Raw genomic sequence first — 45,382 nt, 5'->3', positions numbered from 1 at the left:
TTGTTCGCCAGGTCACCGCCCCGGGCCCCCAGCGGATCAGGATCGACCCGGTCGACAGGAGTACCCTTATCACCGTTTATGATGGGAACACCTACTTCCGTCCAGATGCCGTCAACCCCGAGGACATCCTCTCCGAGCGCCGTATCACCGTCCACCAGTGTGTCCATGCGCACGATGATTTCCGTGTTGGAACCCACATCGCACATATTTGTGGAATCGGCGGGAGTGGGATTCGGCGTGATCCGGGAGTCATAGCTGTACATACCGCTCGATGCCTTGAGATCAACGGTTCCGTCGGCGAAGAAACCGAACTCGAAGACGCTCTTGCGCCGGGTTGCAATATCCACATCGATTGTTCTCGATGCATCAGGATCAGCATGGCCCACGACGCGAAAGCGGAAGCGATTACTTCCCAATGAAGTTAGCACTGCCGGCGGGTCAAAGAAAAAGTGGCCCGGTGTCGTGTAGGATAAAGCGATCTGATCAGCGGTCAGGTCTATATTCCCTGCGTTGAGGTCCTGCTCCAGTTTTTTCCCGATATACTCGACACCGGCCTCTGCATCGTAAAAGGCCTGTTTCTCCGCTTTGTAATTCCGGCTGATCTTTACTTCCGTCGATGCATGGATGTAGGCTGTCGTTCCTATAATGACCAGTGCGGCAAGTATAAGGAGTGCAACGACCAGGACAGCACCCTTCTCGTTTGACAATTTTTTGAAAAAAGATTTTGTCTTCATTGGTTTAATCCCCCATGGCGAGATTCCTGGGAATGACCGTCGCCGACAAAGTGAATCGACGATAATGATCCCCCTGCTGAGGGTTGATGTAATCGGGATCCGGTTCATCCGTCCGGGCCGTCAGGCTGATAACGATCTGGCTGATCTCGTCAAGTGCTGCCGCCGGTGTTCCGTCTTCCGTCAGATAGGTGAAGGTGAGGGATTCAATGTTCTCTGCGACGGCGACTGTTTGAAATCCCGATGCTGACGATACAGAGGTCCGTGAACGTGCCGTTCTTACCAGTTCACTCGTTCCGTCCGCGGCTGTCCGCAGGAAATACGTGACATCCTCATCAGGATCATCAACGTCTTCATCAGGATCATACGGCGGGTTTGTTCTTGTGATATTCTGAGTGAAACGGATCTGGCCGCTTGCGGCCGTTACGATCCGACCGAGGCTCGGCGTGTTGAAAGGATCAAACCCGGCCATTCGCAGTTCGTTCACCATCATGTCCATTGCCGCCCGGGCGTTCTGCTGCATTTCAGCGACCTGCTCCTGCACGTTGTAAGCTTTTTTCTGTGTGAGGAAGAAGGTATAAAGCGTTCCAAGGAGCATAAGCCCTATGGCAAGAGCGACAACAACCTCAAGGAGGGTGAATCCTCTCATGTTTCTGATGGTATGACAGCTCATTTTTTTACTCCCCTCTTATGGTGCGCAGGGTTACGCTTCGCGATGTCCCTCCGCGGGACCACTGGGTTGTCACCGTTATGGTTTTCATATTGTTCTCGGGAGCATTGTCCGTAATTGTAGTCACGGTGGTGTAAATGGAATTGATCGATGTTTCATTTGAGAGATTACCATAATCCTCAATCCGGAGCTGTTCCATCTGCTGCTGAGCAAGACTGGTAGCGAATGTGACGTCCTTGCTGAAGGCGTTTCCGTTGATGACGCTTGATGAAACGGCGATGATTCCCATAAACGCGATCATAACGATGAATACGGTGATGATAACCTCAATCATCGTAAATCCCTGATTGTTGTTTACTACAGTTGATTTCTGCATGACCCTACCCCCTAATTGCACTTAACCCTTCCCGCCGCGGAGACCGTCACGGTTTTTGTTTGTCCGTGATTTGCCAGGTAGAGTGTTACGGTGGTACCAAATGCCGTTCCGCGTGAATAAAATATCGGAGTTGCCGTCGCGGAAAAGGTTACATCCTGATAATCGTTGTGAATGTCTTTGGTGACGACAGGTTCACCGGCATCGATCGCACTGTTGTTGTTTCTGTCGTCATGGATCTGGTAGCGATGAGAATCAACAAAAAGTACCCTGAAACGGTTATTCTGGTTCACCGCACTGGACCGGGCTTCCATGAGATCCGTCATGACCTGTCGTGTCGCACCGTTGAGCCTGTTCTGTGCCATCCACTCAAGGAACCCAGGCATGGCGATCGCAGAGATAATAGCCATCAGAACAACTACCATCAGGAGCTCAATCAGGGTGAACCCGGTTTTTTTCCACTGTGTTTTTTTCATTGTTCTCTCATCCTATTGATACAGTAAATACTGTAAAAAACGGTTTCCCCAGAACAGATAGGAAACAGCTCCGATCGACAGAAATGGACCAAAAGGAATAGCGTATTTCATGTCTCCCTTCTGGGCGATAATGACACCAATTCCCACCACAGCTCCGAGAAGGGAACTGACAAGAATCACAAAGAGCAGGGACTGCCAGCCCAGAAATCCTCCCATCATTGCCAGGAGCTTTATGTCTCCACCTCCCATTCCCTCTGTTTTCTTCAGTATCTGGTATCCCGCAGCGATCAGGTAAAGAATACCACCGCCGACAACGATACCGATCAGTGAGTCCCTCAGCGAGACGTCCATGAAGAGAATGGCGGTAAGCGAGAAAAGGGGGATGCCCGGTAACGATATGATATCGGGTATGATCTGGTGTTCCAGGTCGATAAAGGTGATGACAATCAATGAACAGGTAAAGACAAAGGCGAAGAGATATTTAAATGAAAGGCCGAACCGGAGAAAAAGGAAAAGCGACAAAAGGGCTGTAAGCAGTTCAACGAGGGGATATACGAGCGATATCAGTGTCTTACAGTGCCGGCACCGCCCTCGCAGGACGAGGTAGCTGAATATCGGAATGTTGTCGTAAAAGGCTATCGGATGAGAGCAATGCGGACAGTGAGAGGCGGGCAGAACAATAGAACGCTCCGATGGTATCCGGTATATGCAGACATTCAGGAAACTTCCCACAACAGCTCCGAACACCAGAAAAAGAATTTCAAGCATATGCGTCAACATGAACGGCACAACATTTTCCCCCCAACATACCCGCCGGATGCTATTCTTGCCGTACCGGGCGGAATTTACGTGTATACTTTATACTAAAATACGTTAATGACGGCAATGGGTTGTTTCATAGCTTTCCTGTGAAATATTTCACAGGTGTTCACAGGCGGGCGCGGCGTCTCAGCCTTTCCATATCGACTATTTTTATGAGATTTTCTTCCATTTCAACGGCCCCTCGTTCCCGGAGGATCCGCAGTTCCTTGTTAACGCTCTCCCGTGTGGCACCCACCATGCTTGCCAGGTCTCTCTGGGTGAGACGCAGGTCGATAATGACAGCATTGCCTGTCTCGTCGGTGCGGCCGTGATTTTCGGCGAGTTCCAGAAGGCGCCGGGCCAGGCGGGTGGAGATCGTCAGAAAACTGGCATCTTCGAGAAGGTCGTCGGTTCTGCGCAGCCGCATGGATATCGATGAAAATACCGCCTGAATGGCCTGTTCGTTGTTTTTCAGAAAATCAAGGAAGTCGCTTCTGCTCAGCGCCATAAGTTCCGTCTGTTCCAGCGCAACCGCGTCAGCGGAACGCGGCAGTCCATCAAGAAGGGCCATTTCACCGAAAACGTCCCCTTCAGTCAGGATGGCCGGCGCTATTTCGTCTCCTGTTTCAGAGGTAAGGACGATCTTGACGAGTCCTTCCTGAATGATGTAGAGCGTGCTTCCTTCATCACCCTTCCGAAAGAGGACCTCTCCCTTCTTGAGGGAGCGCCGCCTGAACGAGGCGGCGAGCCGGGTACAATCCTCCGGGTCCAGGGACTGAAACAAAAGGACCTTCCGCAGGAATTCCTGAGGTTTTGTGTTCATCTTTTCCCGTACCACATTTCCCGTACCCCATGTTGCGACGGCAATCACCTCCGCGCTTTTAAGACCGTTCTTTACCGTCATTCTTCGCATTATGATGTCCGGCATTGAAAATTACCGGTCAATGCATTATAGTGCGGAAAATATCATAGTCGGAGATACAAGAGAAGATAAAAAAAAAGGCGGGATATCCGATATGTACCCCTTCACCGTCGCAACCCGTTCTCAAACGGAGATGATCGATATTACGGGACAGGTGCGGGCCGTGGTCCGCGAGGCGGGAATGGTGAACGGTCTGTGCTGTGTTTTTGTTCCTCATACGACAGCAGCGGTGACGATCAATGAGAATGCCGATCCTGATGTCCCCCGTGACATACTCATGGAACTCAACAAGGTCATTCCCTTTGATGACCATTACCGCCACGGTGAGGGTAACTCGGCGGCTCACATCAAGGCTTCCCTCATCGGTTCATCTGAAACGGTGATAGTGGAAAGGGGCGAACTGGTCCTCGGCACCTGGCAGTCGCTCTTTTTCTGCGAGTTCGACGGGCCGAGAACACGGCGCGTGCTGGTCAAACTTATTTCCGGGAACCCGTAACTGATGGTGACAGGAACGATCCTTTCTCCGATCCAGCGGAATGAATGCATATTCCCGTGAAATGAAAGGCGTGGAAAGAACAGATCAAAAAGGAAAGGAGTATTCCCCATGATTATCGACACCCATTCTCAGTTGTTCACCAAAGAGGCGATCGAAAGCCTTCCCGAGGAAATGGCGCGAAGCTATCAGCTCATGTTCAAGGACCTCAAGTTCCCTGAAATCGAAGACACCCTGAAGGATATGGATGAAGCCGGTGTCGACCTGGCGGTCATCGTTGCCATTGACGCTGAAACCACCTTCAGATACCGGGTACCGAACGACCTTGTGGCCCGGACGGTCGAGAAATATCCGGACCGGTTCATCGGGTTCGCCAGCGTTGATCCCCATAAGGGCCTGCCGGCCCTGGACGAGCTTGAGCGCGCCGTGAAAGAACTCGGATTGAAGGGATTGAAACTTCTCCCCCATCTGTTGAAATGCGCGCCGAACGACCCGATCATGTATCCCGTCTATGAAGTCGCCCAGGACCTGCAAATTCCCGTCCTCTTCCACACTGGTACGCAATTCCACGCCGGTACGAAAATATCGTACTGCATGCCTGTCTACCTTGACGATGTTGCCGTTGATTTTCCACGCATGAAAATAATCATGGCCCATTTCGGGTATCCTTGGTTCTACGAGGGCATGTCGGTCGTCCTGCGGAATCCGAATGTCTATTTCAACATTGCGGGATGGGCGCCCCGGCGCATACCTGAAGAGGTGATCCGCCAGATCAACGGACCCCTTGCCGGCAAGGCGCTTTTTGGAAGTGACTATCCGCTCATTACACGGGTGCGGATCATGAAAGAGTTGGATCAGCTTCCCCTGAAAGACGGGATCAAACAGTTGCTGGTGTCGGAGAACCCGAAACGCCTGCTGGGGCTGAGTTGAGAACCGACGAGTGATAAGGGTGCCGTATATCCTCGGTGACCGGGGAAAAAGAAGAACCATATTATGGAACTGTCCTTCGTGCTTGCCTCGAAATCACCCCGCCGCCGCGTCCTTCTGACGGAGGCGGGGTTCAATTTTTCAGTCGTGCCGCCGAGTATCGACGAATCATTCCGTCCCGGCGAAATTCCCCGGGACCATGTTCTGCGCCTCTCAAGGGAAAAAGCCCGGGCGGTCGCGGTTTCATATCCCGACAACTGGGTGCTGGGCGCCGACACTATCGTCATGATAGATGGAGAGGTGCTGGGAAAGCCGAAATCCCCCCAGGATGCACGGGACATGCTGTGGAAATTGAGCGGCAGGGAGCACCGGGTGTTGACCGGCTTTACCCTTGTCAAAGAGTGCATAAATGTAGTAATGAGTGAGGCCGTAGAGTCACGGGTTTTGTTTAAAACGATACCCGACGACGAGATTGAATGGTATATACAGACCTCCGAACCCTATGACAAGGCAGGAGGATACGCCGTTCAGGGGATGGCGGCGTTTTTTATTCGGGAGATACACGGGTCCTATACCAACGTCGTCGGCCTCCCCCTCTCGGAAGTGGTGGAGTCGCTCAAACGGGTGGGAGCCGTCAATTTTCATAAACGCGATCAGTGAAATTCGTAGAAGAGAACATACAACTGGTACGGGAGAAAATAACCGAAGCCGCGCTCAGGTCGGGCCGCGACCCCTCGGAGGTGCGGCTTATGGCAGTCACGAAGACCGTCGACGACGAGCGGATACAGAAGGCGATCACCTGCGGTATAGACATCATAGGTGAGAACTATGTCCAGGAGGCACGCCGGAAGATAGAAAAAACGGGGCATTCCGTTGAATGGCATATGATCGGTCACCTGCAGTCGAACAAGGCCAAATATGCCGTCAAGCTTTTTGACATGATACATTCCGTCGACCGGCTCAGCCTGGCCCGTGAACTGGACAGGCGTTCCGGTGCGGCGGGGGTCGTGACCAGGATCCTCATTGAAGTGAATACCAGCGGCGAGGAAACGAAAAGCGGGGCGGTCCCGGCAGGGGTTATTCCCCTGATCGGGGAGATCTCAACCATGGAGCACCTCTCCATCCGGGGCCTCATGACCATGCCCGCCTGGTACGATGACCCTGAGAAAGCGAGGCCTTCATTCATCGTCCTGCGGGAATTGAGGGACCGGATCGCGGAATGTGACATGCCCAACGTGAGAATGGATGAACTCTCCATGGGAATGACCGATGACTTTCCTGTCGCGGTCGAAGAAGGGGCGACCATCGTTCGGATAGGCCGGGCTATTTTCGGCGAGCGGACGTAAATAAAGAAATAAAAAAGAAGGGGGAATCAATGTCTGAAAAGTTATCCTACGCTGAATTTTTTACACAATCGATCAATGAACCGGATACATTCTGGGCTGAAGCGGCCGGGGACATCAGGTGGGTCAGGAAATGGGACAAAGTTCTCGACGACAGCAAAAAGCCTTTTTACCGCTGGTTTCAGGGTGGTGAGCTGAACACCTGCTACAATGCGGTGGATATGCAGGTGGAGCAGGGAAGGGGAGACCAGACAGCCATCATTTATGACAGTCCCGTAACAAACACGATTCGAAAGATCACGTATCGCGAATTTCTTGAACAGGTATCAAATTTTGCCGGTGTCCTGAAAAGTTTCGGTGTGGAGAAGGGCGATACGGTCATTATTTACATGCCCATGATACCGGAATCGCTTGTCGCCATGCTCGCCTGTGCCCGGATCGGTGCCGTTCATTCAGTGGTTTTCGGGGGATTTGCCCCGAACGAGCTGGCGATCCGCATCGACGACGCGAAACCGAAGCTCATCGTATCGGCGTCCTGCGGGATAGAGGCGAAAAAGGTAATTCCCTATAAACCGCTGCTCGATAATGCCATAGAAATAGCGCAGCACAAACCGGAGAAATGCATTATCTTCCAGCGACCCCAGGTGGAAGCATCGTTAAAGCCCGGAAGGGATTTCAACTGGGCGGAGGTCATGGAAAAGGCGCAGCCGACAGGCTGTGTGACCGTTAAAGCCACCGACCCTCTCTACATTCTGTATACGTCGGGAACAACGGGAAAGCCGAAGGGCGTCATGCGGGACAATGGCGGTCATGCGGTCGCCCTGAAGTGGTCGATGAAATATCTCTATGGGGTCAAACCCGGCGAGGTATACTGGGCGGCATCGGACGTCGGCTGGGTCGTCGGTCATTCATACATTGTCTATGCTCCCCTCCTGATGGGGTGCACCACCATCGTCTATGAGGGGAAACCGGTCGGCACGCCCGATCCAGGTGCCTTCTGGCGGGTCATCTCCCAGCACGGCGTATCGGTGCTCTTTACGGCTCCGACGGCATTCCGGGCCATCAAGAAGGAAGACCCCCGCGGCGAATATTTGAAAAAATACGACCTCAGCGCTTTCAGGTATCTCTTTCTCGCAGGCGAGCGGCTGGACCCCGATACCTACCACTGGGCGTCGGATATGCTGAAAATTCCCGTCATCGATCACTGGTGGCAGACCGAAACAGGATGGCCGATCGCGGCCAACTGCATGGGCATAGAGCCTTTTCCCATAAAGGCCGGGTCTCCCACAAAAGCCGTTCCAGGGTATGACGTCAGGATCGTCGATCATGAAGGAAATGAAATGCCCCAGGGTGCCGACGGATACGTGGTGGTGAAACTTCCCCTGCCGCCCGGGTGCCTCCCGACGCTCTGGAACGATGATAAGCGGTACCTTGAGTACGTGACGGAGATCGAAGATTGTTATGTCACGGGTGACGGCGGATACGTTGACGAGGACGGATATCTCTTCATCATGGGGCGTGTCGATGACGTGATCAATGTCGCCGGTCACCGCCTGTCGACAGGGGCAATGGAAGAGATCGTGTCAAAACACAAGGACGTGGCGGAATGCGCCGTTCTCGGCGCCCAGGACCAGCTCAAAGGCGAGGTGCCGATCGGGTTCGTCGTTCTCAAGGCCGGTGTTGAACGGGATCACGAAGATATTACCAAGGAGTTGGTCCAGATGGTGCGCTCGGAGATCGGTGCCGTTGCCTGCTTCAAGGAGTGTGCCGTGGTCAGGGCGTTGCCGAAGACACGGTCGGGCAAGATACTCCGGTCGACCATGAGAAAGATCGCGAACGGCGAAGAGTATCCCGTGCCTTCGACCATTGAAGATGTTTCGGTCCTTGACGTCATCGAAGATGCCGCCCGGGGAATCGGATACGGAAAGAAATAGGGGGTTCGCCCACGAAGAAAGTGAGCGCGACCGGCATTCCCGGTCCTGATGCAAAAGGGGGTGCGTTTTACCGGTCACTCTGGTATAATCGTGTCGCTCGTACCGCCGTGGCGGAATGAAACGTGAAGAATATCAAAGGGGAAGTAAAATGTCCCGGTTTACGCTTGCGGGCCTGATCCTGTGGGTCGGGAGCTTTGCTTTTTACGGGTATCAATCCATAACGTCCCTTATTGCACGGAGCAGATATACCGGGTATCGCCCCGGACCGGACGTTGTAGAAGGTAAACTGAACCTTGAAACTATTTTCGGGGCGGAGCATTTCGGCTGGGTGAACGATATCTCATGGACTTATGTTGAAAAAGCCGTGGAGTATGTCGTCCAGGCACCTCTTTATGTTCTCATCTTTGCTCTCGGTTGTATCTGCCTGCTGATCGGAATAGTTTGCTCCGACTGACCCCGATTGGACGGGAATGTCCGGTTACGAAGGATGACATAACGCGACCACAACGCACGAACAAAGGGGGCCGTGAAGTAATGTTCACGGCCTTCCTTTATAGATGAACCGTTCAAGCAGTCGGTGATACCGCGTCCAGTTCGATTCCTCGTTCGCGTCGTCGATCGACTCACGGAAGGCGTTGACCTTGGCATCGAGGTCGTCGATGTGATTGACGATGAGCGCTTCGACGGTCTTCGGTCGTTTTGGAGAACCGTAGGCGAGATCACCGTGGTGGCTGAGCATGATGTGCCGCAGTTGCAGGGCCAGCTCTTCAGGAAAATCCGGCAGCCCCGCCATTTTTTCGTTTACCAGTTCAAATCCGAGGATTATGTGGCCGATAAGGCGTCCTTCGTCGGTGTAATCGATCACCCTGGCATAGGAAATTTCCTTGATCTTTCCAATGTCGTGCAGCATGCCCCCGGCGAGGATCAGGTCCCGGTCCGTTCCCGGGTAGTGATCGGCGAAGGTTTCGAGGAGTTGTGTCACGGAGAGGGTGTGTTCCAGCAGACCGCCGATGTATGAGTGGTGAAAACCTTTTGCAGCCGGAACGTTCATGAAGGCCCGGACCGTTTCCGGATCTTTGAAGATACGCTCGAGAAGGGCCTTCAGGTGGGGATTCGACATCCGATCGATATAGGTCAAGAGCATTTCAAACATTTCCCGGCGGTCTGACCTGGTGGTGGGAAAGTAGTCGGCGGGTTCGATCGCCGTGCTCTCGGGGACGGAAAGGTCCGTTATGGAAAGCTGGGTCATGTTCTTGTAGCTGACGGCCCGTGACCTGATGAGAATGATATCACCCCTGTCGAATGTTTTGCTCAATGCCTCGGCATTCTCCCATACCCGGCCTTCCATCTCGCCCGATGAATCTCTGAGCCGCAGGCTCAGGTACGGATTGCCTTTCTGAGAGACGGCCATGTTCTTTTCCATGACCAGAAAAAGGTCGTTCACGGCCTGTCCCGGACGAATATCTTTCACGAATATTCTTTTCTCTAGTTCCATGTAAGCCTTTCTTCGTGGGTGTAAATTTTCATCGTTCCCTTCCTGACGTATCCGATGAGCGTAATGCCCGCCCTCATCGCCAGTTTGATCGCCCGTGAGGTAGGGACGGCGTGGGACACGATGACCGGTATGCCCATCCCGTAGACCTTAAACAGGATTTCCGTGGAAACCCGTCCCGTGGTGGCAATGAGCATGCCGCTGCGGTCCCCGCCCGTCCTGAGAAGATACCCGTTCAGCATATCATAGGTGTTGTGCCTTCCGATATCGTCCCGGTACAGGATGATGCCGTTCATGTCGGCAATGGCAGAGCAATGGGCACCATGGGTTCGTGCATGAAGTTCGGAAGCACCGAGCAACTGCTCCATGATCAGGAATACCTGTTCCGCCGGCAGGGTCAGGGAAGATTCAAGCGGCTTTCCGATCAGGTCCGCTTTTCTTTTCCGTGCACCGCTCGACAGGATCGTTTCAACCTGCGGTCCCGTCCCGATCCTTTCTCCGGTTGCTTTCCCGGTGTCCACATGCACCGAAGGGCCTTCTTCGGAAACGGTGATATCCCGCACGTCCTTGAGCGATCCGATCATCCCCTCGGATTTGAGATATCCCAGGGCAAGATCCTCCAGGTATATGCCTGCGCAGGCGATGGTGACCACGTGCCGTCCGTCGAGATACACCGCGAGGGGTACCTCCTCTATGACGGCATCTGTTACTCTGAGAGGCCGGTGCCCGTCATAGATCGTGACGGGGAACTCTTTGACGGCGGAGATCACTGTCTTCGATCCTCCCGGAGCACCCGGTGGTCGCCCACACGGATGGTAAGTTTTATTTTATCGAAGTATTCCATCAGCGGAATGGTGAATTTGCGGGAAAGACCCGTCAACTCGCGAAATGCCGCCGGTGAGGCCTGCCCTGCCTCGAGAAGATACCGGCGATACCGTTCCCTCAGGGTTTCCAGTTCACCCCGGTCAAAGTACAGGTCTTCCGTAACGGTTATCAGCGAGCCTTCGGTGATGAGCAGCGTCAGAACCTTTTTTACGTCACCGCGCTTGTCGGGAAACAGCTCGAACACATCCTTTGTCAGGGGAGGGGTACACCCGGCATCCCGGTATACGGCCGATATCCGTTCCTTCAGTTCTTCCAGTTCCCCCTGCAGGTTGACCCGATGCCCGGCGGAGCGGAGATTTTCCTTTTCCGTCGCGAGGGCGCCCGCCCTTTCCAGGTCCTTGAGCGCCATGATGAACAGTTTCGGTGATACGAACGTTCCCAGGGAGATCCGCAGTTCATCCCGGTGGATCCATTCCCTGAGCGGAAATTTCTTGTGGAACGCTTTGGTTTCCTCCAGGATCCCCCCCTGGATCTGTTCGTAGAGCGGGTAGGAAAGCATTGTCCGTTCCTCCCGGTCGATGATCAGTGCTTCGCGATTCGAGAGCATGCGGTCAAGCAGCGTGTCCAGTTCCCGTTCCGGTATGCCCGTCCGTATTGAAAGGGTTGTCGGTGATATTCCGGTCGTATCCGCACGCCTGAGAATGATACGCGCCCGTTCCGCTCCCTCTCCGCCGTCTAGGATGTTCATCTCTTCGAGGATGTTCTGCGCCTGCCGGCGGTGCTTCCGCGGCAAGGGGTCCAGTATGCCCCCCCCTCCGATGGTGGTGATCGGAGAGTAGCTTCTCAGGACGAATCGATCGCCCGCAGCCGCAATGACCGGGGATTCGAGAACGAGCTGCGCGACCCCCCGCGTTCCCGGTTCCATCTCGTCCCTGCCGAGCAGGATGATACGGGACAATACTTCCGCCGTTCCCAGGTGAAATCTGACGATCGCCCGGTTCTTGAGGTTCTTCCGGCAGTGAGGAAGATGACTCAGGGAAATGTCGATCCGCCGTGTGGGTTCGAAGATTCCCGCGTGGGTCAGGACATCTCCCCGCTTCACGGCCGATCTGCTCACTCCCTGAAGATTGATGGCGGTTCGGGTGCCCGCCGACGCTTCACGCACCGGTTCGTTGTGGACCTGGATCCCCCTGATCTTCGCCGTTGCCCCGCCGGGCATGATCTGCACCGTATCGCCGCTCTTTACGTTTCCCGATTGAAGTGACCCCGTGATAACCGTTCCAAAGCCCTTCATGGTGAAGACACGATCGACGGGGATCCTGAAGAAGCCGAGACCGGTCCGGCCTTCAACGCTGCCGGCAACGGCGTCCAGCGCGGTGCGCAGGTCCTCCATACCCTCGCCGGTGACGGAGGAAACGGGGATGATCGGTGAATGTTCGAGAAATGATCCCGCGAGGAATGAGTGGATCTCGTCGGTAACCAGGTCAAGCCATTCACCGTCGACTAGATCGATCTTCGTGAGGGCCACAAGGCCGTGACGAATGCCGAGCAATGTGCAGATGTCAAGGTGCTCGCGGGTCTGGGGCATGATCCCTTCGTCGGCGGCGATGACCATGACCACCAGGTCGATACCGCCCGCGCCGGCCACCATGTTTTTTACGAACCGCTCGTGTCCCGGCACGTCGACGACGCCCATTCTTCGGCCGCTGTCAAGGATCAGGGGAGCGAATCCGAGCTCTATGGTGATGCCCCGTTCCTTCTCCTCTTTCAACCGGTCCGTGTCGACCTGGGTCAGGGCCTTGATGAGCGCTGTTTTTCCATGATCAACATGGCCGGCCGTTCCCAGAATGAGATGTGTCGAGTCCTTCATGCCCCTGTCCCTGAGGGTGTTCCTGTTCGGTGAAGCTACCAGAATTGCCGGCTTCACACAACCTGAAAAACCCCGGGCGGCGACCGCGTGCGCCCTGTTCATAATTTGTTTGCCCGCACCGTTCCCCTTGTGATAGGTCATGAAGGCCATGAAGATACTTGGCCTTGACTATGGAACGAAGAGGATCGGTGTCGCCGTCAGCGACGATCTCGGCATCACGGCACGAGGGTTGAGCACCATCGAGCGCAAGGGGCTCGAAGGGGACATCCTCGTGATCGTCAATCTGGTGAGGGAACTGGGTGCCGGGAAAATTATCCTGGGATACCCCATCACACTTTCCGGCGAAGAGGGGGTCGCCTGTGAGCGTGTCAGAAAATTCGCCGGGGTCCTGGAGTCGAAGCTAGACATTCCCGTCATCCTCTGGGATGAAACGCTGTCGACGGTGGAGGCCGAATCGATCCTGAGAGAATCTGCGGTGAAATGGAAAAAACGGAAAAAGGTCATCGACAGCCTGGCGGCGGCGATCATTCTTCAGGGGTACCTTGACCATGTTGCAAACGGGGCGTCATCATGAGGGTGCGTGCCTGGCTCGGCGTCGTTTTTCTGATATTCCTCACGGCCGTTCTTGCCTTCATGGCCGCTACGGCCTTCCTTCGCTATGCGGAGTCCCCCGTTGACCCCGCCGTGGGCCGGCAGGTCGTCGAGGTCCCTCAGGGGGCGTCCTTTGAAAGGATCACGTCCATTCTCGAGGACGCGGGTCTGGTGAAGGACAGAAGGGCATTTTATGTGCTGGCCCTTATTGAAGATGTGCAGAAGCGGGTCAAGGCGGGAGAATATGAACTGTACGGGACCCAATCTCCTCGGGATATTCTGGAAAGCCTTGTCGAGGGACGGGTCAGGAAATATCACGTAACCGTTCCGGAGGGGTTCACGCTTCGCGGTATTGCCGGGCGACTGGCCGCCGCGGGGGTGGTCGACGAGAGGCGTTTCCGTGCCCTTGCCGCGGACAAGGATCTCCTCTCGTCACTGGATATTGACAATGATACGGCGGAGGGCTTTCTGTTTCCCACCACCTATACGTTTACGAAGTCCATGAACGAAGAGGATATCATCCGGCACATGGCCGGTGAGCTTTTGAGGAGAATTACGCCGGACATGCGTGCAGCGGCCAGCGACAGAGGATTGACCCTGAAGGAGATCGTGACCCTGGCCTCGATCATCGAAAAGGAAGGCGGGGTAAAGGAGGAAAAACCGCTCATATCGGCGGTCTTTCACAATCGGCTGAAGAAGGGCATGAAGCTGCAGAGCGATCCCACCGTCATTTACGGAATTGAGGATTTTGACGGAAATCTGCAGCGCCGGCATCTGAAAATGGAGTCACCCTATAACACATACCTCATCAGCGGTTTGCCTCCGGGACCCATCTGCAGTCCCGGTCTTGATTCGATTCAGGCGGCGCTCAATCCATCGACGGAACCATATCTCTATTTTGTCTCAAAGGGCGATGGGACCCACCATTTCTCGTCGAGCCTCACGGAACACAGCAAAGCGGTCCAGCAGTACCAGTTAAGGAAGAAAAAATAAAAGGTTGTGGCCCAGGAAAAGGGCAAATTTTCCTTGACAAACCCTTTTCATCTCTTTATATTTCGAAAAAAAGTGGTAAATAGTGGAATATTGTGGGGGATCGTGACGCCTACTGTCTTCAGAGGGAGATTTAACCATACGATCGACGAGAAGGGGAGGATTATCGTTCCTCCCCGGTTCTGTCAGATTTTCGCGGAGAAGTATGACAACCGCATGGTCATCACCGGATGGGGTGGGCACCTCCTGGTCTTTCCCTACCAGGAGTGGATACTCCTGGAGGAGAAGGTTTCCCGCCAGTCGATCATCCGAAAGGAAGTGCGGGCCTTTCAGCGACTCTTCATGTCTGGTGCCGTTGACTGTACGCTGAACGCCCAGCGGCGGATCCTGATCCCTCCTTCACTGAGAGAATACGCGAAGCTTGAAAAGGATATCGTCATCGCCGGAATGGTGAGGACCATAGAGATATGGAACAGGGAGCTCTTTGAGACGGAAATCAGCCGCATAGACGAAAATCCCGAGGCCTTCAGCGATTACGTGGCCGATCTTGGTATATGAATGGACCTTCCATTTCACATACCCGTTATGGTTCAGGAAGTAATGGAGTGTCTCGACTGCAGGAGCAACGGTGTCTATGTGGATGGAACGGTGGGTGGCGGCGGGCATGCGGCCGATATACTGGAACGGACCGGCCCCGGCGGTCTGCTGGTGGGCATTGATCGTGACGAGGCGGCCCTGAGGGAGTCGCGGGAGCGCCTGAGGCCCTTCGGAGATCGTGTGGTGCTGGTCAGGGGGAATTTTTCCGATATCGGCGGGATCCTGGCCGGCCTGAAGATCGCCCGCATTAATGGGTTATTACTTGATCTGGGGGTGTCGTCCCATCAGCTCGACCGGCCGGAACGGGGATTCAGTTTTTCCCGCGAGGCCCCGCTCGATATGAGGATGGATGAGGACAGCAGGCTTACGGCAGCCGATATCGTGAACGGGGCGTCACAGGGAGAACTCGAAAAAATGCTCCGGGAATATGGGGAAGAACACCAGGCGGCGAAGATAGCCAGGGCGATCCTTCGCCGCCGCGGCCGGGAGCAGATAAGGACGACCACGGAACTGGCCGCGCTGGTAGCGGGTGTTCTCTCAAGAACGGGTAGACCGGCGAAGATCCATCCGGCGACGAGGACCTTTCAGGCCCTCAGGATCGCCGTGAATGCAGAGCTTACAAGCCTTCACCGGGGACTCTCGGACGGGATCGAGATGCTGGCGAAGGGCGGCCGGGTGGTCGTGATATCCTTCCATTCCCTGGAGGACCGGATCGTGAAGAATATCTTCAGGACAGGGGAAAAAGGCTGTATCTGCCCACCGGGGCTTCCCGTCTGTACCTGCGGGCGGGAAAAAAGCCTGAAGATCGTGACGCGGAAGCCGGTCGAACCGGGGGAAATGGAACTGCGGTTGAACCCCCGGGCCCGCAGCGCGCGGCTGAGAGCGGCAGAACGGATCTGAAGCATGGCGAAACAGGACAAGACATTTATCGGTCTCCAATCGTCGCACCTCATCGTTTTCGCGATGATATCCATGCTGACCGTGCTCGTTTACGTGTGGTTCCATCTCGATATCACCAGGCTCAATTACCGGATCGCCGGGGAGATGGACCGGCAGAACAGGCTTCTCGAAGAAACGCGCCGCCTGAAGATCGAGATAGCGACGCTGAAGTCACCGCATCGCATAGAAGCGACGGCGCGGGAAAAACTGGGAATGGAATATCCCGGGAAAGAGCAGGTACGTTTCATCAAATGACCGGCAAGGACAGAAAATGGTTTCGCTTCAGGATAGCCACCGTGCTGGTCTTCTTTGTCGTGCTCTGTGTTGCCCTTGTTTCCCGTGCCTTCCAGCTCCAGGTGCTCCAGGGGGATTTTCTCAAGACGCGGGCAGACCGGCAGCAGAGCATGTCCATCACCCTGCCGCCGGAGCGGGGGCTGATCCTGGATCAGAATGGTGAAAAGCTGGCCGCGACGGTCCTCGCCGACTCCGTGTATGCCGATCCCCTGCACGTTGCCGATGCCTCGAGAACGGCCGAATCGCTGTCATCGTTCCTCAACCTGGAGAAAGAAGAAATCGCGGCGAAACTTTCCGGTTCAGGGAGGTTCTGCTGGATAAAAAGAAAAGTGACGCCCGCCGAGGCCGAGGGAATACGCTCCCTGAAGCTCGAAGGTGTGCACCTTCTTCAGGAACCCGACCGGTACTACCCGCAGAAGGACCTTGCCTGTCATCTCATCGGCTTTGTCGATATCGATTCGGAGGGACGGGAAGGCATTGAACTGAAGTACAACGACAAACTGCTCGGAACACCCAGGAAGGCGTCATGGCTGCGGGATGCCCGGGGCGCACGGATGTACCTGAATGAAGAATCCGTTGCCGATACGGAAAACGGGAACTGTAACCTGATCCTTACCATAGACGGGCAGATCCAGTACATAGCCGAGCTTCAACTGCAACAGGCCGTCGAGAAGAACGAAGCGCGCGCCGGCTGTGCCATTGTGATGGATCCCCGGACCGGAGAGATCCTGGCCATGGCCAACTATCCCCATTTCAATCCGAACGCGGTGTCGCGATGCGGCCCCGATGCCCGCAGAAACCGCGCCGTGACGGATTGTTTCGACCCGGGGTCTGTTTTCAAGCCTTTCGTGGTGGCCGCCGCGATCGAAGAAGGGGTTGCCGGGGAAACGGATGTGTTTGACTGCGAGAACGGTGCCTACTATGTGGGTGGAAGAACCATTCACGAAGCTCAGATGAAAAAGCACGATAAATTGACCCTTGGTGAAGTGCTCAAATACTCGAGCAACATCGGCATAGCGAAAGTGTCGGAACGGCTGGGAAAGGAAAAGTTCTACGAATACATCACCCGTTTCGGCTTCGGCTCCCGGACCGGCATAGACGTACCCGGAGAGGTGTCCGGTATCCTTCGCAGGCCCGAACGATGGCGTGACATCGATTTTGCGACCATGTCCTTCGGACAGGGAATATCCGTGACGGCCATCCAGCTGGTGACGGCATACGCAGCGATCGCCAATCATGGCGTTCTTATGAAACCGCACGTTGTACGGGGCATTGTCGATTCGCAGGGCCGCGTGATAGAGGAATATGCGCCCGAAATGGTCAGGCGCGTCATCTCACCGGTAACGGCCGAGCGGGTCACGACACTCCTGACAAATGTCGTTGAAGAAGAAGACGGTACGGGAGCACGGGCCCGTGTTTCGGGTGTGTCCGTTGCCGGAAAGACCGGAACGTCGCAGAAATTCGACCGGGAGACGGGGCAGTATTCGCGACGCAAGGTGATGACATCCTTCATGGGATTTTTCCCCGCCGAGGCCCCGCGCATGGTGATATGCGTCGTTCTCGACGAACCACGGCATAATCGCTGGGGCGGGGTAGCGGCGGCCCCGGTGTTCAGGAACATATCGGAACAGATACTGCGCTGCATCGACCGTGATATTGAAATACGAAAAGTTGAAGCGGCTGCGGAGAACGAAGAATTCAATATCCTCAACGCCGCCGCCGTTCCTGCCGTTCCCGCCGTCTCCACCCTCGTAGAGGTGAACGGGTCGGTAATACCCGACTTCAGGGGCATGTCGATGCGGGAAGTGGTGAGATTGACCCGCCGTTTGGGAATCGAATTGAAAATTTCCGGGAGTGGATGGGCCGTTGCGCAGAAACCGGAGCCGGGAACGGCAATTGAACCGGCAACCTCCTGCCTGGTGGCGTTTGATGATGGTTTTTGAGGATCATGACAGTGAAATTGAGTCGATTGCTGGAGAACATCGACGTTATTCGCTTGACCGGTCCCGCCGACGGCGGGGTGTCCGGATTGGCCTATGATTCCAGGGAATGCCGTGAAAATTTCCTGTTCATTGCCCTGCCGGGATTCCGTCAGGACGGCCATGATTTCATACCGGACGCGGTGGCACGGGGTGCGCGCTACATCGTCTGCGAGAAGAAGCCGGCGGTTCCGCCGGGTGTGACGACCATCCTGGTCGAAGACGTCCGGCATGTCCCTGGAATACTCGGAAAGGTTTTTTACGGGGATCCAACTTCAGCGCTGACACTGATCGGGATCACCGGTACGAACGGGAAAACCACCGTTACCTATCTGCTTGAGTCTATTCTGCGGGAAGCCGGTCATTCCGTGGGGGTTATCGGGACCGTCAATTATCGGTATGGAACGACCCTTTTGCCGGCACCGTACACGACGCCCCAATCGATAGACCTTCAGAAGATACTGCGTGAAATGGCCGACGCGGGCGTTACCCATGTGGTCATGGAAGTTTCTTCACATGCCATCGACCTCGGGAGGATCGACGATTGCGTGTTTGACGCGGGGTTGTTCACGAACCTCTCCCAGGATCATCTCGACTACCATCATGATATGGAATCCTATTACGAGGCGAAAAAACGGTTTTTCACCGAGATCCTCGGTGCGGGAAAGATGATCGTCAACGCGGACGACCCCTGGGGAAAACGGCTTATCGCCGATACGGGGAAAAAGGTCTTTACTTACGGCTTTGCGGGTGACGCCGATGCCGCCGTTCTGCGGTTTCGTCTTTCCATCGACGGGACCGAAGCGGACATGAGTGCCGGAAAAGAGCTATGGCGGGTCCGCTCGCCGTTAATCGGAGCGTTCAATCTTTACAATATGATAGCTTCCGCGGCCGCGGCCGCGGTTCTCGATATCCCGGGGGAGTCCATCCGACGGGGCATCGAGGCGGTGCGGACCATACCCGGACGCATCGAACGGGTCAGCGGCCCGGACGACCCCGTCGTTCTCGTTGATTATGCCCACACTGAGGATGCGCTGCGCAAGGTGCTTGAAACTCTTCGGGAATTCAGGCTCCGCCGGATCATCACCGTCTTCGGCTGTGGGGGGGACCGCGACAGATCGAAACGGCCCCTCATGGGAAGGGCGGCTGTGGAGCTGAGCGATATTTCCATTGTTACCTCCGATAATCCGCGCCGGGAGGACCCGCTGGTCATCATTGAAGATATCGAGCGGGGGATCATGGAGGATCGGCAGGTGCGCCGCTGCGATCCGGGCATGCTCGGCGACGTTTCCGGGGGACGGGCATACACGGTCATCCCTGACCGGAAGACCGCCATCGCAACGGCCGTCATGCTTGCCGGTCCCGAAGACATCGTGCTCATCGCCGGCAAGGGTCATGAGGATTATCAGATAATAGGGGAACGGAAAACCTTCTTCGATGACCGGATCATCGCCCGGGAGTATCTCGCTGAACGCCCCCGGAAAGGGGGCTGACGATGGCCGGAAGGCGCGGATTCCTTACAACGGCGGAAATTGTGGAGATCACCGGCGGCTCCCTTCTGCGCGGGCGTTCGGGAGACGAGTTTACGGGGGTTTGCACCGATTCCCGGAACATCCTGCCCGGGTGCCTGTTCATTCCGCTTTCCGGGGACCGGTATGACGGCCATGATTTTGTCGATGAGGCGCTCCGAAAGGGTGCGGCGGGATCTCTTATCGGAACGGGCCGGAGACCACCTGACGATGGAGACGCGGATGCCGTCATGATATCGGTCCCCGATACCTTGAACGCCCTGGGTGACATCGCACATTTCTGGAGGAAGCGGTTCACCGTTCCCGTCATAGCCATAACGGGCAGCTCTGGAAAGACATCGACGAAGGAAATGGCGGCCGCCGTCGCATCTTCGGCATTTCATGTCCATAAAACGCCCGGAAACTATAATAATCTTATCGGTGTACCCCTTACCCTTCTCCAGATGAATGAACAACAGGAACTGGTCATTCTGGAAATGGGGACCAACAGAAGGGGGGAGATCGCCCGGCTGACGGACATCGCCGAGCCCGATATCGGCGTCATTACCAATATCGGTCCCGCGCATCTTGAGGGCCTGGGAACCATCGACGTCGTCAGGGATGAAAAGGCGGACCTCTTTCTCCACATGCGTGGACGGGGACGGGCGGTTCTCAACGCCGATGATCCCGCGACGCCGCTTATCGCAGAGATACTTGACATCCCTCAGGTAACGTTCGGAGTCGGACACGAGGCATTCCTGCGGGCAGTCGACATTAAAGCGGTTGCGGTCGATTCGATGCGGTTCACGATTCGTATGGGAAAGGCTGAACGTAACGTCACCATGAACGCCCTCGGGGTCCATCAGGTCTCCAACGCGCTCGCCGCCGCAGCGGCGGCATGGTGCGCCGGACTACCCCTCGACGATATCTGTGAGGGACTTGCCCGGTACCGCCCGGTTCAGGGCCGCATGACGGTCCGAAGCCTGAAAAACGGCGCTTTTCTGATAGATGACTCATATAACGCCAATCCCGCGTCGGTGCGGGAAGCGCTTCGCGCGCTCAGGGAAAGAAAAGGGGCCGGAAGGCTGGTCGTCATCCTGGGTGATATGCTCGAACTCGGTGACAGAGCGCCCGAGATGCATGAAGAGATCGGCAGATATCTGGCATCGACCGGCGTTGACCGGGTGTATCTGCGTGGTGATTTCACCGGTTCCGTTACGGCCGGAGCCCTTCGCGGCGGTATGAAGCAGGAAGGGATATCACCGGCCGGGGACCCGGCAGTTGTTGCACGTGATCTCGCCCGGTATGTAACGGCAGGGGACTGGATCCTCATAAAGGGCTCGCGGATGCTGAGAATGGAAGAATTCGTCGATGCCCTGCTGAAAACGATCGGACCTGCCGAGCTCAACCGATGAAACAAATCGTCCGGGCAGGTGGGAGAAGGAACAAAAAGGGGATAAATTCCCTGAAAAACACCATATATAGTGTATTAACCTATTGCAATACACTATATAATGTGCTATCAATTCAAAAATTTATAGTGTCATGTCCATGCATGGAAAAAGGGGAAGGAACGAGCGGTGATCTACCACCTCCTGTATCCGTTCAGCGATACGATCTCATACTTCAATGTATTTCGCTATATTACGTTCAGGACCATCTACGCCGTCATAACGGCGCTGGTGCTCAGTTTCATCCTCGGACCATTCATGATAGAATGGCTCCGTTCACTCCGCGTTGGTCAGCCGATCCGCGAGGATGGTCCGAACTCCCACTACGAAAAAAAGGGGACCCCGACCATGGGGGGAATCCTGATCATTTTCGCCGTTTCCGTCTCGACACTGCTGTGGGCGCGGCTTGACGTGGAGTATGTGTGGATCATCCTCGCCGTCTGCATCGGGTTCGGGCTCATCGGCTTCGTCGATGATATCAGAAAACTGCAGAACCACAGCAGCAGAGGGGTTCCGGGAATTCTGAAGCTGCTGGCGGAAACGGTCATAGCCCTGACGGTAAGCGTCGTGCTCTACCTGAAACCGGGGTTCAGTTCCAACCTGACGATCCCCTTCTTCAAGATGATCCTGCCCGATCTGGGCTGGGGGTATATCATCTTCTCGACCTTTGTCATCGTCGGCGCCGCGAACGCGGTGAACCTCACCGACGGGCTTGACGGACTTGCCATCGGGCCCGCCACCATCTGTTTCGCCACCTATCTTCTTTTCGCCTATCTCGTGGGAAATATAAAAACGGCCTCCTATCTGCAGATACCGTACATCGTGGGGACGGGGGAGCTTGCCGTTTTCTGCGGTGCCATGGTGGGGGCAGGGTTCGGGTTTCTCTGGTACAACGCCTATCCGGCACAGATATTCATGGGTGATGTGGGGTCGCTGTCCCTTGGCGGGACCCTGGGTACCATGGCGATCCTGACGAAACAGGAGATACTGCTTGCCATTGTGGGAGGTATATTCGTCATAGAGACGGTCTCCGTCATCTTCCAGGTCGGCTGGTTCAAGGTGTCGAACGGAAGACGGGTTTTCAGGATGGCCCCGATCCACCATCATTTTGAACTTAAGGGGTGGCCGGAACCGAAAGTTATCGTCAGGTTCTGGATTATTTCCATTATCCTTGCCCTCGTTGCCATCAGCACGCTGAAACTCAGATAAGGGGCGGGCTATGGAACTGAACGGCCGAAGAGTACTGGTGATAGGACTCGGGAAAACGGGTGTCGCGGTGACACGGTTCCTCGCGGGTCGGGGTGCCCGTGTCGTCGTCACCGATCAGAAACCGGCCGTGGAACTGCAGGAAGCCTTCGCCCGGATAGGTGAGTATGGGATAACCGTCGAAACGGCCTACTATGATGATACCCGCTGCCTTTCCGGGATCGATTGCGTGGTTCCATCGCCCGGTATTCTTCCTGCAAACGCATTGCTTGTGGAATCCCTGAAAAGAGAGATCCCCGTCATAAGTGAGATCGAACTTTCGGGCAGGTTCATACGAAGGCCGATCATTGCCATTACCGGGACGAACGGAAAAACGACCACGACACGGCTGGCCGGCGCCATGCTCGGCGAGTGGGGGAAACGGGTGTTCGTGGGCGGCAATATCGGGAACCCCTTGATCGAGTGTGTCGAGAACCAGGATGACTATGACTTCCTGGTGGCGGAGATCAGCAGTTTTCAGCTTCAATGGGCCCGCTCCTTTCACCCCCACGTTGCGGTCCTGCTCAACGTGACACCCGACCATATGGACTACCATGAATCATTGAACGAGTATCGCTCGATAAAAGAGCGTATCTTTCAGAACCAGGATGCATCCGATGCGGCGGTCCTGAACGCCGATGAAGCCCTTTCGGAGGCCCTTTCCAAACGGCTGCGGTCCACGGTCGTCTTCTTCAGCTCGTCGGCACGATTGAACAGGGGAGCCTCTCTCGCGGAAGGAACCATCCTTTATACCGGGCCCGATGGAGCGGAGGAAAAATACCCTCTAAACGAGTTTATCCTTCCGGGACGGCACAATCTGGAAAATGTCATGGCCGCCCTCGCGGCGGTGCGCTGGTGCGGTTGCCCGCCTCAGGCGGTTTTCGCGGGGATGGGAAAATTCAGAGGTCTGCCCCACCGGCTGGAATTCGCCGGGGCGGTCGACGGCGTTCGATATTACAATGATTCGAAGGGGACGAACATCGATGCCGTGGTGCGGGCCCTGGAAAGCTTCTCCGGGCCGGTCGTCCTGCTCATGGGGGGGCGGTTCAAGGGGGGTGACGGGACGGTCCTGGGCCGCCTGATCAGTGAAAAAGTGAAGAAACTCGTTCTTTTTGGTGAAGCACGGCATGCGCTTCAGGGGCTTTTCGGGGATGATACGGCCGCGCACATGTGCGAGCGGTTCGATGATGCCGTGAAGGCCGCCTTCAACGCTGCCGCTCCGGGAGAAGTGGTGCTGCTCTCCCCGGGATGCTCGAGTTTCGATGAGTTCAGAAATTACGAGGAGCGGGGAGACCGTTTCAAGGTGCTTCTCGCACGGTTGTTGGAACAGGAAAGCAGGTGCCGAGATGAATCCCGTCGCTGATATCAAAAATAATGATCAGAACGGGAGCGATCCCATCCTGCTCATGGCAGTGCTGTTGCTGCTCATCGTCGGTACGGTCATGATCTTCAGCTCCAGTTCCATAGTCGCCCAGGAGAAATTCGGCGATGGCTATTATTTTCTGAAGAAACAGCTGAGCTTTCTCCTCTTCGGGTTTGTCGTGATGATCTTCCTGTCGAAGATGTCGTACCGCTACCTGAGATATGTGGCGTACGGCGGCATAATTCTTTCCGTCGTTCTGCTTGTGTTGCTCATGGTTCCCGGACTCGGCATCACCGTGAAGGGGGCGACGAGGTGGCTGCGGGTCTGTGGATTTTCCTTCCAGGTCTCCGAGGTGGTAAAGATCACTCTTGTCATTTTCATGGCCCATTACCTCGATAAAAAAAGGGAACACCGGAAGGAATTCACCCGTTTCTTTCCCGTGCCCCTCATCGTGACGGGCATCATCCTCATACTCGTGCTGCGGCAGCCCGATTTCGGAACCGCCGTCATCATGGCGGCCGCCGTGGTCACCATGTTCTACCTGGCGGGAAGCAGGATCATATATCTCGCCGGATTCTTCGCGGCGCTGATCCCCATCGGTGTGATCCTGGTGCTCCATGAAAGCTACCGGCTCAAGCGGGTAATGACCTTCCTCAATCCCTGGGACGATCCCCAGGGGGCCGGGTTTCACATCATTCAGTCCTTCATATCCTTTGGATCCGGCGGTATCTTCGGTGTCGGGCTGGGGAACAGTATGCAGAAACTTTTTTATCTTCCCGAGCCGCATACGGACTTCATCCTCTCGGTCATCGGCGAGGAGGCGGGCTTCCTCGGAGTCTTCGCCGTGGTTCTGCTCTTTACCGTTTTTATCATACGGGGATTCATGATCTCCTTTCATTGCCGGGACCTTTTCGGGAGTCTCCTGGCGGCGGGTCTTACCACCATCGTCGCCCTGGAGGCGTTCATCAATATGGCCGGTGTCATGGGGTTGATACCGACGAAGGGGCTGGTACTCCCCTTTTTGAGCTACGGCGGGACCTCTCTCATCATTTCAATGGCCCTCGTCGGGATACTGCTGAATATTTCTTCACAGGGAGGAGAAGAAAAACCGAAGGTAACGGTACAGGTGCTGACATGAAGGGGAATGCCCGTGTCGTGGGCGTCGTGATCGCCGGTGGAGGGACCGGCGGGCACGTGTTCCCGGGGCTGGCGATCGCCGAGGAATTCAGGAGAAGGAACGAGAACAACCGGATACTCTTTGTGGGAACACGCAGGGGATTTGAAAGAACGGCCGTCCCCGATGCGGGGTTCGGCATCGCATATATCGACGTAGAGGCGATAAAGGGGAAAGGGATCATGCGGGCCCTCAGCAGTGCAGCAAAGATTCCAAGAAGCATGGTGCAGTCACGGGCGATCCTCGGCTCGTTCCGGCCTGATATGGTCATTGGTGTCGGCGGTTACGCGTCCGGGCCGGCGGTACTGACGGCCCTTCTCATGGGTATGAGGACGGCAATAGCCGAACAGAACGCTCAGCCGGGGCTCACCAACAAAATACTGGGAAAGATGACCGATCTGCGGTTCCTCTCGTTTTCAGAAACGAAGCGATTCTTTCCCGGGAAAGAATCGCTTGTTACGGGAAACCCCGTCCGGTCGGGATTTCTCTCTTTGACAGGCGGAAAACGCGGGGAGCGGCGCCCCTTCAATCTTCTCATTTTCGGCGGCAGTCAGGGTGCGTCGAGCATAAACCGCGCGGTCACGGAGTTTCTTGAGCAGGCAGGCCCGCTGCTTGATGAACTGCATATCGTTCATCAAACGGGGAAAGCGGATTTCGAAGGACTTCAGGAGGTCTATCGCGAACGCTCAATCAATGCCGAAGTGCTGCCCTTTATCACCGATATGGCCGGTGCCTATCAACGGGCGGACCTCCTCATCTGCCGCGCGGGCGCGACCTCTCTGGCGGAAATAACGGCGAGCGGAAAGGCGGCGATCCTCGTCCCTTATCCCTTCGCGGCGGGGGACCACCAGACCCGGAACGCCGAGATACTCGCGGCGGCGGGGGCCGCCCGCATGGTCACGGAAAGAGAATTGAGCGGCAGTCGGCTCATGAGAGAAGTGGAAACGCTTATGCGCAACAGCAAAGAACTTGAAACGATGGAAGAACAAGCGGCATCGCTGGGAAACCGCAATGCCGCCGTCGATATCGTCGATGCGTCGATGACGCTGATGGGTCAGGGAAGGGTATGAACACGACCAGTAACGAACGTGATTTTATGAGGAGGAAGGTCCGAAACATCTTTTTCGTCGGCGTCGGCGGGATCGGCATGAGCGGTATCGCGGAGGTCCTTTTGAATCTCGGCTATCACATCAGCGGTTCCGACATCGCCCGGTCGGATACGACCGAGCGGCTGGAAGCACTTGGTGTTCGTGTGTTCTACGGGCACAGCGCGGAAAACCTGGAAGCGGCCGATGTGGTGGTCGTGTCCTCCGCCATAGACGGCGGAAACCCGGAAGTGGTCGAAGCCGGGAAAAGGAGCATTCCCGTTATTCCCCGGGCCGAAATGCTCTCGGAGCTTCTGAAGATGAAATTTTCAATCGCCGTTTCAGGATGCCACGGGAAAACCACCACCACATCGATGATCGCCACCATACTCGCATCAGGGGGGCTGGACCCGACGATGGTCATCGGAGGTAAACTGGCAAGTATCGGCGGAAACGCCCGGCTCGGTGACGGTGACATCATTGTCGCGGAAGCCGATGAAAGCGACGGTTCCTTTCTGAAATTATCCCCCTCCGTGGCGGTCATCACCAATATCGACAGGGAACACGTCGATCACTATCCAACGATGGGCGACATCAAGACGGCTTTCGCCGCCTTTGCCAATACTGTTCCTTTTTACGGTTCAACGATCCTCTGCGCCGATGATCCCAATGTCACGGATATCCTTCACCAGATCAAACGAAGAATCATTTCATACGGCTGTTCCGATGCATGCGATTTTCAGGCGACCGACATCAGCTTCGACGGGTTTGCCTCTTCCTATACCCTGTATTGCAGGGGGGAACGGGCTGGCGACATGGCGTTGCGGGTTCCTGGAATGTTCAATGTTTACAATTCACTGGCTGCGATCGCCGTGGCACGGGAACTCGATATGGATTATCGTGCCATCGAGAAAGGCCTGGCGGCGTTCAGCGGTGTTCAACGTCGCCTCGAAGTGCGGGGGAAAAAAGAGGGCGTCATGGTGGTCGACGATTACGGGCATCACCCCACGGAGATCAGGGCGACCCTCGCCGCGGCCCGCGAAGCATGGCGAAGCCGTATTATCGTCGTTTTTCAGCCGCACCGCTATACAAGGACCCAGGCCCTGTTCGATGACTTCGCCGGTGCTTTTTCAGATGCCGATATGGTGGTCCTGACGGACATCTACGCTGCCAGTGAGAAAGCGATCGAGGGGGTCAATTCCCGGAACCTCAGTGACCGGATGAGGGAGGCCGGGATGACCGACGTAAGATATATTTCCGACTTTGATGACATCGTTGCCTATCTGCGGACCGTGGCACAAAGCGGTGACGTCATCATGACCCTCGGTGCGGGAAATATCTGGGCCGTGGGCAAGAAGTTTCTTGAGCCAGGAGAAATGTCGTGATCGAAGCTTCGGTAAAACAGACGATCGAAGAGATCCTTCCCGGCCGGGTGCTGTTCAATGAGCCCATGGAGCGTCACACGTCCATGGGGGTGGGGGGAAAAACCGATGCCCTCGCCTTTCCCGCTGACAGGGAGGAGTTGGGAAAAATGCTCCGGTTCCTTGGATCGCGGGGGGTTTCTTTTCTGCCCGTGGGCAATTGCACGAATCTCATCGTCCGCGAGGGGGGGTACCAGGGTGTCCTGATATCGCTGCGGAAATTCGACGGTCTTCGCCTGCAGGGTGCCGGAAACGACCACCAGTACCTCCATGCAGAGTCGGGAGTTCCCCTTTTGCGGCTTGTTTCGTTCTGCCTGGATCATTCCCTTGAGGGAATGGAGTTCTGCGCCGGCATACCGGGCAGCGCGGGAGGGGCCGTCAGAATGAACGCCGGGGCCTGGGGAACGGAAATGAAAGACGTCGTTCATTCCGTGTTCCTTCTTGACGGTGACGGTACGGAACACGAAGTGGCCCGCCGGGACCTGGACTTTCAGTACCGGAACCTCGATATCCCGGACGGTATGATCGTGACGGCAGCGGTATTTATTCTGCGGCGGGGACGGAGAGACGAGATCGCCTCCAGGATCTCGGAAATCCTCATGCAGCGAAAATCGAAACACCCGGTCCAGTATGAAAGCGCGGGATCGATATTCAAGAATCAGGCGGGAAGGCCCGCCGGCAAACTGATTGAGGAAGCGGGATTGAAAGGACGGCGTGTGGGAAACGCCATGGTATCGGAAAAGCACGCGAACTTCATCGTGAACATCGGTGGGGCGAGAGCAAAGGATGTAACATCCCTCATCGAACTGGTGCGTGACGAGGTCTTTCGGAAAACACAGGTGTTGCTTGAACCGGAAGTCAGGGTGGTGGGTGATGAAGGTTGAGCGGTCGCTGAGAGCATCGGTGAAGACGAAAAAATACCGGGTGCAACGGCAGAAGGAGAAGATCACCGGGGAAGTGATGAAGACGGTGACCCTCATCGGCATTTCCGCCGTCATCGCGCTCCTCCTGGTATATTTCTATAATTTCGCCATGTGCGCCACGCTGTTCCGTCTGCATGACGCCGAAGTAAGGGGCTGCCGTCACGTCAGTGAGCAGGAAGTTATCGAACGGGCAGGCATCGTTCCTTCCATGAATATACTGCGGATCAATCCTTCAAAGATGGAGCGGCAGGTAAAGGCGAACCCCTGGGTGAAGGACGTGTCGGTGGGGAGAGAATTTCCCGACAGGCTGATCATTGAGATCGTCGAGCGGGAACCGGCGGCTCTGATCCGCAAAGAAGGGAGCCTCTTTATCCTGGACCGGGAGGGCGAAGTGTTCAAGGGACTGAAAAGCGATGACTCTGTTAATCTGCCGGTGCTTACCGGTATTCTTGAAAGGGGAGTGGCCGACAAGGCCCTGGTTCGGAAATGTTACAGCCTGATGCGGTGTCTCAGCGCCCGCGAGTCGTTTCCACAGATCGAGCATGTATCTGAAATTCAGGTGGATGAGCGGTTCGGTTTTACCCTGTACACAGACAACGGGTTGGTCCTCCAGCTCGGATTTGATGGATATGAAGATACGTTCTTCCGGCTCAGGAAAGTGCTTGCCGATCTTGCCGTCCGGGGTGACTCGGGGTCATCATACGCACGGATCGACCTGACGAATCCTGCACGGGTTACCGTTGCTCAGGGGCACGCACGGGTTCATCCGGATCCCAAGGGGGTACGGGAGAGGGATATTTAGGGAAGGTTTCACCGGGAATGGCACGAAGGGAAAACATAGTCGTCGGCCTGGACATGGGAACGACGAAGACCTGTGCGATCGTGGGAGAGATCACCGATTCGGGTATCGATATCGTGGGAATCGGGACCCATCCTTCCAAGGGTTTGCGCAAGGGGGTCGTGGTCAATATCGACAGTACCGTGGATTCGATCAAGCGTGCCGTGGAAGAAGCAGAACTCATGTCGGGCTATGAAATAAAATCGGTCTATACCGGTATAGCCGGCGGCCATATTCGCGGGCTGAACAGCCTCGGTATCGTTGCGGTCAAGGGAGGAGAGGTGGAGCCGGCCGACGTGAGGAGGGCCACCGACGCGGCGACGGCGATCGCGATACCCCAGGATAAACAGATCATTCACGTCCTTCCGCAGTACTACATTGTCGATGATCAGGACGGGATCAGGGAACCGATCGGCATGTCGGGAGTGCGCCTGGAGGCGAAGGTTCATGTGGTGATCGCCTCTATTACCTCTCTCCAGAACATCATCAAGTCAGTCAACCGCGTCGGCATTGATGTGAATGACATCATTCTGGAACCCATCGCCTCGGCCAGGGCGGTTTTGAGCCAGGACGAGATGGAGCTGGGGGTGGCGTTGATCGATATCGGCGGCGGAACGACGGATATCGCCGTCTACGCCGAAGGAAGCATCCAGCACACGGCGGTTCTTTCCCTGGGCGGAAACTATATCACGAACGACATTGCCGTGGGACTCAGGACACCCGCCGTCGAAGCGGAAAAGATAAAGATACAGTACGGATGTGCCTTCATACCGATGATTCCACAGGAAGAGATGATCGAAGTGCCCAGTGTCGGGGGCAGGGGACCGCGAAGAGTATCGCGACAGGTGCTCGGCGAGATCATAGAGCCGCGCCTGGAAGAAATCCTTGGACTGGCGCAGCGGGAGATCGTCAAATCGGGATATGACGATCTTCTCGGTGCCGGTGTGGTAATGACCGGAGGAACAGCAAACCTGCAGGGAGCCACCGAACTGGCGGAACAGATATTCAACACCCCGGTCCGCAAGGGGTGTCCCACCGGTGTGGGAGGAATAACAGATATTGTCGAAAATCCGCTCTATGCGACGGCTGTCGGCCTGGTCATCCACGGTACTGAAAGCCGGCACGGGGCGGCGGTCATCACCAGCGGCAGGAAAAAGGTGTTCAACAATGTCATGCAAAGGGCAAAAAGGTGGTTTGACGACTTTTTTTAGAGGGAGGGTTGCTCATGTTTGAATTAGTGGAAGGCGGCAGGGAGAACAACGCCAAGATCAAGGTTCTCGGTATCGGGGGAGGCGGCGGCAATGCCGTCAACATGATGATCTCCTATAGCCTTGCCGGTGTCGATTTCATTGCTGCCAATACAGACGCACAGTCACTGCAGGTGTCCAAGGCGCCGATCAAGGTCCAGCTCGGCGCTGAGGTCACCAAGGGACTGGGGGCCGGGTCGGATCCCGTCATTGGACGGGAAGCGGCGGTGGAATCGACGGAAGAGATCAGAAGGGTCCTCAACGGGGCCGACATGGTCTTTATCACCGCCGGCCTTGGAGGAGGAACGGGAACGGGCGGCGCGCCGGTTGTCGCGGAGATAGCGCGGGAACTGGGTGCGCTCACCGTCGCCGTGGTGACAAAACCTTTTCAATTTGAGGGAAAGCGCAGGGAACAGCAGGCGGAAGAAGGACTTCTTGTCCTGAAACAGGTGGTCGATACGCTCATCGTCATTCCCAATCAGCGCCTTCTCAGCGTCAGCGGACGAGAGATGTCACTTCTCGATGCCTTCAAAAAGGCTGACGACATCCTCTATCACGGAGTACAGGGGATCTCCGATCTCATTATGGTCCCGGGGCTCATAAATCTCGATTTCGCCGACGTGAAGAACATCATGTCCGGTATGGGGCTCGCCCTCATGGGAACGGGTATCGCCAGCGGCGAAAACCGGGCGGTGGAAGCGGCCCAGATGGCCATATCATCTCCGCTGCTCGAGGATAATTCCATTCAGGGCGCGCGGGGCGTTCTTCTCAGCGTGACCGGAGGTCCCGGCATGACCCTTTACGAGGTGAACGAAGCATCATCGCTGGTCCAGTCGGAAGCGCATGAGGACGCCAACATCATTTTCGGGACCGTTATCGATGAATCGATGGGGGATTCACTGCGCATCACCGTGATCGCAACCGGTTTCGGCATGCACGAACAGAAGCGGAAGGAAGATATCCCCATCGCGTCACCCGCCGGTATGACGAGGAGGGAAGACCTGTCGACACCCACCTTCATCCGGAACAGGAAGGACCGGGGCAGCGATAAGCAGGTCGTCGTGAAAATGGGAATGATCAACGATGACGAAATGTCGGATTATGAAACACCGGCCTTTCTGAGAAAACAGGCCGACTGAACCTGCAGGCATCCGGGTGGAACAGCAGCGTGCCGTCATCCGCCCGAAACGATGACCCTCCCTCCCCGGTCTGCCCTGCAGAGAAGATGAAGCCGTGATACCTATGGAACCGACGCCGTCTATGGCCCTATGACCCGGCGGCGGTGCCCGTTTTACCGTGACGTTCACAATAACAGCCCTTATAATATCCTGCTATATATCGGTCATCGCATCATCAGCAGTTGACAGAGAAAGCATTCTACGTTAGATTCCACAATGTAATGAAATCTCATTACTCTGGATTGCGCGGGGGAGATGGGTCATGACAAAGAGCGCTGAGGAAAAAAGACAGGAGACAAGAGAAAAGATCGTCGGTGCGGCCTGCGAGCTGTTCAGCCAGCACGGATATCACGACACCCAGGTCATGGACATTGTGAGGGCCGTCGGCATGTCGGCGGGGACGTTCTATAACTACTTCGTGGACAAGCGAGACCTCTTTGAGCAGATAACCATCGAAGGATTGAAGAACCTCAGGATCCACATCAAGATGCTGAGAAAACCCGTTGATATATGGGACAGGGAGGAGCGGATCACCATCATCAGGGAAACGCTGACGGCGATCTTCGATTACGTGGACGCCAACCCCCAGCAGCTCCTGATGCTTCTCCGGGGAAGCTTCGGTGTCGACAAGGAATTGAACATCAATGTATGGAATTACTTTTCCGGGTTTGCGGAGGATGTGGCCGAAGATATTCAGGACTGGATCAATGAGGGGGTCATTGAGGGCATCAGCCCGATCCTGTTCGGTCATGCCGCTCTCGGGATGTGCCTCCAACTCATTCACGGCTACCTGGTGGAAAACCGCATGGAGCGGGATGAGATCATCGAAAACCTGATACGGCTGATCCTCGCCATGTTCGAGACCTACCTCACGGAAAAGGGACGGGCGTTTACGGAATAAGCCGGAAACGGTGAAGATGGGCTTCGCGGCGAAACAACCGATGCCGGAAGGGGGAGTTCAGCGGAAAACAGGGAGGGAGCATGGGGACGGACCTTGACAGGCTTTTTTTTCGAGAGGATGCCGCCGATGATGCCGCGAAAGGCGTCCTGAACGTGGTGCGGCAGTGGGCCGAGAGGGAGGTCATATCCCGCCGGCAGGAATACCGGGAGCATTACGAAACACTGTTCCGGGAGAAACGAAAGAATCTCGAGCTTGACATCGGCCTCCAGCGGCTGACGCTTCCCGAGAACCGTGGTGGGTTCGGCTGGGACGGTACCACGGACTGTCCCCGAGTGACATCGGTCCTGCTCGAGACGGGGAAGGCCGATGCTGCAGAGGGATTCATGCTGGCCGTGACCTATGTGTTCCTTGCACTTCTGACCCGTGTGCCTGCTCAGAGCGAGAGGGCGCTCTCCTCTTTTGCCCCCCGTTACGGTGGGGAGGGCCTTCAAACCACGGCCCTGGTGCTTCCGGCAGCCGGCTTCTCCGACGTGGAAACGCCGCTGTTCGGCGGCCGGGCCATGACCGCAGTTCTTGAAACTGCCGGGAATGCGACCTCTCTTACCGGGCGGAACCTGAGACCCTGTGCCTGCGGTGCGATAGCGGATTCCTTCGGTATCGCGGCCGCCGATAAAGAGGGACGGGCGGTCTGGGCGGTCATCATCGATGGTGAGGGGGTCCAACGGGGACCGGAGGTGAGGACTACCGGCCTGAGCGCCTGCCGGAACGCCGAGATAACTCTGGAACGAATATCGGTACCTGAGGGATTCATCCTGGATCGGGAAGGAATACTTGAGGAAACGTACACGTTTCTGAATGCGTACCTTGGAGCGGTCAGCCTGGGCGCTGCCATGGATTTTTTTGAGATCCTGAACGACTGGTCAGAAAACAGGGTCATCAAAGGGGGGACCCCCATGAAGAATGATCAGCTCTGCGCCTCTGTTCTTGCCGATGTGGCGATGGAGATACTCCTTGGCCGGATACTCCTCTCGGAGCTGACGGGCATCATGGCTGCGCCGGAGCAGTGGGAGGGGGACCGTCTCGAAAAATTGTTCACCTATGGTCAGATAATCGGATCCCGGGTACAGTCAGCCGCCCTGAGGGCGATGAACCGCGGCATGGAACTCATGGGGTCGGCGGGGTACGCGAGGGAATGGCACGCGGAAAAACACTGGCGCGATATCAAGACCATACAGTCGATCGTTGCCGGCGTCGGCGCAGACGTTCCCGTAAAGATGCAGGCGGCCAGGTTCTTTTACGGAAGCCGGGGGGTGTGACCATGAAGCACTTCGAAGAGTTTTCAAAACCGGAAGAGTACATATCGCCCATGGACCGGCACCTCAGACGGGTGCTGAGGAACTGGGTTGAAAAGGAGGTAATGCCCCACCGGCGCGAGTATGATGAAGACTGGAAAGAGCATGCGCTGATCGAGCCGGTCTTTGATTCGCTCATGGGAAGGCTTGGCTTTCAAAAGGCCATGTTTCCTCCGGAATTCGGCGGCTGGGGACTGGGAAGGTCGGATTATCTCTTCAGGGCCGCCTACGCCATCAGTGAGGAGATCGGACGTGCCGACACGGGAATAGCTGTGGCCTTCGGCGTCACCTTCTGGCCTTTCTTTACGATCCTGATTGATCCTTATGAGAACAGCCGTCTTGCCGCAGAGTTCGCTCCACTGTTCTGCAATACGGATAAGGCCGTTTTCGCGGCCAATGCGATGACCGAACCCCAGGGTGGGGCTGACATAGAGAACCTGGGGCTGATACGGGGAAAAACCATCAGGACAACGGCACGACGTGACGGAGATGAATGGGTCATCAACGGCCATAAGCTGTGGCCTACCAATACGGGAGGTGTCTCGATTCTTTTCGGCGTTCCCTGTACCACCCGGCCCGGTTCCGATGATCCACGGGATTTTGCCTTCATTTTCGTTCCCGCCGACACCCCGGGGGTCACCCAGGGGGGGCCTTATGAAAAGGCGGGCATGGCGGCGGACAAGAACGGCGATATCTGGTTTGAAGATGTGAGGGTCCCTGCCTGGTACCGGGCGCACGGGCCGGGAACGGACGCCGAGGCGTTTTATCAGCTTATCTCCCTGGGACAGGTCGCGAGTGTCGCCTTTCTGACGGGTGCCATGATGAACCTCTATGAACGTCTCTCCGGGTTCGTTTCGGAGCGTACCTATAACAATCAACCCCTGAAGGAGCATGAAGCCGTGGCCGCCGTCATCGGTCGCATTGCCGGCGATATCGATATCTGCCGGATCCTGGGATATGAGGCAGCCATGATGGGAGACAGGCGGAACAAGCCGTACGGTGATCCCATCATATCGGAGCGGACCGTCGGTCGGATCAGGAACATCAAGGATTTCGTTTCCGACAGGGCGGTCGAGAATTTCGGTATTGCCATGGACGTCCTCGGTGCGTACGGTCCCGACAGGGACTGGGACATAGAAAAGCACTGGCGGGACATCAAGATCATACAACTCTGGATGGGCGGGAAACAGCTCTGCCAGATGGAAGCGGCGCGGTACTTCTTCAACTGTGCCACCCTGTAAGGAGAATTGTCATGACGGAAAGCGGGAACAGAGGGGTTATAGATGCCATGGACCGGGTTATCGGCCGGTTGCTCGAAAAACCGAACGTCAAGGAGAACCTCAGGATACTGCTCGCAAACATCGATCCGGAATCGGCACGCGGCCTGGTGCGGACAATGCTCTGGCGGGACGCCGAGGTGTTTCTCGGGGTGCTCGGAGCGTTGCCGTCCATCCTGAACGCTTTTATCAAGGGATATGATGAGATGCTCATACAGGTTCGGGAAAAGTTTCCGCCGGAACTGCTGCGGAGTTTCATGAGATCACTGGCGGAGGACATCGACCGGGAATCACTGTCGCGGGCCGAGGGCAACACGCGGGTCCTCATCGAAGAGTTGCTGCCCGTCGTCATGGAAGTGCTCCGGGAACAGGGTTCCGGCAGCGCATCGGGAGAGGAGGAACGACAGTCATGAACACCACCGTGGAGGAGAGGAAAAGCGGCGGCGTCCTGCAGGAACTGATCGACACTCCCTTCCTGAAGGATATCGTCAGGAATCAACTGAACACCATGAACTCCGAGGGGGGACGGGAGATAGTACGAACCTTTCTGTGGCAGGACACCGAAGTGATGCTCAACGTGCTCGCGGCGCTGCCGAAACTCGTCAATTGCGGCGCCGGCGCGGCGGCGGAACTGGGAAAACAGATACACGAGAAATTTCCTCCCGCGCTGTTGAAAGAGTTTCTCCGGAGCATCGGTGAGGAGATCGATACTGATGTGCTTCGGGAATGCGTCTCCACCTACGGGGCGATACTGCGGGACCTCTGGGAGGCTTCACCGGAGATACGCGGGGCCCTGGCAGAGCATTATGCTGTATTTCTGAAGGCCCTGCCGGAACTGAAAAAAATAGGGGGTGACGTTGCCGTGGATATGGGACCCCGGCTGATCGGCGGGGGCATCACCGTCGCGGCACGCTACATTAATGCCCTGCACGAGAGGGACCCCGGGCTGGTTGGAAAATGTGTCGCAGGCGTATTCGAAAGTATCGATCAAGAGGAAATGCGTTCGGCCCTGCAGGTACTGGTGAATGCCTTTCTTGATCAAAAGCCGGCCGTTCTGTCCATGGTCTTTGGTATCATCCGGGGACGGATCATGACCCGTTTCCGAAGGCGTTCATAGTCGCGGTTCCACCGTGGCATCCGGAATTCCCGCACATGGCGAAGCAGGAGAGGTGCATGGAAAGGGAAGAGAAGCACGAAGATCTGCACGACGAGGCGGCCCGGGTCATCCTGGGTGTTCTGAACACATCGGGGTTCAGGATGACGGTTGTGTCCGTCGTCAGGGGTTTCATCGGACAGTGGTCGAGGAAGGGCGGCCGGTCGGGACGCGCCCTCGCTTCTTTTGTCGACCGCCGCCTGGAACGGTATCAGCGGAAAAAACGTTCATCACCGACAGGAGGGGAAACCCTTCCTGCCGAAGTAGGTGCGTTCCTTTCCACCTGCGCCGGCCGCTACAACACTGAAACGGATGAAGAACGAACGGAACGGGTGAGGGTACGGCGGGAATGCATACGAGAGCTCATAGAACATGCCGACTTCGGTGAGATCCGCGAGGCCGTGGAACGGTCCCGCAGTGAGGCGACCGAGACCGTCGCCGCCCTCAACGACGTCCTCTGGAAGTATCCGGCAAAGGTGGCAAGCATTCTTTCCCTTTTTCCCGAAACGGCGAACATTTCCATGCAGGCAGGTCGCGAACTGCTCAGGCCCGTTGAGAACAAGGTGGGTCCGGACCTTCTGGCCGATCTGGGTCTTTCCCTGCTCAGGAAAGTTGACGGGCGGCAGGCGGCTGAATGCCTGAACGCCGTGTGTGAGCTCATCAGGCGCTTTCACACGGGAAGCCTCCTTCTGGGAAAGGGGGGAAGACCGCTCCTTGAATTATACTGCACGGATATCCTGAAAGATGCCGTGGAAGATATCGATACGGAATTATACTGCAAGGCGCGGGCGGCCATCGCTCAGGAAAGGGCTTCCCTCATCAGGGCCCGTTGTGAGGCCTTGCTGTCAAAGCCTGAACTGGTAACCGCTCTCATCGCGAACCTGCCGTCGGAGGTCAATCCGGCCTTACAGGGCATGACACAACGGGTCGGCATGCTCGAAGAGTTCGAGGATGAAGAACTGGCGGAAGCACTGACTCGGGTCGTTTCGGATATTGACACGGGCGAGATCGCCGAATACCTGAACACCTGGATCCGGCTTATCAACCGGGTTCATGATGTCTGTCCCGACCTTCCGCGGTCATTCGCCGACGGACTTGTCGCTTCCCTCGACCACGAGGATGCGGGAAAGGCATTGGGGTGGATCTTTCGTGAACTGCTGGAGCCCCTGGCGGCACCGCTGGCCCCCCCACTGCTCCACCTGCTCTGTGACATACTGGAAAAGGCCGGCGGACACGAAAACCGAGAGTATCATGAGGCTTTTGACCGGCTGGCGCGGCTGATGGCGGAAAGGGGAATGCCTCATGATTGATACTTTCAGGACCATGGCCCGGACCCTCAACAATCCCTTTGTCGAGAAATGGAAGGGATCGGGTGGAAAGGTGATCGGCTTTCCCTGTACCTACCTTCCGGAAGAGATCATTCACGCGGCGGGCATGCTGCCCTTCCGGTTCCGTGGTGTCGGCACAACGTCCCTTTCCGTGGGCGACACGTACTTCGGTCCCGTGATATGCAGTTTTCCGAAATGTATACTGCAACTGGCGGGAGAGGGGCGGTATGAATTCCTGGACGGCGCCGTTATTGTCCCGGGATGTGATTCGATGAGGAGGCTTGATGAATGCTGGAGAAAGGCGGGTGAAGATTATCAGGGAAGTCTGCCGGGCTATTTTCATTACTTCGGCGTGCCGCACAAGGTGACCGATTACAGCATCTCCTGGTTTGAAGAGGAAACGGTGATCTTCAAGGAGAGCCTCGAACAATATTTTGATCTGACGATCACCGATGACGCCGTTGCCGAAGCGATAGGGCTTTATAACGGAATTCGCCGTCTGCTCTGCAGGATGGACCGGCTGAGAACGGGCGATACAGTCCTTCTCTCGGGAAGCGATGCACTGGCTGTGCTGGTGGCGGGTTCCGCCATGCCCCGGGGTTCATACCGCGAGCTGCTTGAAGGAACTCTGGACTCCCTGGAAAGAGAAGCTCGGGATATTTCGGAGGGGAGGAAGCGGCTCATGCTGGTTGGGAGTGTCAACGATGATGTCGGTTTCATGGATGTCATCGAAGATTCGGGAGGTCTCATCGTTGCGGATACGCTCTGTTTCGGTTTCCGGTCCTACGCCGACCTGGTGGATGAGAGTGATGAACCGCTGAAAGCGCTGACCCGTCGCTACCTGCAGCATTCCTATTGCCCCCGCATGTTCGGCTATTATAAGGACAGATTGCAGGTTTTGCGAAGGCGGATTCGCGAGGCCCGGGTCGACGGGGTCATCCTTCAGAATATCCGGTTCTGCGACCTTCACGGTTCTGAGAACGGGATATTCGAGCGTGACCTCGAGGCGGAGGGGGTTCCCTGCATGAGGATAGAACGTGAGTACGGCCCTCTTGTCGAAACGGGCCGGCTCAAGATGCGGATCGATGCTTTCATGGAGCGGCTGGGTTAGCGTCCGTCATTGTAGAAAACGGGTGTCGTACAGCAGTCGTGGATCTCGACGGGATGTACTGACACCGGGAAGGATCGATGAAACAGGAAACAAAGGAATATCAGTACGACTGGATATTATGGACTATCATCGAGAATGCGTCGGTGACCCACGACGGCAGCGTGAAGGAATATGAATCGCTGCTCACCCTGATCCCCCACTTCAGGGAGGCCCTCGATGAGATAATACGCCAGGGTGAGGCGGGTATCTGTCTGATGAAACTGATGGCCCGTTACCTGAAGCGGTGCCTGACGGCTCATGATGAAGGCAGAAAGGTCGCCTTCACCACCTTCTGTTTCTCCACCCCGGTTCTGTATGCCTTTGACGTGGTTCCCATCGTCGTGGAGGCGATGACCGTCCTGGGGACGTTCATCTTCAAGCGGGGAACCGGTGAATTCCTCGATTATTGCTCCGAGGTGGGTTTTACGGAGACATCGTGCTCCTCCCAGCGCGGGGCGCTGGGTGCGTATCTGGCGGGACTGGGGGTCCGGCCTGATTTCATCGTCTGCGATTCTCCCGGCATTTGCGATACCAATGCGAATTCCTATGCCTTCGCGTCGGCCTATCTCGACATCCCTTTCTTCCAGTTGAATCACCCGCCGACATTGGCCGATGAGCGTGCGCGACGCTACCATCAGGCCGATTTCAGGTGCCTTGTCTCGTTCCTCGAGGAACAGACGAAAAAGACGCTCGATATCGACCGGCTTCGTGAGGTTCTTGAGGAAGTTCGGAAACAGGACGAGCTCATCTGTGAACTGACGGAATTTCAGCGGCTCACGCCGAGCCCCGTTCCCAACATATTTAATCTCTTTCTGTATTCGGGGACCTTTCTGATGAGCGGCACCAGTGATTTCACCGAGCTTCTGGAACTGATGCTCGAACGGGTGCGGGAGAACGCTGCCCGTGGCGTTGCGGGTTCACGGTCCGGCGGGGAGCGGGTACGGGGATTTTTCTCATACATAGACCACTACACGACGGACCTGCGCTTCTGGCGCTGGCTGGAATCGCGTGAAATAGCCCACCTGGGATGTATTCTCAGTTCCTTCTGGCAGGAGGATGCCATCTATGCCGCTGGACGGACCGAGGCCGCCTACGCCGTCCGCACCGATTCGGTCGATGCCATGATCGATTCCCTGGCGGCCCAGATGTCGCGGATGCCCATGGTCAAATCCATACGCGGACCGTACGATGCGCCGCACATGTGGCTGGATGACACGATGCTGTTCACCCGCCTTCTGAAGGCCGATTTCGTTGCCTACATCGGGACCATGGGATGCAGGAATACCTGGGGGATGGTGAAGCTCCTGGCCCGTGATCTGGAGCGCCGTGGAATACCGACCCTCATCCTCTATGCCGATGCCTTCGACGACCGGATCCAGTCATGGGAAGCGGTGACGGATCGGATCGGTGAGTTTCTCCATCTCCGCGGCTTGACGTCCGGTGAACCCGGTCTGGTAAGCAGCGGATAACATGCGGTTGAAGGGAAAGAACGGTATGGAAAAGGAAACTATAGCGTTGGAAGTCCTGACGGGGATGGCACTGGACGCCTCCCGCGTTCTCGTGGAACGGCAGCGGGCCATTGATGCGTTGACCCTGTTCCACGAACAGGCCCTCGGTTCCCTGAAAAAAATCGAACGAACAACGGACCTGCAGATTCTGAAGGAACGATGCCGGCTCTACGTGCGGAGGATCACGGACGGCGCAGCGATCAGCATGACCCTGTAGGGAGAAGCGTGAAACAGGAAACGACGGAATACAATTATGACTGGATGCTCTGGAGCATCCTTGAGAACGCTGCCGGAAGCGATGATGGAACCGCAAAGGAATACAGAGCTCTTATTTCCCTGGTCCCCCATTTCAGAGAGGTTCTCGATGCGCTGGTGCGGTGCGGGCGGGAGGGCGTTCTTCTCCTGAAACTTCTTGCCCGGTACCTGCGGCAGTGTATCGAAGCGAAAGAACGGGGAAAAAGAATAGCCCTCACATCTTTCTGCGTCGCCACACCGATCCTCTATGCCTTTGACGTGGTCCCGATGTGCCTGGAAGCGCTCACCGTTCTGGGAACGTTCGTCCTCAGGCGGGGAACGGCCGAGTACCTTGATTACTGCTGCGAGGTCGGATTTACGGAAACATCCTGTTCCGCTCAGAGGGGGGCCCTGGGGGCCGTCCTTGCCGGCCTTGCCGTGCGGCCCGATTTCATTGTCTGCGATTCACCGGGTATCTGTGACACCAATGCCAATTCCTTCGCCTTTGCCGGGGCGTACCTTGATGTACCGTTCTTTCAGTTGAACTATCCGCCGACACTTGCTGATGAGCGGGCGAACGCATATCACCACCGCGATTTCCGGCATCTCATATCCTTTCTCGAAGAACAGACGGGCCGGACGCTTCAGGAAACAGTCCTGTCCGATATCCTGCAGGAGACCCGTATACAGGATGAGATCTCCTGCGAGCTCATGGAACTCCAGAGACTTGTTCCCGCCCCCGCCCCCGGCATCTATGATCTGATGCTCTACGGGGGAAAATTCATGATGGGAGGAACCCCTGAGTACACCGAACTCCTGCGGTCCATGGTGAAAAGGGCACGTGAGAACGCGAAACGGGGGATCGCGGGCACCACCACGGGAAGAGAACGGGCACGGGGGCTCTTCTGTTATATCGATCATTACACGACGGACATGCGCTTCTGGAGCTGGCTGAATGACCACGACATAACCCATCTCGGGTCCATGCTCTTTACCTTTTGGCAGGAGGATGCCTGCTACGCCCGCGGCCGCGAGGAAGAGGGATACCGGATCGAAACAGGGACACTTGATGACATGATAGGTTCCCTGGCCGGCCAGATGTCGCGGATGCCCATGGTGAAACAGATCAGGGGGCCCTACGATGCCCCTCACATGTGGCTTGATGATACCATTTGTGCAGCGCGCCTTTTCAAAGCCGACTTCGTGGCCTATATCGGTACCATGGGGTGCAGGAACACCTGGGGGATGGTGAAGCTGCTGGCCCGCGATCTTGAGCGCCTGGGTATTCCCGCGCTCGTTCTGTACGCGGATGCCTTTGACGACCGGATACAGTCCTGGGAGGCCATAACGGACAGGATCGAAGAATTCATTCACCTGCGGAGGATCGGCGTATGATCGTGGCGGGATGTGACGTGGGGTCACTCACGGCAAAGGCGGTTATTCTGAATGAGCGAAAAATACTCGGGGCGGCGATGATCAGATCACGGGCGCGACCTGAGGACTCGGCACTGGCCGTCATGGAAGAGGCGCTCGGCACTGCCGGTCTGTCGAAGGATTCCATCAGTTACTGTGTGGGTACGGGGTACGGAAGGGACCGAATACCTTTCGTACAGAGGGCCGTTTCGGAAATAAGCTGCCATGGAACGGGGGCGCGCTGGGTGCTCCCGTCGGTGAGAACGGTGATCGATATCGGCGGCCAGGACTGCAAGGCAATGAAAATGGACAGTGACGGCAGGATCGTCAAGTTCATCACGAACGACAAGTGTGCCGCGGGAACGGGAAGGTTCCTGGAAGTGATGGCCGATGTCCTGGGACTGCCGATCGATCAGTTGGGACCGCTGTCGGCGCGGTCACGGCGGCCGCTGTCGCTGGCATCAACCTGTACGGTGTGGGCACAGGCGGAGGTCATTCATCACCTGAATGCCGGGGCATCGATCGAGGATGTCGCCGCCGCCGTGAACCAGGCAATGGCGAACCGGGTGGCCATACTTGCCAATAGTGTCGGTGTCGAGCGGGAGGTATGCATGTCGGGCGGCGTGGCGAAAAATACCGCTGTTGTGGCCGCCCTTGAGGGACTGCTTGGAATACGAATGAAGCGTCACCGGATCGATCCCCAGCTCATCGGTGCCCTGGGAGCCGCCGTTGAGGCACAGAAAAGCGCAAGGAGTGCACAATGATCACCGCGGGATGTGATATCGGTTCTCTCACCGCCAAGGCCGTCATACTTGACTCCGATACCATCGCCGCGTCAGCGGTGATACGCTCGAAACCGCAACCGGAGGATTCGGCCGTCGACGTCATGAGGAAGGTCCTTGAAAAAGCGGGTTTGGAGCGACATCGGGTGGAACGCTGCTTCGGCACGGGATACGGCAGGAACAGGATCCCCTTTGCCGATGACGTGGAGTCGGAAATCCTCTGCCACGGGACGGGTGCCATATGGCTGCTTCCTTCGGTGCGCATGGTTATCGACGTGGGAGGTCAGGACGCCAAGGCCATGCGTATGGATGACAAGGGGAACATCCTGCGCTATGTCTATAACGATAAATGCGCCTCCGGAACGGGACGGTTCCTTGAGATCATGGCGAACGCACTCGACATCGACTTTGAAGAGATGGGCACACCGGCGTATCGATCGTCGAACCCCGTTGGTATCTCAAATCAATGCGTCGTATTCGCTGAGACAGAGATCATCTCACTGGTCAACGCGGGGCGCGACATCCCCGATATCGTCAGCGGTCTTCACCGTGCCATGGCGCATCGCATTGCATCCCTCGCACGGGGGATCGATCCGGAGGAAGACATCACGATGACCGGCGGTGTGGCGAAGAATGAGGGTATGTTCTCCGCCCTTCAGGAGGCGATCGGATTGCAGGTGCAACGGGTGCCCTGCGATCCTCAGATCGTGGGGGCCCTGGGCGCGGCCGTCCTGGCCGCCCGGACCGGATAGTGCGACCGCTCCGGGCGAGGAAATGTGCCATGAACGAGATCAAGACAATAGCGGTTTGCGGCAAGGGCGGTGTCGGGAAGACGTCGCTGGCGGCGCTGCTGGTGGCCGAAATGTCGCGGGAATTGCGGAAAAGGATCCTTGCCATCGACGCCGACCCTGCATCGGGACTGGCCCTGTCTCTCGGGGTGACCGTGCTGAAAACCATTGATGATATACGCCGGGAAATTGTCGGCAGGCTCCGCGAAAGGGCCGGCGACGACAGGTCGGTCGTCTCGGAATTACTTGATTATGAGGTATTTCACGCATTGGCGGAAGGAAGCAATACGGCGCTTCTCGCGATCGGGAGACCGGAGGATGCCGGGTGCTACTGCAGAGTGAACGCGTTGCTCAGGGATATCATCGCCGACCTGGCGGAGAACTTCGATATCGTCGTCATAGATGGAGAAGCAGGGGTGGAGCAGATAAACAGGAGAGTGATGGAACGGGTCGACTATCTCCTGATCGTTTCGGACCTTTCGGCGAAGGGCATCGCCGTTTCCAGGACCATATGGCACCTCATTCATGATAACCGTGCCCTGAGTCCCCGGGGAGTCGGTCTGGTTCTGAACAGGGGACGCAGCGACAGGGAAGTGTCCGAAGTCTTGCGCGACAGCCCCGTCGAGTTGCTTGGATGGATTCCCGAGGACGAGCATATCAGGAATCTGGACATATCGGGAACACCCCTTACAGAAATCCCCCGCACGGCCCCCTCCATGACGGTCGTCAGGAACATCCTGCACAGACTGTCAATCGGTTACTGAAACGTTCACATCCGCCATTGATAAAAAAAGTGGTTCTTCTCCCATTTCGGTGCAGAAAAGTGGTTAAGGTGTTAAGGGTTCGAGGGGTCAAGGGTTCACGGCAACTTTTTCGGAGGTAAGCCTAAAAATCAAACATAATGATTCATAATAGCGGCATCATCCGGTATAAACAAGGGACCGGGAGGATCATCGCGTGTCGAAAGAACACGTGATTTAGCAACTTCAGGAACAAGGAGAGCGGAGATGAAACGTTCGGTACGGAACGGCAGAAAAGGCGGGAACGAATTGGACGGCCGGATCAGGGAAAGCGTCCTTGCCTCGTCGATCAACGGATTGGCGATCGGGACGCTTGAAGGTACCGTTACATACGTGAACGAGGCGGCCCTCAGCCTGTTTGGTTATGAAGAAGAAGAGATAATCGGCCGGTCGGCGTTCATTTTCGCGGAATCACAGGAAGAAGCGGCCCGTGCCTTCAACACGCTTCATAACGAGGGGCAGTGGATGGGGGAGATTGCCGGGAGAAGGAAAGACGGGTCGATCATCAATGTTCACCTTTCGGCGAACCTCGTGACCGATGAAGAGGGCCGGCCGCTGTGCATGATGTGCTCCTTCATTGATATAACCGAGCGGAAAATGATGGAAGAAGAGCTTCGCATCAAGGATAACGCCATCGCTTCCTCGATCAACGGTATCGCCATCGGCGGCCTGGACGGGACGATCACTTCCGTTAATGAAGCGGCGGTGAGATTGTGGGGTGGCGACGATCCGGCCGAGCTGATCGGTCAGTCCGCCGTGAAATTCGCCCAGTCGGAAGATGAAGCGCTTGAGATCATTCAAACCGTTCTTAATGAAGGGGGCTGGGAAGGCGAGGTTTCCGGTATAAAAAAACAGGGAGAAGCATTCGTGGCCTATCTGTCGGCGAGCCTGGTGAGGAACGAGAGGGGCGAGCCGGTCTGCATGATGTGTTCCTTTGTGGACATTACGGAGCGCAAGCGGATGGAGGAGGAGCTCCGGATCAGGAACGACGCCATCGCGTCCTCCCTGAACGGTAT

46 protein-coding genes are annotated in these 45,382 nt (G+C 56.3%); 37 read left to right on the top strand and 9 right to left on the bottom strand.

Annotation, left to right across the window (positions count from 1 at the left end):
• The 6 genes from JXO48_04205 to JXO48_04180 form a co-directional block, all read right to left on the bottom strand.
• On the bottom strand, window positions 1-734 hold a 734-nt coding region (locus tag JXO48_04205; protein ID MBN2283074.1), incomplete at its 3' end, for a hypothetical protein.
• A gap of 4 nt (window positions 735-738) precedes the next feature.
• Window positions 739-1,404, bottom strand: coding sequence for a prepilin-type N-terminal cleavage/methylation domain-containing protein (locus JXO48_04200; protein ID MBN2283073.1), 666 nt, complete (start codon window positions 1,402-1,404; stop codon window positions 739-741).
• A gap of 4 nt (window positions 1,405-1,408) precedes the next feature.
• Complete coding sequence (locus JXO48_04195) at window positions 1,409-1,777, bottom strand: prepilin-type N-terminal cleavage/methylation domain-containing protein (GenBank protein MBN2283072.1); 369 nt, start codon at window positions 1,775-1,777, stop codon at window positions 1,409-1,411.
• An 11-nt stretch (window positions 1,778-1,788) separates the two neighbouring features.
• A complete protein-coding gene (locus JXO48_04190) occupies window positions 1,789-2,250 on the bottom strand; it encodes a GspH/FimT family pseudopilin (protein ID MBN2283071.1) in 462 nt (153 codons plus the stop codon).
• 12 nt (window positions 2,251-2,262) lie between these two features.
• Window positions 2,263-3,030 (bottom strand): prepilin peptidase, encoded by a 768-nt coding sequence (locus JXO48_04185; GenBank protein MBN2283070.1) that lies wholly within the window; start codon window positions 3,028-3,030, stop codon window positions 2,263-2,265.
• 148 nt (window positions 3,031-3,178) lie between these two features.
• Window positions 3,179-3,874 carry a Crp/Fnr family transcriptional regulator gene (locus tag JXO48_04180; GenBank protein MBN2283069.1) on the bottom strand — a complete coding sequence of 232 codons (696 nt, stop codon included), beginning with the start codon at window positions 3,872-3,874 and terminating at the stop codon, window positions 3,179-3,181.
• 193 nt (window positions 3,875-4,067) lie between these two features.
• Here JXO48_04180 and JXO48_04175 point away from each other — a divergent pair, with 193 nt between their 5' ends.
• From JXO48_04175 to JXO48_04150, 6 genes are all read left to right on the top strand, one after another.
• Window positions 4,068-4,469 (top strand): YjbQ family protein, encoded by a 402-nt coding sequence (locus JXO48_04175; GenBank protein MBN2283068.1) that lies wholly within the window; start codon window positions 4,068-4,070, stop codon window positions 4,467-4,469.
• Between the two features lie 108 nt (window positions 4,470-4,577).
• Window positions 4,578-5,396, top strand: coding sequence for an amidohydrolase (locus tag JXO48_04170; GenBank protein ID MBN2283067.1), 819 nt, complete (start codon window positions 4,578-4,580; stop codon window positions 5,394-5,396).
• Between the two features lie 63 nt (window positions 5,397-5,459).
• Window positions 5,460-6,053 carry a septum formation inhibitor Maf gene (gene maf / locus JXO48_04165; protein ID MBN2283066.1) on the top strand — a complete coding sequence of 198 codons (594 nt, stop codon included), beginning with the start codon at window positions 5,460-5,462 and terminating at the stop codon, window positions 6,051-6,053.
• The gene (locus JXO48_04160) at window positions 6,050-6,739 is read left to right on the top strand and encodes a YggS family pyridoxal phosphate-dependent enzyme (GenBank protein ID MBN2283065.1); all 690 of its coding nucleotides are present in this window, start codon (window positions 6,050-6,052) and stop codon (window positions 6,737-6,739) included. Before maf ends, JXO48_04160 begins: the two co-directional genes overlap by 4 nt.
• Window positions 6,740-6,768: 29 nt before the next feature.
• On the top strand, window positions 6,769-8,670 hold the full coding sequence (locus tag JXO48_04155) for a propionyl-CoA synthetase (protein ID MBN2283064.1): 1,902 nt from the start codon (window positions 6,769-6,771) through the stop codon (window positions 8,668-8,670).
• Window positions 8,671-8,818: 148 nt separating this feature from the next.
• Window positions 8,819-9,124, top strand: a complete 306-nt coding sequence (locus tag JXO48_04150) for a hypothetical protein (protein ID MBN2283063.1) — start codon at window positions 8,819-8,821, stop codon at window positions 9,122-9,124.
• An 84-nt stretch (window positions 9,125-9,208) separates the two neighbouring features.
• On the opposite strand, the gene JXO48_04145 is transcribed toward JXO48_04150, so the two are convergent.
• The 3 genes from JXO48_04145 to selB are packed head-to-tail and all read right to left on the bottom strand — an operon-like array spanning window position 9,209 to window position 12,959.
• Window positions 9,209-10,165: an HD domain-containing protein gene (locus JXO48_04145; GenBank protein ID MBN2283062.1), complete on the bottom strand. Its 957-nt coding sequence runs from the start codon at window positions 10,163-10,165 to the stop codon at window positions 9,209-9,211.
• The gene (gene fdhD / locus JXO48_04140; protein MBN2283061.1) at window positions 10,156-10,932 is read right to left on the bottom strand and encodes a formate dehydrogenase accessory sulfurtransferase FdhD; all 777 of its coding nucleotides are present in this window, start codon (window positions 10,930-10,932) and stop codon (window positions 10,156-10,158) included. The genes JXO48_04145 and fdhD overlap by 10 nt, the downstream gene beginning before the upstream one ends.
• The gene (selB, locus tag JXO48_04135) at window positions 10,929-12,959 is read right to left on the bottom strand and encodes a selenocysteine-specific translation elongation factor (GenBank protein MBN2283060.1); all 2,031 of its coding nucleotides are present in this window, start codon (window positions 12,957-12,959) and stop codon (window positions 10,929-10,931) included. The genes fdhD and selB overlap by 4 nt, the downstream gene beginning before the upstream one ends.
• Before the next feature lie 46 nt (window positions 12,960-13,005).
• Between selB and ruvX the strand changes: the two genes are divergently transcribed.
• The 31 genes from ruvX to JXO48_03980 all read left to right on the top strand — a co-directional run.
• Window positions 13,006-13,431: a Holliday junction resolvase RuvX gene (ruvX, locus tag JXO48_04130; protein MBN2283059.1), complete on the top strand. Its 426-nt coding sequence runs from the start codon at window positions 13,006-13,008 to the stop codon at window positions 13,429-13,431.
• The gene (gene mltG / locus JXO48_04125) at window positions 13,428-14,441 is read left to right on the top strand and encodes an endolytic transglycosylase MltG (protein MBN2283058.1); all 1,014 of its coding nucleotides are present in this window, start codon (window positions 13,428-13,430) and stop codon (window positions 14,439-14,441) included. Before ruvX ends, mltG begins: the two co-directional genes overlap by 4 nt.
• Window positions 14,442-14,543: 102 nt before the next feature.
• On the top strand, window positions 14,544-14,996 hold the full coding sequence (gene mraZ, locus JXO48_04120; protein MBN2283057.1) for a division/cell wall cluster transcriptional repressor MraZ: 453 nt from the start codon (window positions 14,544-14,546) through the stop codon (window positions 14,994-14,996).
• Window positions 14,997-15,935: a 16S rRNA (cytosine(1402)-N(4))-methyltransferase RsmH gene (gene rsmH, locus JXO48_04115; protein ID MBN2283056.1), complete on the top strand. Its 939-nt coding sequence runs from the start codon at window positions 14,997-14,999 to the stop codon at window positions 15,933-15,935.
• Between the two features lie 3 nt (window positions 15,936-15,938).
• Complete coding sequence (gene ftsL / locus JXO48_04110; GenBank protein MBN2283055.1) at window positions 15,939-16,229, top strand: cell division protein FtsL; 291 nt, start codon at window positions 15,939-15,941, stop codon at window positions 16,227-16,229.
• Window positions 16,226-18,211, top strand: coding sequence for a transpeptidase family protein (locus JXO48_04105; protein MBN2283054.1), 1,986 nt, complete (start codon window positions 16,226-16,228; stop codon window positions 18,209-18,211). The genes ftsL and JXO48_04105 overlap by 4 nt, the downstream gene beginning before the upstream one ends.
• 5 nt (window positions 18,212-18,216) lie before the next feature.
• Window positions 18,217-19,740, top strand: coding sequence for a UDP-N-acetylmuramoyl-L-alanyl-D-glutamate--2,6-diaminopimelate ligase (locus JXO48_04100; GenBank protein MBN2283053.1), 1,524 nt, complete (start codon window positions 18,217-18,219; stop codon window positions 19,738-19,740).
• Window positions 19,741-19,742: 2 nt separating this feature from the next.
• Window positions 19,743-21,170, top strand: a complete 1,428-nt coding sequence (locus tag JXO48_04095; protein ID MBN2283052.1) for a UDP-N-acetylmuramoyl-tripeptide--D-alanyl-D-alanine ligase — start codon at window positions 19,743-19,745, stop codon at window positions 21,168-21,170.
• A gap of 165 nt (window positions 21,171-21,335) precedes the next feature.
• Window positions 21,336-22,415, top strand: coding sequence for a phospho-N-acetylmuramoyl-pentapeptide-transferase (locus JXO48_04090; GenBank protein ID MBN2283051.1), 1,080 nt, complete (start codon window positions 21,336-21,338; stop codon window positions 22,413-22,415).
• 10 nt (window positions 22,416-22,425) lie between these two features.
• Window positions 22,426-23,814 carry a UDP-N-acetylmuramoyl-L-alanine--D-glutamate ligase gene (murD, locus tag JXO48_04085; protein ID MBN2283050.1) on the top strand — a complete coding sequence of 463 codons (1,389 nt, stop codon included), beginning with the start codon at window positions 22,426-22,428 and terminating at the stop codon, window positions 23,812-23,814.
• On the top strand, window positions 23,798-24,952 hold the full coding sequence (gene ftsW / locus JXO48_04080) for a putative lipid II flippase FtsW (protein MBN2283049.1): 1,155 nt from the start codon (window positions 23,798-23,800) through the stop codon (window positions 24,950-24,952). The genes murD and ftsW overlap by 17 nt, the downstream gene beginning before the upstream one ends.
• Window positions 24,949-26,058, top strand: a complete 1,110-nt coding sequence (gene murG, locus JXO48_04075; protein ID MBN2283048.1) for an undecaprenyldiphospho-muramoylpentapeptide beta-N-acetylglucosaminyltransferase — start codon at window positions 24,949-24,951, stop codon at window positions 26,056-26,058. Before ftsW ends, murG begins: the two co-directional genes overlap by 4 nt.
• Window positions 26,059-26,084: 26 nt before the next feature.
• Entirely contained in the window at window positions 26,085-27,458 is a 1,374-nt protein-coding gene (locus JXO48_04070; GenBank protein MBN2283047.1) for a UDP-N-acetylmuramate--L-alanine ligase, read from the top strand.
• The gene (murB, locus tag JXO48_04065) at window positions 27,455-28,378 is read left to right on the top strand and encodes a UDP-N-acetylmuramate dehydrogenase (GenBank protein ID MBN2283046.1); all 924 of its coding nucleotides are present in this window, start codon (window positions 27,455-27,457) and stop codon (window positions 28,376-28,378) included. Before JXO48_04070 ends, murB begins: the two co-directional genes overlap by 4 nt.
• Entirely contained in the window at window positions 28,368-29,219 is an 852-nt protein-coding gene (locus JXO48_04060) for an FtsQ-type POTRA domain-containing protein (GenBank protein MBN2283045.1), read from the top strand. The genes murB and JXO48_04060 overlap by 11 nt, the downstream gene beginning before the upstream one ends.
• A 17-nt stretch (window positions 29,220-29,236) precedes the next feature.
• The gene (ftsA, locus tag JXO48_04055) at window positions 29,237-30,466 is read left to right on the top strand and encodes a cell division protein FtsA (GenBank protein MBN2283044.1); all 1,230 of its coding nucleotides are present in this window, start codon (window positions 29,237-29,239) and stop codon (window positions 30,464-30,466) included.
• A 14-nt stretch (window positions 30,467-30,480) separates the two neighbouring features.
• Window positions 30,481-31,641, top strand: a complete 1,161-nt coding sequence (gene ftsZ, locus JXO48_04050) for a cell division protein FtsZ (protein ID MBN2283043.1) — start codon at window positions 30,481-30,483, stop codon at window positions 31,639-31,641.
• Window positions 31,642-31,942: 301 nt separating this feature from the next.
• Window positions 31,943-32,581 carry a TetR/AcrR family transcriptional regulator gene (locus tag JXO48_04045; protein ID MBN2283042.1) on the top strand — a complete coding sequence of 213 codons (639 nt, stop codon included), beginning with the start codon at window positions 31,943-31,945 and terminating at the stop codon, window positions 32,579-32,581.
• 80 nt (window positions 32,582-32,661) lie between these two features.
• Window positions 32,662-33,897: an acyl-CoA/acyl-ACP dehydrogenase gene (locus tag JXO48_04040; GenBank protein MBN2283041.1), complete on the top strand. Its 1,236-nt coding sequence runs from the start codon at window positions 32,662-32,664 to the stop codon at window positions 33,895-33,897.
• A gap of 2 nt (window positions 33,898-33,899) precedes the next feature.
• The gene (locus tag JXO48_04035; protein ID MBN2283040.1) at window positions 33,900-35,174 is read left to right on the top strand and encodes an acyl-CoA/acyl-ACP dehydrogenase; all 1,275 of its coding nucleotides are present in this window, start codon (window positions 33,900-33,902) and stop codon (window positions 35,172-35,174) included.
• Between the two features lie 11 nt (window positions 35,175-35,185).
• Window positions 35,186-35,623, top strand: coding sequence for a hypothetical protein (locus JXO48_04030; protein ID MBN2283039.1), 438 nt, complete (start codon window positions 35,186-35,188; stop codon window positions 35,621-35,623).
• Entirely contained in the window at window positions 35,620-36,327 is a 708-nt protein-coding gene (locus tag JXO48_04025; protein MBN2283038.1) for a hypothetical protein, read from the top strand. Before JXO48_04030 ends, JXO48_04025 begins: the two co-directional genes overlap by 4 nt.
• A 56-nt stretch (window positions 36,328-36,383) precedes the next feature.
• Window positions 36,384-37,673, top strand: a complete 1,290-nt coding sequence (locus JXO48_04020; GenBank protein ID MBN2283037.1) for a hypothetical protein — start codon at window positions 36,384-36,386, stop codon at window positions 37,671-37,673.
• Window positions 37,666-38,802 (top strand): 2-hydroxyacyl-CoA dehydratase, encoded by a 1,137-nt coding sequence (locus JXO48_04015; protein ID MBN2283036.1) that lies wholly within the window; start codon window positions 37,666-37,668, stop codon window positions 38,800-38,802. The genes JXO48_04020 and JXO48_04015 overlap by 8 nt, the downstream gene beginning before the upstream one ends.
• A gap of 77 nt (window positions 38,803-38,879) precedes the next feature.
• On the top strand, window positions 38,880-40,310 hold the full coding sequence (locus JXO48_04010) for a 2-hydroxyacyl-CoA dehydratase (protein ID MBN2283035.1): 1,431 nt from the start codon (window positions 38,880-38,882) through the stop codon (window positions 40,308-40,310).
• A 25-nt stretch (window positions 40,311-40,335) separates the two neighbouring features.
• A complete protein-coding gene (locus tag JXO48_04005; protein ID MBN2283034.1) occupies window positions 40,336-40,566 on the top strand; it encodes a hypothetical protein in 231 nt (76 codons plus the stop codon).
• Window positions 40,567-40,574: 8 nt separating this feature from the next.
• Window positions 40,575-41,978, top strand: coding sequence for a 2-hydroxyacyl-CoA dehydratase (locus JXO48_04000; protein ID MBN2283033.1), 1,404 nt, complete (start codon window positions 40,575-40,577; stop codon window positions 41,976-41,978).
• The gene (locus JXO48_03995) at window positions 41,975-42,760 is read left to right on the top strand and encodes a 2-hydroxyglutaryl-CoA dehydratase (protein ID MBN2283032.1); all 786 of its coding nucleotides are present in this window, start codon (window positions 41,975-41,977) and stop codon (window positions 42,758-42,760) included. Before JXO48_04000 ends, JXO48_03995 begins: the two co-directional genes overlap by 4 nt.
• Window positions 42,757-43,530 (top strand): 2-hydroxyglutaryl-CoA dehydratase, encoded by a 774-nt coding sequence (locus JXO48_03990; GenBank protein ID MBN2283031.1) that lies wholly within the window; start codon window positions 42,757-42,759, stop codon window positions 43,528-43,530. The genes JXO48_03995 and JXO48_03990 overlap by 4 nt, the downstream gene beginning before the upstream one ends.
• Before the next feature lie 29 nt (window positions 43,531-43,559).
• Complete coding sequence (locus tag JXO48_03985; protein ID MBN2283030.1) at window positions 43,560-44,330, top strand: AAA family ATPase; 771 nt, start codon at window positions 43,560-43,562, stop codon at window positions 44,328-44,330.
• Between the two features lie 243 nt (window positions 44,331-44,573).
• A partial coding sequence (locus JXO48_03980) for a PAS domain-containing protein (protein ID MBN2283029.1) occupies window positions 44,574-45,382 on the top strand: 809 nt, incomplete at its 3' end.

It is taken from the genome of Deltaproteobacteria bacterium, from assembly GCA_016933965.1.
Taxonomy (GTDB): Bacteria; Desulfobacterota; Syntrophia; order Syntrophales; family UBA2210; genus JAFGTS01.
This window is presented reverse-complemented; position numbering and strand designations above follow the sequence as displayed.

Excerpts from the sequence above, each read along its gene's own strand:
- murD (MBN2283050.1), top strand. The coding sequence starts at position 22,426 with ATGGAACTGAACGGCCGAAGAGTACTGGTGATAGGACTCGGGAAAACG.
- JXO48_04145 (MBN2283062.1), bottom strand. The coding sequence starts at position 10,165 with ATGGAACTAGAGAAAAGAATATTCGTGAAAGATATTCGTCCGGGACAG.
- JXO48_04150 (MBN2283063.1), top strand. The coding sequence starts at position 8,819 with ATGTCCCGGTTTACGCTTGCGGGCCTGATCCTGTGGGTCGGGAGCTTT.
- ftsZ (MBN2283043.1), top strand. The coding sequence starts at position 30,481 with ATGTTTGAATTAGTGGAAGGCGGCAGGGAGAACAACGCCAAGATCAAG.
- maf (MBN2283066.1), top strand. The coding sequence starts at position 5,460 with ATGGAACTGTCCTTCGTGCTTGCCTCGAAATCACCCCGCCGCCGCGTC.
- JXO48_04105 (MBN2283054.1), top strand. The coding sequence starts at position 16,226 with ATGACCGGCAAGGACAGAAAATGGTTTCGCTTCAGGATAGCCACCGTG.
- JXO48_04095 (MBN2283052.1), top strand. The coding sequence starts at position 19,743 with ATGGCCGGAAGGCGCGGATTCCTTACAACGGCGGAAATTGTGGAGATC.
- JXO48_03995 (MBN2283032.1), top strand. The coding sequence starts at position 41,975 with ATGATCGTGGCGGGATGTGACGTGGGGTCACTCACGGCAAAGGCGGTT.
- ruvX (MBN2283059.1), top strand. The coding sequence starts at position 13,006 with ATGAAGATACTTGGCCTTGACTATGGAACGAAGAGGATCGGTGTCGCC.
- JXO48_04155 (MBN2283064.1), top strand. The coding sequence starts at position 6,769 with ATGTCTGAAAAGTTATCCTACGCTGAATTTTTTACACAATCGATCAAT.
- JXO48_04185 (MBN2283070.1), bottom strand. The coding sequence starts at position 3,030 with ATGTTGACGCATATGCTTGAAATTCTTTTTCTGGTGTTCGGAGCTGTT.
- JXO48_04070 (MBN2283047.1), top strand. The coding sequence starts at position 26,085 with ATGAGGAGGAAGGTCCGAAACATCTTTTTCGTCGGCGTCGGCGGGATC.
- JXO48_04010 (MBN2283035.1), top strand. The coding sequence starts at position 38,880 with ATGAAACAGGAAACAAAGGAATATCAGTACGACTGGATATTATGGACT.
- JXO48_04025 (MBN2283038.1), top strand. The coding sequence starts at position 35,620 with ATGAACACCACCGTGGAGGAGAGGAAAAGCGGCGGCGTCCTGCAGGAA.
- JXO48_04005 (MBN2283034.1), top strand. The coding sequence starts at position 40,336 with ATGGAAAAGGAAACTATAGCGTTGGAAGTCCTGACGGGGATGGCACTG.
- JXO48_04175 (MBN2283068.1), top strand. The coding sequence starts at position 4,068 with ATGTACCCCTTCACCGTCGCAACCCGTTCTCAAACGGAGATGATCGAT.
- JXO48_04100 (MBN2283053.1), top strand. The coding sequence starts at position 18,217 with ATGACAGTGAAATTGAGTCGATTGCTGGAGAACATCGACGTTATTCGC.
- rsmH (MBN2283056.1), top strand. The coding sequence starts at position 14,997 with ATGGACCTTCCATTTCACATACCCGTTATGGTTCAGGAAGTAATGGAG.
- JXO48_04030 (MBN2283039.1), top strand. The coding sequence starts at position 35,186 with ATGACGGAAAGCGGGAACAGAGGGGTTATAGATGCCATGGACCGGGTT.
- JXO48_04190 (MBN2283071.1), bottom strand. The coding sequence starts at position 2,250 with ATGAAAAAAACACAGTGGAAAAAAACCGGGTTCACCCTGATTGAGCTC.
- murG (MBN2283048.1), top strand. The coding sequence starts at position 24,949 with ATGAAGGGGAATGCCCGTGTCGTGGGCGTCGTGATCGCCGGTGGAGGG.
- ftsW (MBN2283049.1), top strand. The coding sequence starts at position 23,798 with ATGAATCCCGTCGCTGATATCAAAAATAATGATCAGAACGGGAGCGAT.
- JXO48_04040 (MBN2283041.1), top strand. The coding sequence starts at position 32,662 with ATGGGGACGGACCTTGACAGGCTTTTTTTTCGAGAGGATGCCGCCGAT.
- JXO48_04180 (MBN2283069.1), bottom strand. The coding sequence starts at position 3,874 with ATGAACACAAAACCTCAGGAATTCCTGCGGAAGGTCCTTTTGTTTCAG.
- JXO48_04200 (MBN2283073.1), bottom strand. The coding sequence starts at position 1,404 with ATGAGCTGTCATACCATCAGAAACATGAGAGGATTCACCCTCCTTGAG.
- selB (MBN2283060.1), bottom strand. The coding sequence starts at position 12,959 with ATGAACAGGGCGCACGCGGTCGCCGCCCGGGGTTTTTCAGGTTGTGTG.
- JXO48_04060 (MBN2283045.1), top strand. The coding sequence starts at position 28,368 with ATGAAGGTTGAGCGGTCGCTGAGAGCATCGGTGAAGACGAAAAAATAC.
- JXO48_03985 (MBN2283030.1), top strand. The coding sequence starts at position 43,560 with ATGAACGAGATCAAGACAATAGCGGTTTGCGGCAAGGGCGGTGTCGGG.
- JXO48_04195 (MBN2283072.1), bottom strand. The coding sequence starts at position 1,777 with ATGCAGAAATCAACTGTAGTAAACAACAATCAGGGATTTACGATGATT.
- JXO48_04020 (MBN2283037.1), top strand. The coding sequence starts at position 36,384 with ATGGAAAGGGAAGAGAAGCACGAAGATCTGCACGACGAGGCGGCCCGG.
- ftsL (MBN2283055.1), top strand. The coding sequence starts at position 15,939 with ATGGCGAAACAGGACAAGACATTTATCGGTCTCCAATCGTCGCACCTC.
- mltG (MBN2283058.1), top strand. The coding sequence starts at position 13,428 with ATGAGGGTGCGTGCCTGGCTCGGCGTCGTTTTTCTGATATTCCTCACG.
- JXO48_04035 (MBN2283040.1), top strand. The coding sequence starts at position 33,900 with ATGAAGCACTTCGAAGAGTTTTCAAAACCGGAAGAGTACATATCGCCC.
- JXO48_03990 (MBN2283031.1), top strand. The coding sequence starts at position 42,757 with ATGATCACCGCGGGATGTGATATCGGTTCTCTCACCGCCAAGGCCGTC.
- JXO48_04015 (MBN2283036.1), top strand. The coding sequence starts at position 37,666 with ATGATTGATACTTTCAGGACCATGGCCCGGACCCTCAACAATCCCTTT.
- JXO48_04170 (MBN2283067.1), top strand. The coding sequence starts at position 4,578 with ATGATTATCGACACCCATTCTCAGTTGTTCACCAAAGAGGCGATCGAA.
- ftsA (MBN2283044.1), top strand. The coding sequence starts at position 29,237 with ATGGCACGAAGGGAAAACATAGTCGTCGGCCTGGACATGGGAACGACG.
- JXO48_04045 (MBN2283042.1), top strand. The coding sequence starts at position 31,943 with ATGACAAAGAGCGCTGAGGAAAAAAGACAGGAGACAAGAGAAAAGATC.